Here is a 57671-nt window from a genome sequence, read left to right on the forward strand (position 1 = left end):
GTAGAGCGTTCTTTGTCAAAAGCATGTCGTGACCATGAGCAGTGGGGGCTTATTCATGGTGATCTAATGCCTGAAAACATACTTATCAACAATAATGAGATTTCGGTTATAGACTTCGATGATGCTGGGTATAGCTGGTATGCAAACGAACTAGCGATTGCAATAGCATTTCACCTAGAGCAACCATACTTTAACTCGCTCAAATTCGAGTGGATAAAGGGTTATGAAGAGGTGAAACCTAACATTGACTTGAGTCTATTAGATGACTTGATAATGGCAAGGTTACTTTTGGCTCTAGGATGGCTTGCAAAAAGACCAAAATCCAAAACAGCTCTTGAACTTCATGACTATATTGTCGGGATAGCTTTTCGTTTTGCCAACGAGTATACAAGCAAATAATACAATTTGCTCTGACTAACGCAATTGCATATGCTACCGAAGAAAATATTGGTCTTGATTTAACGTAAACTCACACACTCACTGCTTTACAGTGAACGCTATTTCTGGCGCTAAGCTGAGCACTTTTTAATGCATTTCGAGAATACGTGTTCACCTAAAAGCAAAATGACTTCCACTCACTGATAAACTTACTGCTTATCTGTTTCCTTTTGCTGAGGAATGTGTGATGCAAGCACAGAGACTATCAATAAATGAGTTAAAAGAAATTCTGAGTGTTGAGAATACTATCCATTTCACCAAAAAGTGGCTCTTGAGTGTTCGAGTTACGCCTCGTGCGTTTTTAAAAACGCCTGCCATTGCTGCGGTGTATTGATGTTGGTGTTCATCATCTTTTCAAATTTTTTATCCAAAGGGATTTTTAGAGCGTCATGAGCCTCTAAAAGCGCGTGCATTGACAGATTGCCTCCAGAGGCAATCGTTGATGAAAGCTTGGAGATAAGACGATTGTTTACTCTACATACACACGGAAAAATATACTCTGATATGTGCGAGTGGTCCGTGTAGTGCACCGTACGTTTTTCATACAAACTTGCGGCTAATAAGTCGTGAATAAGCTGACTTGAAACCAGCGGCATATCCACTGGAAGAGCAACAATGGCAGTCTCTTCCGGAAGTTTCAATTGCTTGATACTTGAGACAAGCGCGGCCGCTGGGCCACAATTGGGAAAGAGGTCACGCAAACCGCCATGTAAAGATGAGCTAACGTATACCTCATCTACACCCGCCTTTTTTAAGCAAGTTGTCGATATGTCCAACATGCTTTGTTTTTTAAGCTTCAAGGAGGCCTTGTCGGTGGACATTCGTGATGATTGCCCACCAGCAAGCACAATACCTATCGTGGCGTTCAGCGCCAGTTGAGAGTGGTTTAAAATTTGGTCGTTAGCCATATCCAAAGCTTATCTGTGTCTGGACGGTTGCTATCGCCCGAGTAGTTTGCGTATTTTATACCCAAGCCATAATCTTTGAAAATTTTTGTGGTGTACTGAAGGTTAATTTCAGAGCCCAGATCATCCACTGTCTCACTCGCTTCATCAGCCTCATATGTGTGATATCGCGCAAGCCATTTACCGCCTAATGCTTGAGTCGATACGGTCACATTGGTATCCACTAAGCCCTCAGCTGGTGTGGCTAAAAACAAATCCGCCCAACCATTGAATTTATGCAGAGTAGACAGTGGGAAAGCAAAGCCGTATTGACCATCATCTGAGCCTAAAGACTCATAACTTAACTTAACTGTCACACCTTGGTAAGCAAGGCCAAGCTTTGCATCAATAAAATCTGCATCAAATTCATTGCCAGAAAGCTCAGAACGTTGACTTGCGTATTCAAAATAGTAGAGCCAGCTCAAGCTGTCCATAGCTTTTTTGCCATCTATACTGAAGCCAAATGTATCAAGGGCGTTGTCGGTTTCATTGTCTACTTCTAATAAATATGAGTAGGCAACCAATTTACCGATGCCAGACTGATAGGAGATATTCAGCAAATGATCTTTGCTGTCTAAATCTCTTTCTTCGGCAAAAATGCGGTTGCGCTGCGTAAGATAACTATACGACGCTTTCAGTTTGTCATTTGGATTATAAATAAATGTTGCCGCATCGAAGGTCTGACGATCTTGTCGCCAACCAACATGCCCCACATGCCTATGTCCATCTAGCGCAATGACTTGTCGCCCTACTTTAAAGGTGAATCCATCGTTTTTATATTGAACAAAGCCTTGGTCTAATTCTGTGGTTTCTGGGTCAGCGATGACCGAATATATACCCGTGTTGTATCCGGTAGGGGGAACACTGTAGTCACCCTGTCCACCCACAATTCGGCTATCTTCTAACTCTACTTGAAAGGACCAGCCATTTAGACTGTCAGACACATATCCCAGCCGCGTTCTGAGCGTCAATGCATCAGCGTCCTGCAAGGCATTGTCTTGTGAAACACCCTCGTAGCGTAAATAAAAGTCAGCATACACATCACCGCTGCTAACTGCTTCATAAACCGTTTTAGCGTTCGCACTGGTGCTGGCAAGCAAAGACATGCTGCTAACAAAAAGTAGGCTGGTGTAGCGTTGATAGAGTGTTTTTTTCATGAGTGTTCCCTTTGTTGCATTTTATTTTGTGTTTGAGTGTTAATTCATGTTTGTATTTGCTCATTCACTGCATAGCTTCTGAGCGATTTTGGGCATAGCAAACCCGTGCCCTACGACTCAAGCGTAAAATCGCTGAACCCTGAGGTTTAAAGGCAATGATCTAGTTTATTTGTCGAACTCTTTAAGCGCGTTAAGCTGTGCAGCTACGCCGCATTGGGTTTTGCCTGCTTTTTGCTTGATATTTGAGTACTGTGAACCGGTTCAATTTTGCGCTGCTTTTCGTATAGAAATCTCAGCACATCATGCCTATAACGATTATATAAAGGGTTATCGGCAAGTTTAATTCTGTCTCTAGGTCTATCTAAATCGATGCTGAGTATCTCGCCTATGGTGGCTTTAGGCCCGTTTGTCATCATCACAATCCTATCTGACAACAAAACCGCCTCATCAACGTCGTGGGTAATCATAATGACGGTGTTGCCTAACTTTGCATGAATCTCCATCACAGAGTCTTGTAAGTGTGCACGGGTGAGGGCGTCTAGTGCACCAAAGGGTTCATCCATCAGCAAAACCTTAGGTTCCATAGAGAGCGCCCTCGCAATTCCTACCCGTTGTTTCATTCCGCCAGAAATTTCAGAAGGTAACTTTGAAGCAGCGTGAGTCATTTGCACAAGATTTAAATTGTGCTCTACCCATTCTTTTATCTCATGTTTGTTGCGCCCGTTCTTTGTTTGTTTGACGGCAAGCTCTACGTTTTTATATACCGACAGCCAAGGCAGAAGTGAGTGATTTTGAAAAACCACCGCGCGCTCTGGTCCAGGCTCGTTTACTTCACTATTATCGAGAATAACGCCGCCATATGACGCTTGATAAAGCCCTGCCACTATATTTAAAACCGTCGACTTCCCGCAGCCTGAATGACCTATCAAAGATATAAACTCGCCCTGCGCGATGTTCAAATTAACATTTTCAAGCGCAATAAATGGACCTTTTGGCGTTGGAAATTCCATACCTACTTGGCTAAGTTCTAGGTGTTTTGTCTGTGTCATTTTGTGCACCGTTTGTTATTTATCAGTATTTAGCGAAGCGTTGCTGACTTATCCCAGCTCACGCTCTTTTGTAACAACAGCATTATTCGATCAAGAATAAATCCGATAATGCCAATGGTTAGCACGGCTACCATGATGCGAGCCAGCGACTGAGAGCTGCCGTTTTGAAACTCATCCCACACAAATTTGCCAAGCCCAGGATTCTGCGCAAGCATCTCTGCGGCAATAAGCACCATCCAGCCGATACCTAAGCTTAAGCGCAAGCCGGTGAATATCATTGGAATAGACGAAGGCAGCACAATTTTTGTCACGTGCTTAATAGGGTTGAGCCGGAGCACTCGACTCACGTTAATTAAGTCTTTATCAATATTTGAAACACCCACCGATGTGTTCACCAGGGTCGGCCAAATACAGCAAAGCGACACGGTCACTGCCGAGGTAATGAAGGATTTAGAAAACATCGGATCTGAACTGACATACACTGCGCTCACTACCATCGTCACCAGTGGCAACCAAGCTAACGGCGAAACCGGTTTGAAGAGTTGAATCAGCGGGTTAATGGCAGCATAAGTGGATTTACTCAAACCGCTAATGATACCAATTGGCACGGCAAATATGGAGGCCACTAAAAAACCAAACATTACTGTGAACAAACTCGTTAGGATTTGATCAAAAAACGAAGGTGCACCAGTGAAAGGTCTTATTTTAGGCACATAGTCCGGGTCACTTGCCATGCGCTTAGCAATTCTAGCCTCTTGACGCTCGTAAAACGCCGTCGCTTTTTGTTGCTTCTCCTGATGCTCATCAAAAAGCACACCCGCTTGTTCCCATACCGCAGCCGGGCCAGGAAATTCGCCTAAAGAGGTATCGATGGACTTTGCTGCGCCTGCCCATAAAGCCACAAACAATAGGAGGCCAACAAAGGGCAGTATCAGCGCTTTAAGACTTTCATTTACTTTTGCCAGCACATTCACCGAATGCAGATTGGCAAAACTCGCGTGGGGTATGACTTTTTGCAGCATGGTTTTATCTTCCATCGTTATCTAAGTATTGGTAACGCAGTGTTCAGTTTCCGCCGACAGCTAACTCAGTATCTTCACTGGCACTGGTTGATGATGCTGCAGCAGACACTTCGCTTTGCAAACCGATAGGGAACTGCGCCAAATATGCATTAGGTTGTGTGCCATCAAAGGTAATGCCATCAATAAACTCATCTTGAGCAGGCTTGTAACCACTTTCGCTTACAAAATCAGGGAAGTCTTCTGCCTTTGCTTTGCCTTCAGCAATTAGTAGTTTTGCGGCCTGAGCATAGATATCAGGTTTGTATACTTTCTTCGCGGTATCCATATACCACTGGTCAGGTTTTTGCTCGCTAATTTGACCCCATCGACGCATTTGCGTGAGATACCAAATCGCATCGCTGTAGTAAGGATAAGTTGCGTTGTGTCTAAAGAAGGTATTGAAATCGGGGATGTCCCGCTTGTCTCCTTTTTCAAATTCAAATGTGCCAGTCATGCTGTTGGCGATAACCTCTTCATCTGCGCCAACATAGTTGGGTTTAGCCAAAATTTTGACCGCTTCAGGGCGGTTTGCATTGTTGTTCTCATCCAGCCACATGGCAGCGCGGATCATCGCTTTAACCATTAAAATGTGCGTGTTTGGATTCTCTTTAGCCCACTCATTGCTCACGCCGAAGACTTTCTCAGGGTTGTTTTTCCAAATTTGATAGTCGGTGATCACCGGCACACCAATCCCTTTAAACACAGCCTGCTGATTCCATGGCTCGCCAACGCAGTAACCGTGAATGGTGCCCGCTTCCATCGTCGCTGGCATTTGCGGCGGTGGCGTCACAGAAAGGAGAGCTTGCGCATCGATTTGACCGCTTGTATCGCCTTTTTCTGGCGCATAGTAGCCTGGATGAATGCCACCTGCGGCTAACCAATAGCGCAGTTCATAATTGTGCGTAGAAACGGGAAACACCATGCCCATTTTGAAAGACTTACCTTCACTTGCAAGCTCATCAATGACCGGCTGAAGGGTTGAAGCGCTTATCGGGTGCACTGGAAGTCCATTCTCATGGGGGATATTGGGCTTCATTTTTGCCCAAACATCATTTGATACGGTAATGCCGTTACCATTTAAGTCCATGCTAAAGGCGGTAATGATGTGTGCTTCTGTGCCGTAGCCGATGGTTGCGCCAAGCGGCTGCCCCGCAAGCATGTGCGCGCCATCTAACTGACCGTCTATTACTCTATCTAATAGCACTTTCCAATTTGCTTGCGCTTCTAAAGTGACATACAAGCCTTCATCCTCGAAATAACCTTTTTCATAGGCAATGGCAAGCGGTGCCATGTCGGTCAGTTTGATAAACCCAAACTTAAGCTCTTCCTTTTCTGGATAAATCGCTTCTTGAGCCTGAGAAAATGAACTTAGCCCTAAGCACAAACATGCTGCTAACAGAGCCTTTGCGCCGAATTTGGATTGATTTACGTTTGTGCTTTGATATATCATCTTTTTTTCCTATCTAACTCGGCTCTTGTTAGAACCGTTAAGTGTGAATCCTTGTGCAGAGCACTATCAGAAACGACCATAAAAAAACCCACGCAGATACTGAGCAATTGTTCAGTGTCTAACGCGGGCTTCATTGCCTGATGTGTTCTTTAACTATGTACTTTTGGCTTTGCAAATATGTTTGCAGATTCAATGCCAACTATTAACACATTGAAATATATGGACTTTTCTAAATAGTCAAATTTCTCAATGCCCTTTTGTGTTTCAAGCTTGTGCACTACGCACTAAAAGTGTGCCGTTTACATTCTTCTTGCACGCTGCTTTTTGGTGATTTTCCACGGTGCTCACGCCTGTATGCGTTAGTTTTTGGTTACGCGAATGCTCACATTTTACGCCAAACCATTGCTCTGGATTTCGCGCTTGCCACCAGGTAGATGCGCTTTTGTAAGCCTGCTCCTGACCACAATCAGTTAGGAGCATAATCAGCGCACTGAGTGTGCTTGCAATCGTGTGTTCTGCGTACTGAGAATGTGCTTCACCGCTCCAAACAGCCCGTAGTGACTGTATATTCAGCTGTTTCGGCTTAATTTGCCAAGATTGTCTTGCGCCAAGCTGCACGATATATTTGTCAAGCTGTTTAAAAAAGTGCAGTTCAGTATCCTTAGATGGATTGATCTCAGGCTCCCCCCCTTCACCTCTAAAACAAAGCACATTTGTATCCTTATTTTCGTGCGCAATATTCATTTGAGACGCGACCTGAATATGTTTTTCATCTACGCCACAATGATGTACCCCTTGTACACTGTATTTGGCATTAAGAGGATTAAGTAAACGCGCAAGCGTATTTGCACAAGAACGCAAGCCTAATTCACTGCGAAGCTGAATAATATCGTTGAGCTGCGGGTGAGCATCTGCCAAGTCAATATAGGAGATACCGAGGCGCTGGACTTTGTCACTGGCCGCTTTGAGGCTGAACGACTGAACATGGTTTAACACACCCAGTTCTCTTAAGGCGTCTTTTATATAAAGTCTTTGCGATTGCGGCTCTGAGGCACCATGCATAAGCATAGTAAAACCTTGCTGATGAATCACACCAAGCGCCAGTAAAAACCAAGGCAGCTGGCGCCTTTTACCCGCATAAGCGCCAATATCAATATGGGGACGCGGTAAGGCATTTGGCGCTGTCGAATGCGAATTCACCTTTGTAGTGAAGTTTAATTGTTCTTTACAGGCTCTAACAAAACCGCTTAATTCCTCAACTGTTTCCTCCCGCACACGAAGCAACATCAAAAATGCGCCCTTTTGCAACTCACTTGCCTGTCCAGATAAAAGCATACTCATTGCAATATACGCCTCTTCCTCAGATAAGCTTCTGCCTGCTCGCTTGCCTGCGCCAACCAGCTTGATAAAATCAGAAAAATTGTGGCTCACGAGCGCTCCTACACAGCTATTTGAATATGGGAAAGCGAGTTGCCACAGGCAGTGCTGGAAAGCTCACTCACCGCCTGCTGATAATTGACCACTTGTCCGCAAATGATAATGGCAGGCCCGGTAATCGCGGCATTGACAACGTCTTCGCCGATACTTCCCAAAGTGCCTTTTATAACCGTTTGGTATTGAGTGCAGGCTTTATCGATGAGCGCAATTGGAAACGCTGGGCTAAGCCCATTAGCGATTAAGCGCTGTGCAATTAAGTCAATTTTGCCCAAACCCATGTAAAAGACAAGGGTCTGATGTTTACTGGCTTTCACTAAGGCTTTCCAGTTAGGTTCAGTTTCTGGGTTTTTGAGACTTGCTGTGGTTAAGGTCAGCGATTGCGCGCAGTCTCTCTGGGTAAGCGGGATCCCGGAATAGGCAGATGCACCAGAGGCGGAGGTAATGCCCGGCACAATAGAAAATGCAATATTAGCTTGCTCCAAAGCTTGTGTTTCTTCATAGGTACGAGCAAAAATTGCTGGATCACCACCTTTTAGGCGTACCACTTTTCGTCCCTTTGCGGCGTGAAATACAATGCGTTGAGAAATATCTTGTTGAATCATGCTGTGTTTGCCGCATCGTTTACCGACAAACTCTTTGATCGCATTGTCTGGAATCAGCGCTAATACGCTTTCATCAACCAGCCAGTCGTATAAGACAACTTCAGCTGCTTGAATCGCCTTGTATGCTTTTATTGTGAGAAGCTCGGCGTCGCCAGGCCCTGCGCCAACTAACCAAACAAATCCTTGTTTGGTGTCTGTTGAAGGGAGCTGCTTATTATTCATTTTAATTAAGTTGTTCATGTCAGACTCTCTTCAATTTGTTTGACTGCAATGATGCTTGCTTGTGTGACTTCATCTGCTGAAGCAGGTGAATATTCTTTGGATTGCTCGAATTGATGGACACTTGACGAGTTCACTCCAATTGCGCGCTTATTCTGCTCTATGGCGTCAGGCTGAGTGTTTTGCAGCAAGGTAGTCAGTTCACCTTTGCAGGAGCCACAATTGGTGCCGCATTTGAGGCGCTCGCCTAAACTATCGATGCTGTTTGCTCCCTCTGCAATCGCGGTTTTTATGGTGTTTTCACGCACTTCGAAACAAGAGCAAATGAGCTTACCCTGCAAAAAAGACTCAGGCACTTCAAAGCGCAACATTTCGCTTATATCTTGTTGCGTTGGTTCACTATCGGAAAATAGACTATTCAGCCATGCCTGAGAAAGTGGTTTCTGCTCGCGCCCATCGCTTATGGATGCATGCAAAAGGCATTCAAGTTGTCCGTTGTTGATAGTGACTATTGTCTTACTTTCACTTTCAAGCATACCTGCGCAACGCTGATACCTTACGCTCTTGCTGCTAAAGCATATGTTAGCAAGTTTTTCTAGCAAGACACTTTGTTCATCATTGCTAAACAGATAATAAACAAAGCCTTTTTCCATCTTTGTTTTTATCCAATAAAGTTGTTCATCGCTCGGTAAGTCTTCGCTCACGTCCTTCAACGATGCCATCACTAAACGATGCTTAAACACACGTTTGTGAACACTCACAGCCGCATGCTTAAGCTCTGGTTGTCCGGAAATTGCGTCTTTTGCACTGGAAAATAACCAAGCAATACTGGCGTGAGACGCCCATTCATTTGACCAGTGAATAGGCGCAAATAACTGACCTGATAAAAGGCTATCATCTATCTGAGCGGGTAATATTACTCGCGTCGACTTAGCAGCTGAATCGTTGAGCATCGCGGCTGATTTAAGCTCAATCAGGTCACCGTTTTGCACAGATAAAGCATCTGCGTCTGCAGGATGAATGGAGCAGTATGCTTGATCGCTATGCTGATGAAGACGTGATGCATTACCGGTGCGTGTCATTGTATGCCAATGATCGCGCATACGTCCCGTGTTGAGCACAAAGGGATAATCTGGCGTGCTCAGTTGCTCTGGCAATTGCGGCACAATAGGAATAAAGCGCGCTTTACCATCTTTAGTATAAAACCGTTTATCTTCGAACAAACGCTTGGTGCCAACCACTGAGGGTGTGAGGCCTCCTGATACTGAATCGCTTAAAACTGGCCATTGTATGGCTTGCAAGCTCTCGTATTCTTTTTCGTCTATATCGCACAGACCCGAGAGATTAAATGCGCGGTCACCATTATTTTTGTACGTAGAGAGCTGTGCGTGTTCTTTGAATATGGATGCGGGAGACTTAAAATCGAATGCGTGGGCAAAACCCATTTTTTTTGCAAGCTCACAAATAATCTGCCAGTCATGTTTGGCTTGACCACTTGATTTTACCAGTGCGCGCTGCCGACTTATACACCGCTCTGAATTGGTCACGGTGCCATCTTTTTCTGACCATGGCGTTGCAGGCAATAGTATATCTGCAAATTTTATCGTGTCATTGCTTTGTACTACGTCAGACACCACAACCGTCTCGCATTTTGCTAAGGCCGATTCAATCACGCCGCGATTGGGCATACTAACAACAGGGTTAGTTCCCATAATCCAGACAAACATTATCTTCCCTTGGTTCATCGCCTCGAATAAATCTACGGCTTTCAGACCGGCTTTACTAGCAACATTGTCGCTTTGCCAAAACTCACCCACTAATGCACGATGCGCTTCATTTTCAATATCCATATGAGCAGCCAGCATGTTCGCCAGACCACCCACTTCGCGACCGCCCATCGCGTTTGGCTGACCTGTGATTGAAAAGGGTCCGCAGCCCGGCTTGCCTATTTTGTCGCTGGCTAAATGGCAGTTAATGATGCTGTTGGCTTTATCAACGCCTGTGGTTGATTGATTGATACCCATGGAATAGAAACTCACAGCACTTGGTGACGCACAAAACAGCGCGTAAAAGGCCTCAAGCTCTTCTTGCAGCAGTCCACAAGTTTGCGCTACGTATTCAGGTGTATATTGCTGAGCCGCTTTAACAGCGTCTTCATACCCACTTGTATACTTTGAGATGAAATCAGTGGCATGGATAGGCTCTTTTGAGCACTGCGCTGAGGCGCTATTTTTTGCCTGGGCGTTAAATTTTGCGATTGCATGTAGCAAACCATTAAAAAGCACTGCATCGGTGCCGGGTTTTAGCTGAAGATGGCAATCAACGATGCTCGTGCTAGCGGTTCTGCGAGGGTCAATCTGAACCACTTTCATATCGGGATTTATGAGTTTTGCACGCTCCATACGCTGAAATAAAACTGGATGTGTCCAAGCTGCATTAGAGCCAACTAATATCAGCAAATCAGTTTGTTCTAAATCCTCATAGCAGCACGGGACTAAATCTTCACCAAATGCACGTTTGTATGCCGCGACAGCTGAAGACATACAAAGGCGAGAGTTTGTGTCAATATTGGCGCTGCCGATAAAGCCTTTCATCAGTTTATTAGCAATATAATAATCTTCGGTAAGCAACTGTCCTGACACATAAAAAGCCACTGAATCTGCCCCATGCTTTTTAATAGCTTGCTTTAGCCTGCTTGCTAGAACATCGGTGGCTTCGTCCCACGAGCACGGTACAAGAGGAGATCCTTCTTGCTCGGATGCACGAAGTTGCGATGTGATTTTGGCCTGAAGTTTTGGATGAATTTTCGGGTTTAAGAGTCGCCCATCTTGCTGCGTAGTTTCGAGCAAATGACTGCCTTTTACACACAATCGACCGCTGTTGGCGGGATGTTGACGGTTGCCCGAAAGCGATTGCTCAGACAAATCAGAACGGTCAGACTTTATCTTTACCTCAAGTCCACAGCCCACTCCACAATACGGGCAGGTGCTTTCAATCAACTTGTCTCGGATTTCAATTTGCTCGGTGCTCATGAGGACTAAGCACTCACTAAATATTGATTGCAGATTTGTACCTTGCCGTCGAATAAGCGACATGAATAAGTCTTCAGTGCGACACTTTCATCTTCAAAACACTTACCGCTTAACAAAGAAAAGTGCTGCTTGTATAAAGGACTGCTTACCATTGCCTCATCGGCGATTGAGCCAACAATGCCTCTGTACATGACGTTAGCCTTGCCAATTGGATCCCAATTGCTTAACGCATATACACTCTGCGTCTTTGGTAAATAGAATATTGCAATTTGAGCATGCTGATCACTGATTTGCACTTCACGTGATGATTGCGGCGTACTTATCAAAGACGGCAACAAGGCACATACCCCGGAGTTTTCAACTAAATCAGACATCTGGCAAATATCCCTCCAGATAGGGTTGGACGTCTCATGTGGGTGTATTGCCTGAGTATGTAATGACATATTTTACTCCATTAGAATATTTTCGACGGGTCTATGCTGCTGCCAGCTTTTTCTAGTGCAAACCATGCGCTTAAGCTAATTCAACGATTTCGATACTTTGATCATTAGCGCCATGCCTTTGGGATTTTTCTTCTTGTGTGGCTGGTCGTATTTGTCCTCGCTCTTCTACAAACTGAACATTGCTATCGGTGGCGTCACTATTGACAAACTGCCTGAATCGCTTCAATGCGCTTTCGCTTTCAATTGTTGTTTTCCATTCACACTGATAGGTATCAACCACTTGCTGCATGTGCGCCTCAAGCGCTTGGCAAATGCCTAAAGAGTCATGGATGATGACATCTTGTAAGTACTCAAGACCGCCCTCCAAGTTATCCATCCATGTTGCCGTTCGCTGAAGTCTGTCGGCATCTTTAACATAAAAAGCTAATAATCTGTCGATGTAGAGAACTAATTCGTCTGTAGTGAGATCTGTGGCAAATAAGTCACCATGACGCGGTTTCATTCCACCGTTGCCGCATATGTATAAATTCCAGCCATTTTCGGTGGCAATCACGCCGATGTCTTTACTTTGCGCTTCAGCGCATTCGCGTGTGCACCCAGATACAGCAAACTTGATTTTGTGCGGCGCACGAAGTCCTTTGTATCGATTTTCTAAATCAATAGCCAAACCTACCGAGTCTTGAACCCCATAGCGGCACCAAGTGCTACCTACACAAGACTTGACCGTACGAAGGGCTTTTGCATAGGCATGCCCCGTTTCAAAGCCACCATCAACAAGGGCTTTCCAGATATCGGGAAGTTGTTCAACACGAGCACCAAATAAGTCTATGCGCTGACCGCCGGTGATTTTAGTATACAAGGAGTAATCCTTTGCTATCTGACCCAGCAAGATAAGCTTGTCTGGCGTGATTTCGCCTCCTGCCACGCGAGGCACCACCGAATAGGTGCCGTCTTTTTGCATGTTACCCAGGTAGGTGTCATTAGTATCTTGAAGGCTTAAATGTTGTTTTTCTAACACATAGTCGTTGTAAACAGAGGCTAAAATAGAGGCCACCGCTGGTTTGCATATATCGCAACCTAGGCCAGTTCCATGCTCCTCAATTAAGCTATCGAAATCCTTTATCTGCTTCACTTTTACAATCTGGAAGAGCTCTTGACGCGAGTATGCAAAGTGTTCGCAGATGTCTTTTTTCACCTCAACACCGCGCTTTTCTAACTCACTATCAACAACGTTCTTAAGCAAGGCTGCACAGCCACCGCATCCGCTGCTGGCTTTGGTGCAAGCTTTCACCCCTGCAAGCGACGTTTCTCCGTGTTCAATGGCGCTTACTACATCCGCTTTTGCCACGTTGTGGCAAGAACATATTGTGGCACTTGCTGGCAGTGCATCTGCACCCAGGGCAGGTGCGCTGTCGCCACTTGATGGAAGTATGAGGCTTTCGGGAAACTCAGGAAGCTCGATACCGTTGAGCGCATACTGTAATAAGGTATCGTAATCTGAGGTGTCACCGATGAGCACGGCACCAAGCAGTTTTTCGCTGCTTGCGTCTACCACGATCTTTTTGTATACACCTTCTGGCTGGTTTTCGTAGGTATAGGTTTGCGCGCCTTCAGTGCGAGCGTGTGCATCACCAATTGAGCCAACTTCCACGCCCATTAATTTCAATTTGGTGCTCATATCAGCACCTTTGAATTGAGGCGTTTCGTCGCTAGTACCATGGGTTATATGAGCAGCAGCCGTCCTAGCCATGCTGTATCCGGGCGCGACTAGGCCAAATATTTTTTGTTCCCAAAGCGCACACTCACCAATGGCGTAGATGTCCTGTGCTGAGGTCTGACAATAGTTGTCTACAACAATGCCGCCGCGCTCGCCAACTTCAATATCAAAGGCCTTTGCAAGCGAATCTGAAGGACGGATACCCGCTGAGAAAAGAATAAGGTCTGTCTCCAAGTGAGAACCATCTGCAAATTGCATTTTGTAACGACAGGTATCGCCTTTTTCAATGATTTGGGTGGCCTTTTGTGTGTGTACTTCAACGCCTAAATCACTAATTTTTTGCCTCAATAGCTCGCCGCCGCTAGGGTCCACCTGCACGGCCATGAGCTGCGGCGCAAATTCGACCACGTGGGTCTGTAAACCCGATTCTTTTAATGCATTGGCGGCTTCTAGCCCCAGCAAGCCGCCACCTACTACCACACCCACTTTGCTGCACTTTGCTGAGGCTTCTATTGCATGTAAGTCTTCTATGGTGCGATAAACCAAACAGTGCGCTTGATCATTTCCTGGAATAGGCGGGACGAATGGGTAAGAGCCGGTAGCTAACACTAATTTTATATACGAAAAAGTGCGTCCATCTTTTGTGCATACTATTTTATTGTGCTGATCAATATTCTCCACCCACGCATTCAGGTGATATCCGATATTTAATTCATCGTAGTTTGCAGCGCTTGTCATGGCTAAATCTTCTGCCGTTTTGCCGCTAAAAAACTCAGATAAGTGCACTCTGTCATATGCCAAACGAGATTCCCCACTTAGCACATCAATGCTGCAATTAGGATGAAGCGCTCGAAGCTGCTCTACAAAATGATGGCCAACCATTCCGTTACCGATAACAAGCACATCGCTAGCCGTTTTGTTTGTTAATTTGCCGTCTGTTGTTGAGTGTTTTGCTGCTAATGGAGTCATTATCTGTCTTCCTAATTGCGCCTTTAAAGTGAAACACCGCGCATAAAAAAACCCGCACTAAACTAGTCAGTGCGGGCGTCATTGCCTATACGGTTTAAGTGACTGCTATGCTTACCGTCCATAACATGAAAACGATTTGCAGGCTTAAAGCGATAAATCAAATTGTCGTTAAATGCTAAACCCTACTTTGAATAAAAAGTGTTTATTCGCTGTTGGTTTAAAAGAACAGTAGCAAAAAAAATACCAGTTTAAAAAAGCCATACTTTTTAGTAAGTTAAGAAAATACCGAACGATTTCTCGCGGGTTTTTGCACTAATTCAGAGCAATTAAAAGTGAGTTTGCGTTATTTGGATGCACATAACGAGCGCTAAGTGTTTCGTTTTTAGCTAGCATCGTAGTGCTCGATGCACTCGAATATCCTTTTCGCTCTGACTTTGTTACTTCGTGTGTTGAGATATTGTATTAATCGCATACAGAGGCTCTGCTTCCGTCACTAGATTTCTATTGATATGTAAATCGTAGGTTTTTTGCAGATTCATCCAGAAACCAGCACTAATACCGGTGGCGACCTCAAGCTTCATGGCAAATGCAGCTGAGACAGATACTTTACCCTGAGTAAAGTTATTGAGGTGCGGCCGGTTTACCTGCATCTTTTTAGCGGCGGCACTAATGGTGATATTATGTGCATCCAGAATTTTTGTTTTAAAGACTTTTCCTGGATGCTGTGCTGGTAAACTCTTATTTCTAACTAATGTCATGCATTCTAACTCTAATCATATTCATGCAAATCTACATCCAGTGCATTACCGCTCTTGTACAAACAAGTAACGCTGCCAATTGGCTCAACGCCATTAACGGTGACGGTGACAGACCAATAGTCGCTAGCAAACTGTTCTATCTTGAAGCCACCTAACAGTTCCAAATCACTGATTCGCTCGCTTGCATCTAAAAAATCTAAGATAGATATTACTTCATAGGCATATGTGGAAGGCAATAAACTACTGTCACCCTCTATCCACAATTTGCGTAGTCGCTGACTTTTAAAACTAATTATCAATATATAGCGCTAATCAAATTATTAATTGTATGGTGTATGCATACACCATACAATTATCAGCTAGACAATGCAATGCATAGATGTGCTAAAAAGAAGCGGCTATGCACTCGTAACAATCGGACATTTGAGGATTAGGTGAGAACTGACCGAATTTTACGAATCATTTATTTTAAATAGTATTGATAGCTCCATAAGCCAGACTCATCGCTATGAGCGAGTACACCAACCTATCCCCTGTCTCAAATTTCGGTCAACTTGACCCAAAACTAGCTGAGCCACAGTACCGCTGTCTTTAATCTAAGCCCATCGAAATTGTGGACTTGGATGCCAATATGAATCAGTCAAACACCGCCTCTAGTCAAAGCCTTTACCGACAAGAAGCACTGGATGCACAATCTACTCAGAATCACGGGCGCGCAGTGTTACTGCCCTCAAATCGGGCTTGGATAATTTCCCTTTGCTTGTTTTTGTGGGTAGGAGGAATGCTATTGCTACTCACTCAACACTCCTTTTCTGAAAAAACCACTGTGTATGGATACGTACGCGCAAGTGCGCCCAGCCTCGCGATTCATCCAAAAGAGCGCACGGGCATGGTGAGTGAAATATTGGTTGAGGACGGTGAATTTGTCCAAAAAGGTCAGGCGCTTTTACGCATCACTCGACCCAACAACATGCTTTTAGGGGCGCAAAACGTAGAGCATCAGCTTTCGTTACTGCAGCAACATGTAAGGCTTATCTCACAAGCGTCGGCGCATAAGCACAAAGATCTTATTGAGCAGCAAAGTCATTTGATTGAACAGATAGCAAGCGCTGAACAACGCGCCCAAGTATTGAGCCGTCAACGAGAGATACTAGCTCAGCGTTTAGCATTGGGCGAATCACAGTTAAATCGTTTAACACAGCTATATAAGCGCAATCACCTGGGCATTAACGCTATCGAGAATGCCAAACAAGACCATCTGAATATCCAGCAGCAGGCAAGCAATATTGACCTTCAGCTTGCCGACAACAAAATTCGTATCTCGCAGTTAAATGCGCAATCTGCAAATCTAGAGCAGCAAATGCTTGTGCAAGATACCAATAGCCAAATTAATGAAATCCCTGTCGCTCAGCGCTTAGCTGAATATAGCGCGCAACAAAGCTATGTCATCAAAGCGCCGCGCGCAGGGCGCGTGAGCAATTTAGATGTCCAACTGGGCGATGATGTCTCCCGCTTTCCTTTGCTTATGAAGCTAACTGCCAGTGAGAGCGTTTTTGAAGTATTACTTGCTGTTCCCTCTTCCGCCGCAGGTTTTGTTGCGCTAGAGCAAGCGGTAAGAGTGCGTCTTGACGCCTTTCCTCACCAAAAATATGGCGCACTGAAGGCCACTATCAACAGCGTTTCAGACACCATCACTTTACCCAATGAGAGTGGTATGCACGCAGTGCCTGTTGACCAAGCATCCTACTTAGTTAAAGCCCAGCTTGAACAAAGTCATATTTTGGCTAAAGGCAAGCAGGTTGAACTCAAAGAAGGTATGACATTACAGGCCGATGTCGTGCTCTCTCGCCGTTCATTGCTGGAATGGATATTGGCACCGCTATATAGCATTAGAGGGAGCCTGTAATGTTTAGTCAAGCCCTTACCTCCATCACCCACTCACTGAACCATCGCTCAGCACTCGCCTCCTTAAAATTTTCGTCCTGGCGTTCGGTGAAGCTGGTTATGCAAAACGAGGCTAACGAATGCGGCATGGCGTGTTTGACCATGATTGCAAATTATCATGGCAATGGCGTAAACCTATCGCAGCTTAGACTAGATTTAAACAATGACGGTCAAGGCGTTAACTTAAAAAACATTATTGACCAAGCGGCAAGAATAGGTTTGTCGTCTCGGGCGCTAAAAGTCCCCTTAGATGAGCTGGAAAAACTGCAAAAACCCGCCATTTTGCATTGGGACTTTTCCCACTTTGTTGTGCTCACAAAAGTCACTCGAAAAGGGATTTATATTGCAGACCCTGCCACCGGCAAACGCTTTGTTGCCATGCATGAAGTCAACACCAGTTTTACAGGAGTAGCATTAGAACTTACGCCAAATCAAGACTTCACAAGAATAAAAGCCGAAACGGGACTGCGCATACGCGACTTTGCCAAAAACGCGGTGGGTATAAAAAGGCAATTAGGCTTACTGCTGGGATTGTCGTTACTTCTCCAGCTATTTGCTGTGCTTAGCCCCTTTTACATGCAAACCGTTATCGATGAAGTATTAATAAAAGCAGACGAGGCACTTCTGACTGCACTGGCCATTGGTTTTGCTTTAGTTTTGCTCATTGATACGGCCACCGGCTTGTTGCGTGAGCGAATTATGCTGACTTTTTCCATGCGCTTTAGCATGTTCTTATCATCCAGTGTGTTTGCGCATTTATTGTCACTACCTGTTCCCTACTTCATTAAGCGGCATATGGGCGACATTGTCAGCCGCTTTGACTCAGTGCAGCACATTCGTGAACTAATAAGCTCTGGCATCGTGACAGCTATCATTGATGGTTTAATGGCCATCATCACCCTTGCTGTTATGCTAGCTTACTCACCTAAGCTTACGCTTGTGGTGGTAATCATCGTTGCTATTTATGCGGTGATCAGATGGGTGCTCTTTTATCCTATTCGACGTTTAAATCAAGAAGTGCTGTATGCCGACGCCGAACAACAAAGCTATTTCATGCAAAGCGTTCGCGCCATTCGCACGCTAAAGCTGGGGAATACCACAGCAAGCTCCCACACCAAGTGGCTAAACAAACTCAGCCATGCCATGAACAAACGGATTGCGCTTGCCAATTGGAATATCGGGTTTTCCACCATTAACAAAATCCTATTTGGCATTGAAAACCTGGTGGTGATTTATCTAGCCGCGCTTTTGGTGATGGAGCAAAGCCTGAGTGTCGGAATGCTCTTTGCCTTCGTAAGCTACAAGTCTCGTTTTGTAGACGCAATGGCGAGCCTGATTGAAAAGTGGATTGAGTTTAAGATGCTAAGCGTGCACTTGCAGCGTGTTTCAGACATCGTTATGACTGCACCTGAGTCAACGAATCAATTAGCGGCACGCCAGAGCATTCAAGTTGCCCAAGTCGCCAGTCAAAAGCGCCTGAGTACCTCGCAAACATCAAGTAACAGCGATATTCACCTTGAAGTATCAAAGTTGGCGTATCGCTATGGTGATGACAAAGCCTACGTATTCGAAAACATCAACTTTCAATTACACGCTGGGCAGTCACTTGCCATAACCGGACAAAGCGGGTGCGGTAAATCAACTTTACTCAATTGCTTGCTTGGTTTGCTAGCGCCATCCCAAGGAAAGGTGCTTATTCGTGGTCAAAAAATCACGCCTGATAATCGAAGTGCCCACGGCATTGCTGCGGTGCTTCAAGACGATCAGCTCCTAAGCGGCAGCATATTGGAAAACATCAGCCAGTTTGATGAACAACTAGATATTGAACGTGCAGTAGTGTGTGCGCAAATTGCATGCATACACGAAGATATCATGCAAATGACCATGCAATATCAATCCACCATTGGTGATATGGGCGATGCACTGAGCGGTGGTCAAAAACAGCGCTTATTGATAGCTCGCGCCCTATATCTGCAGCCTCAGATTCTACTACTTGATGAAGCCAGTTCGCATCTGGATATCGAAACAGAACGCAAGCTTAATCAGCATTTACAACAGTTAAACATTACCAAAATTATGATTGCTCACCGCAGTGAAACCATTGCAAGTGCGCAACATATCATCGAGCTGTCGCCAACCGGCGCGCGAGTTATTAGCGCACCTAGCGACAAATTAACTACCCAAGTAAACGACAAATAAGGAAGTTTCCATGTCATTATCAATTGAACAAGCATTGCCATCTAAACCAACACTGTCATTTAGGGAAGCACTGTCAAAACGAGAAAACCAAATTGCTGAAAAAATTCTAGAGGGTTTGCCAAACAAACGCATTGCCTCTGAGCTTTTCATCAGTGAGCGAACGGTGAAGTTCCATTGCCATAACATTTATCGCAAGCTTGAAATACGAAGCCGACATGCCTTGATTGCCCGGTATTATCGGGACGCACTGTTGCAAGCTTCGATGAACGAGGACAGGCATTAGATATTTTACGGTATGCAGCGTAAGCACATGCGAGCAAGCAAAATAGCGCCATGTGCTTACGCCCTTTTATTGCTCTGTAGCCTTTTGACTATTAGTCCAAGGTCTTCAAAAACTCCCCACGCGAAATCTCATAGAATAAGTCTACCGCGCTGTCGGTACCGCTTTTTGCCTCAATGAACAGTTGCGGTAAAATCTGATATTTGAGAATAATCTCGCTAGCTTGATCAAACACGCCTATACCATAGGTGATTTGAATATCTTGTGCGATGCGCCCCGAAATTTGCACTTGGGAATTTTCACCGGTGCCTGCGGTTTGCAAGTTAAGCGAATCGAATCCAATGGCGCGTCCAAATTGGCCAATGCGATTATCACTTCGCCCTACGCCAAACGACACTAAGGCATTTACCAATGCTGCATCAGACTGGGATTGACCACTTTCTCTGTCAACGGTGATATCCCGTCCTTGCATTAAGTAGGACAACTGCTGTGCTTGAGACATTGGCGGCTCTGAAAAAAGCTCAGCTCTTGGTACCACGGGGTTGCCTGTTACGTGTAGGCCTGCGATAACGTCACCTTCTGTATTCAAAGGGTTTCGAATGGCTCGTATATTGAACTGTGGAAGCGAGGGCTCGCCGTTAAAAAATACCGAGCCGCTTTGCACCACTAGCATTTGCCCGTATGCTTCATAACTGCCGTTTAGCACTTTCACCTGGCCGTTCAAGGTGGTTCGCAAAGGTTGAAATTCGTCACTGTCTTTACTGCGTTTTTGCGAAACCTTAAGTTGCAAATCACCGGCTAGGGTAGCCTCAAGACCTAGCGCATCTACGCTCACAAATCCTCGCTCTTGCTGGTCTATTTTGACATTCAAATCGATATCCATTGCAACGGGCACAACCGGTTCAGGTGGGGGCGCGCCAATAATAATGGTATCGCTGGAAGGCGTTCGAGCGCTCTCAGGCAGTTCGTTCACTTTTATTTCTGCTTCAGGAATAGCAACCACCCCTTTAAGTGTTAAGTCGCCAGGCGATAAGTCAAAAAATAAATCTGGTGAGACCTTGGCAACGCTATCATTAAAAGCAAACTGCATGCCCTCACCTTTAAGCTCACCTTTAATGGCAAAGCCTTCGGCAAAATTTAGCTCGGCGTTGTAGTTGGCTGCTCCGTCGCCGAGTTGGAACAGACCTGTCATCTGTGCTGCATCGCCACTGAAGGTCATATCGTGCTGAAAATCGGTTAGGGCATATGTGTAAGCATCTACCGTCAGCTCGCCAGAATCCACGCTTAACTCACCATTGAGCATAGGGCGCATCAGCTCTCCTTCAAATCCAATGTCTGCATTGACCTCACCTTGAATTTTTTCTATCGAAGGAATAAATCGGCGTAGCAAACTCAAATCAAATCCACTGAGGCGCACTTTGCCCTCATGGACGCGCTTGCCTGGCGTTAAATCAAGTGATGACTGCAAGCCTAGAATGCCCGTTTCCTGAGTACCGGCATAAATCACGCTCGATAGCACACTCTCATCAAGACTCATATTGGCGATAATCGCATTGAGCTCCAACATATGATTTGGCGTGTCGACTCGGCCACCAATAATTTGATTGTTTGCCGAGGCGCTTAGCCCATTATCGGCATGCAAGACAATTTGGGCTTGCGTTGCTAAAGGGATCATGGTCTCCGGCAGCACCGCATCAGGCATGAAGTGACGCGCAATGCTGGCAATCTCAAAATCCATGTCAAAATTAGCATTAGCCTGCACCTTTTGACTGGCATCGTATTTCAGCGCGCTGATGCACAAGGTGTCATCTTTTTCACTAAGCCAACAGTGATCGCCCACACTTGCAGACAAAACACTCTGATTGTTTTGCTGGTCGCTCGCTAAACGAATCAATACCCCCCCATCAGCAGAAGGCGCAGAATCGAGCTTACGCTCGACTTGCTTTACCTCTTTTTTAAGATTGAGCGATACAAATGGAAAGTCAAACTTACCCTGTACCCACCGTCCTATCCATTGCCAGTCCTTACTGTTTTCAACTTGCATCTCACCCGTCATGACTTGACGAGTTGCGCCATGCTCACTATTGATAGACACACTCAGCTCATGGTCTGATAAATCGCCATTAAGTCTAAGCTTAGCGGAATCCACAAGCACCTCTGCAAGCTGCAAATTAACTAAATCCATTGACGCTCTGGTGTCAAAATTCTCTTCAGCGCGCGTAGCAAGCTTAACGATTGCACTATTCATGCTAAGGGCTTCACTTGACGTGCCGGAGTATATAATATCGTTCAGCTTGGCATCTAAGACGACATCTGGACGACTCAGCGCACCGTTAATGTCAGCATTTAACATTAACTGACCGTTCAAATCAGGCACAAGGACTTGCGGCTGCTTAATATCTGCACTTATCCTCAAATCACCGCTTGCTTCTAGCACGGCTTCGGTATTAAACGCTTCAATACGTGAATTGGCGAACTCAATACTTCCCTCCGCGTTGATCTGGTTGGTTTGTGATGGGCTATCGGATGTGTTGCTGTCAGGACTTTGCGAGAAGGTCAATTCACTGATGGTCAGCAAACCGCTTTCATCCAAGCCTAATTCGCAGCCAAGGGAAAAGTCCAGGTGTTTGATTTGCCCCCGTATCTCATTGCAGTCAACATCTGCTGTCATCCACTTTTCTGTGAATACATGATTGAGCGTAAAATCACCGCTAATATTACTGCTTGGGGCATGATTCTCTTTACCTGACGCCGCAATATCCACAGGGGTATCGCGTAAAATAGGCAACATCCCTACGTTAAGCTTGTCGAACTGTGCATTAATTTTAGAATGAATCGCCATAAGTGTCGGCACGTTCTGTGTCGGCTCCATGACTACTTTCCCAGTGAGATCAAAGACGCCAAGTTCACCGCTTGTGCTCAAGCTTTTTATTTCAATGCGAGTATCTTGTGGCGATACTTCACCTGCGAAAGTAATTGTCGATAGTCCCGCATTTTGCATCGCCTCAGACAGCACTTTTACATCAATAGACGCTGCATATCCTGACCAATCCCCGTCAATAGAGACATTCATGTTGGCCAAGGTTGTCAAAAATGGGGCTTGTAAAAAGGGCGTAAGCCCCGCTAAAGAATCAGCTTTAGCGTTCACGGTTAGCGGTAGCTGAGGGGTATCCCATTGACTCTGAATATTCACACGAGCAAGCACTGAGTTTGGGGGGGAATTTACAGCTGGGCTGCTCATCGAATCGTTTATTAATGCCGATACTTCCGTGCTATTTACATTGCCATTAGCGGTCAAAACTAATGCCTGTGCCGGCTCGACAACAGCGCCGCTTGAGTCTATATCAGCGTCTTTAATCACCTGCACTTCGAGTGAGTGCTCAAAGTCTTGTTCCACGTCAAGCTCTATATCAAGGCTTAAACGCTGTGCCTGAACCCCATATGCAGGGAGCACTGCATCTAGCTGTGCGCTAAGATGCGATTCGAGCAACTGCTCACGTATGTCTGCTTTGAGCAGAACGTTGCGAGCACAGTTTGCGAATGATTCTGTTTCGGTCTGTGTTTGCAATGAGGCACCTGAGGCGCTTTGTGCCTGAGCCCAACATAAGTTGTTTGCCTTTGCTTGTTGAATATTTGCGTTAACGGGAATAAATATATCGGGCAACTTCACAGAAGGGGCCGTCGACAAGACCTCTTTTATCCTTGCAAGGGAGAAGTCAGTCTGGCCGTCATATTCAGTTGCCGCATTGTCATTAACATCTGTTAAGTCAAATAATGCAATCTCATCAATATTTAAACGCTTTAGTGTAAATTCATCACGCGCTGTGAAGCCCTCAAGCAGTGTACTGAGTATTTCAACTACGAATTCTTCATCCCCTTCATCTGCTTTCAGTTTGCGCACCATACTGAAGCGTCCTATTTCGACAGACTCAATCGAAACAGGCAGCGGTAGCTTCACATATACCTTCTCACTTTGTTCGTCAGCTGCTTTAGGCCTTGCTACATCTGTATACAGGATAAACTTAATATCTGTAGCCGCTATTGAATCTAAGCACACTGCGAAGTCAATCAAGCAAGACAGCTTGGTATCAACTTCAACATCCTGAATTTCAATTTTCGCTCCCTCATTCAGGTCTATTTGAATGTCTTTAAGCGAGACTTTTGAGTAAATACTCCCGCTTACACCCTCCACGCTAATTAACTCATACTGGTTCGCGGTCTGAGCCAGCAATCGTAATCCTAAGGTGCTTCCGGCAAGCAGAATCAGAATCAACACAAATACCACGCTACCTAAAAACGACCAGGCGAGGTATTTACCGACTTTCCCCCCAGTAGAGCGCGCTTGGTTTACAGAAGTGCTTGATTGGGTCTTAGTATCAGTCATCTATAAACCCGGCCCAATGATGAGATGGATGCGGTTATTTTGCTCGTTATCCGGGATATCGCTAATCCCTCTTGCTAAATAAATCCGAACCGTACCAATGGGGCTAAGCCAATGCGCGCCAATCCCAAAGCCAATTGCTGCATCTGAGACAGGGTCATCGCTTGCATTACCCGCATCAACAAATACTGCCGCACGCCACGCATCAGCTACTTGATATGCATACTCAACACTGGCGACTGCGAGGAACCTGCCGCCAATAAGGTCTTTTTGTGCTTCACCGTCGCGCTCCAACACTCGAAAGTCTGACACTTCATCTAAGCCAAAACCGCGTATGCTTTGGTCACCTCCTGCAAAAAACCGTTGCGTTGAAGGTACTTGGCTAAAATCGTTCGTAGCAATCGCGCCTGCATCAGCTCGAGCAATAAAACGATGACGACCCAATTCTCTTACCCATTTTGTCCGCGCATGTATTTTAAAATAATCAATATCTGATATCAGCGACTTGCTCCCGCCCTCAATGGTGATGCTTTGCAGATCACCCCAAGAAACGAAAATGTCCCCTTGTTTGCGCGTTCGAGATAAGGTAAAACCCGGTAATAACAATCGAGTGCTAATTTCTTCCTCACTCAAACCTTGAATAAACGACTCTTGCTCAAAACGCAAAAAAGCAATTTTATCCCAATCGTCCTCCTGGGTGGCACCCCACTGGCGATGAGCTGACAAGCTTAGCGTGTCACTCTCAGTCTGGTTCTCATCAGTTTGGCGATAGCCAGCCTGAAAGTTATAAAAGTCGTTTAAAGGATTGGCCATGGGGATCCGATAGTTTAACTCTACCGCTCTGCGCGGTCTTGACAAATAAAGCGTAGAACCAAGAGAGTGCCCATCCAAATTGACCCATGGGCGCGACCAGTCAACAGTAAATCTAGGCCCTGTATCGGTGGATACACCCACCCCAAATTCAAAGGTATCTTTCGGTTTAGGTTCTAGAATAACTTCAATGGGTACTTTGTAATCCGACGCTAAATCTGCATTGGCACGCGCAATGCTGCTACTAAAATAGTTGGTACTTTGAATATCAATTGAATAAGTGGAAACGAGGCTTTGCTCGAAGTAATCCCCTTGTTCAAAAGTCTGCACGCTTTTCGCCAATTCCTGTCCACGTGTTTCATTTAAAAAACTCAGTTCGCCAAATCGATATCGCTGTCCAAGGTAAAAAATCCAATGCACGGTTGCACTGCTGTGAATGTCTTCATTTGAGCCTGTGCTTTCATTTATTGCGGGAGGCTGAACAATGAGCTTGCTTAATACAAAACTAAAGTCAAAATAACCATACAATAGGGAAAAGGTTTTCAGCTGGTTTTTAAGCGTCTCGTACGTTTTATGATTAAGTGGCTTGCCTTTTAAGGCCTCAACGCTAGCTAAAAGCGCTGTGATTTGTGACGGTATTGCGTCTTGATTAATCTCTGCGACGTCATTCACCATTACCACTTTATCAATAATGGTTTTTGATCCTAAGTCTACATTTACAGTGAAGCTTAACTCTTTGTCGCGACTGACTTTATCTGCAGAGCCTTCGTAAAAGGTGAGTGACTCTATCTCGATATTTGCATCATAATAAGCAAAAGCATGCACGGCTCTTAGCGCTTGGTTGACAAGCGTTTGTTGATACTTTTCCTCGTTGATTCTGCCCAATGGAGTTTCAATCTCGTGGAGTAGTAAACGGATGTTTTCTTCAATTTCGTCATCTTGAACGCCTACAATAGTGACATCAACGTTTGCATATACCTTGCTTACGACACCCAACACAAAAAGCACCAGAAAAAACAAATTTTGCTGCCAACTTGGGTATCGTCCAAAAATGCCTTGGTCTCCTTTGCCTATCGAAATTATAGCGTTCAGTCAAAACAGTGCTTTTGACCAGTTATTCAAAGACACGTTCATGCGTATTATATATTCACTGCAACGGAAGCAGCGTTTACACAAGGACGTGATGCCTTTTTAAGAATCTGAGCATCAGCAAATATGGGTATTTAGTGTGTTCAGTGCTATCGATTAAGTTTAGCATCTGCGCAAGCACAAAACTAATCATGCGAACGACGATTAAAGATTAAAATCACAATTAGTTATTTACTAGACGGAGAAACAACATGGACAAGAATGTCAATTCATTGCAAAAAAGAACCCAAACTCTTTCGCATCATGAAGTCATTGATGTGGTAGGCGGCAAAGCTATCTTTATGCCATCGCCTAATATCGGAGCCTTTATGCCAGAAACAGTACTTAAACCGGCAGAACTGATCGCAGCTCCACGACCGAAGCCTTTTCAGCATCCAGTTGAGCGAGGCGCATTTGCATTGCCGTCGCGCGACTTCGACCCGGTTCAACTGAAAGCTCACTAATCATTTAGTAGTGAGTAAAATATATTAGAAAATGTGGTTTTGAACCTAAACGGCTGTTTTTCTGCAAAGCACTATCCGGGCAGAATGAAATGACGTAAAAAGGTTCCCAAGCCAGATTTTGAGCCTGTCTGAGTATCAACATCTATGATCATGGTACCTTGGACAGGTTTAATATAAGCGTCGCTGCAATACACATTCAGTAAGTCTAATTCGCTCTCAACGAACAGTTTAGTGTTTACGTCCATCGCCAGCATGCGCTGTGGAGGCAAACTGCCGACCTGCACGTCGCCACTGCATACCTGCGCCCGTCCTTTTGCCATAAGAAATAATTTCCCCGGTCCCTTGGCTTGCGAATAAATAATATTACCAATCAAAAATGAAGAAATGCGCGGACTTACAAGAGTAGAGAGAGACACGCTTTTGCTAATACCAACAAAATTCTTGAAATCAAAGACCACACGCTCGTTATCCTTCAAATCCCACTCAAAATACTCAATGCCTTGGGTAGATGAACAACCTACATCGGTATCGGCATTTGTAAGATTAAGTTCGTTCATTCCATATGCACCATTGAACATTCGAGCGAAAGGTGCACTAAAGGGCTGAATGAAACGAAGTTTAGGGGCTTTACCTCGGCACTGAAACTTTCGAGAAAGATAAATGGTCGTTCCAGCCGGTCCCGAAAACTTAATTTCACTGCCGTGCGAGATAATGCTTGGCGCATGCTTGTCAAGCTCATCAGAAGCTGTTCGGCGAAGGTTGTTAAAATCTTCTGTAAGTGATTGCTCTTCGCTAATGCAGTCGCCTAGCGTAACAGAGATACCTGTCTTTTGATTGACACTGACGCGCGCAAATACATACAGCAGACTTTTCACGCACACATAATAAAACAAAAGCATCGCCAGCTGATGGTAGGCATATAAAAAGGCAAAGCTATTGAATATACCGGCTTGCGTAATCGCATTTGCCAGTTGTATTTTTTTCTGCCCTGCAACGCGCATTTTCTCAAGTTCACGCATCGCTTTAGCAAGGTTACTCCGTGCCAGCTCTTTAATCGATGTTTGCTGATCATCCACCAAATCCGTCAAGCCCTTCTTTAGGTCGCTTCTTAGCTTGCTGTACGCTGACTGGATAGAATCTTTCATCTCATTATTGGCGATATCAACTGCCCAACCAATTAGGGGGGCACCTGAGCGACTTTCTTTAAACGCTAGGCTTTTGGGGACGCTCTGGTCAAATCGCCTAGCCACAATCCTAGTAAAGTCTGCTTTTTGAAACTTTTCATTGTTGGAATTTAAATTAGCTTTTTGTTCTTCAATGCTAAGGTGCCAAACAAAATTTATATCATCTACGCGGTGCGCGGTGGAGACTAATGAATTATCCAAAACCGTCTGCTTAGGTGAATATGCAAACTGCATAATGCCCTGTTCGTGTAAATTATTAGTGATGGTCTTTGGAATATAGTGTTGCGTAAGCCAAAAGAAAGGAAGGCAAAGTGCACCCATGGGAATCCACGCATACACTGAGCGAGCAATAGCGATAGTCGTTCTCGACCATCCAAGATCCTTAATTAAACCCCAGTTTTGCCTTGCGCCTTTTACGAAAAGACGGCCTATGACTGCAACTATTATAAACATGAGCATAGGGATAATATGCACCACAAATGCACTGTGATAGGCGCTTTGCCGAACCGGGGTCAAGGCTTGCCCTAAAAGACCCGCTACATAAGAACCATAGTCTGAAAGCGTTATCGCTATAAGCGCTAACACCACAATTGAAAATCCAGCAAAGGAGCGCGATCGAACTTTTCCGCTTAGCAAAAAAACAAGCAGTGAAAGCTGCGCTAGAAGAGGAAGTTCAATTTGATAAAACCCCAATGTTGGGTCATCAAGGAATAGCGCCAGTAAATAAACAAGGTAGTTATAAGCAGGCGGGCACAAGCCGAATATGGCAAGAAACCAGGCCTTTTCCCGCAGGCAAACAAACAAAGCAGGAATCAAAAATAAGCTTGCCAACAACCACGTTAGCAAAACAACAAGTCCTGCTGGTGTGAGCTTATCTTCACTCGACGTATCTAATTCAAACTGAGCAAACAGCGTCTCGAAATAGCCTTGTGAACGGCTTATGACTGTTGCTTGCTGGGCCGGCGGTTTTATTGCTTTCTCTTGTGCTTGACTTAAGAATTCATTCGCTTGCGCGACTAGTTTCTTTTTATCTAATTGCTCAGCATTGATCGCTTGATTGTATTGCTTCAACTGCTCTATGTAAATTTGCAAACTGCGCCGGTATTGTGCGCATGGTTGAACAAGTTCGGGAGGCCGAAAGACAAGAAAGAAAAAATTGGTATTTCTTGCGTCAAGGTTTGAGCAGAACTGCTCAGGGCTGATATTAAAAATGACAAATACGGTGTGCCTGAGGGTGGAATCTATATCCACTTTCGGTGGTATGGGTTTTTCGAGTTCACCTGCATTGAGTTGTGCATAGTTCAATCCCTCAAACCTAAGCGGATCTATTAAGTATTCCGATGCGACGAAATTTTGGTGACCAATCTTAAATAAGCTTAAGTTGAAAATGAACGGCGTAAGTGAAAGCAACAACACAAAATGAGCAAAGCCCAGTGATTGAGACCTTAGGTAAGAATCTGCTTGATTCTGATAGGTCGTCTTCATCAGAACATCATTCGAGTAAAAGTTAACATGGTTAAGCGAGTCAAATATTCGGCTGGTTAAATTTTGGTCTATTTTTAATATTTATTGCATACTCATATGCGAATAGCAATGCTATCTTGGACTGTCGAGGCCGTTTTATTGCGTAACTTTTTGATGCTACATGCAACTAAATGTCCTAATTGGAGTTATATGAATAAAACATCACAAAGTTAGCTAAATTGATTACAGGCATTCCACAATCAAAACTGGAGACTTGGTCTAATTACCATGCACTTGTCAGCGCATTCGCTGTATTTGCAAGTTTGATCGCAGGCAGTCTTGTTCCCTTGATTTGTTTTGCGCTGACGATGTTTGTTGTTCTGATTCTATGGAGTCATCGGTTTTTATGCACGCTTAGGCCTTATGGAGGATTAGCTAACTGGCTCACTTTAATCCGATTTATGATTTGCTCCATAGTGCTGGGATTTTATCCAATGATGAACGAACTTAGCCTCTTCGTACTCTTGTCGCTTTGCGTACTGATGGATGTGATTGATGGTTTTGTTGCCCGTGGACTCGCTCAAACTTCGGAGTTTGGACGCGTATTTGACATGGAAGTAGATGCGTATTTTGTGATGATAATGGGGATGTATTTCTATTTTACCACCTCGCTTGGGCTGTGGTTATTGTTGCCCGGTATCCTGAGGTATGGCTATCGAGTGATGATTTGGCAGCTTGCATTAGATGCATTTAAAGAGAGTAAGAAAGCCTATGCAGCATGGCTGGCGGGAATAAACTTTGTTTTACTCTTAGCGGCAATTATCGCACCAGTGAATGTCCAAAGCGTCATTTTATGGCTGAGCATCCTTATTGTGAGTATATCTTTCTCAATATCGTTTTATGAGGTCTTGCGTTATGCAAAAGCGTATTAATTTCGTTTGCATGCAATCTGACAATAAAGTGTCAGGAGGCTATATCTATAACGACTACGTGCTTGGTGGATTGTCAAAGCTGGGTTATGAGGTTGTTCACCATGATGCAAAATCGTACTTAGCCGATGCTGGACAAAACGCTCACTCTTGCGCTAGCGAGCATGTGATTATCGACAGTATAGAGTTAAATGCGCTATTGTTAGCACTTAGCTCTGATGCAAATGAGGTTCAATTGAGCCGCCCTATCATATTGTGCCATTTACCCCCTGAACTACAGTTGGATGCGCAATCAGCTAAGCTAAGCAATTCTGATAAAAGCTGCGAATGTACACACGAATGCATGAGCATGCAGCAGCTTATTCAGCGCAGCATGCTTGTGACTACAGGCACTGCTTGCACTCAGTACATGCAAGCTGAATATCAGCTCAAAGACGCCCAGTTAGAGATGGTTATGCCCGGATTACCCGCCCAGTGGAAGCGAAAATCTCAATATTCAAACGCCCCAAAACGCTTGCTGGTGGTCGCTAACCTGATACCAAATAAAGGATACGAGCTCCTAATTGAGGCCTTGTCTCAAATTAAACATCTTGACTGGACGCTTGATTTTTACGGTGATTGTGACTTCTCGCCCGAGCATGCCGAAAAAATATTCACATCAATGCAACAAAGTGGTTTACGCAGGCGTATTGAATATGGTGGCACAGTGACGCAAAGCGAACTAAACGAGGCTATGATTAAGGCGGACTTGTTGATTCAATTGTCACCTTTTGAGCCATTTTCAATGGTGAGCCTAGAAGCTGTAAGTTCTGGCTTACCCATGCTTTCAGCAAAAACCGGGGAAATGGACTATTTCCGCCAAAGCGGTCACGTTCGCTATCTGGATACATTAGACAGTCGTGAGGTTGCAAAGGTGCTTAGCGAATTAATTAACGATACAGAAAAATACAGTGAGCTTTGCCAATCACATGATACCGCGCTTCGCTCGTGGAATGAGGTGACGCTTGAATTTCATCGTTTGCTGTTGAACCTTGAAACGACACATACACTGCAGTGTGCTGGAAATAGTTAGGTGCCACTTATGAACCATGATGTAATCCTACTTGTTATTGTTTCAGCTGCTTACATTAGCATTGCTCTGGAGCTTGCGCTTGTGCACGTCCCAAGCGTTGCTTCCAATGTATCGATTTGGCGGGCAAAAAAAGAACTTACCAACAGCTATTCTGCATCTTACCAACGCATATTTTTACTCGCCAAGCCTTTAAAAATCCTGCTTTTTTTGCCATTGCTTGGCGTGTACTTTGTTTTTCTTCTGCCATTTTTACTAATGCTCGATTTGATCCAACTCCCGCTAAACCCTGCCATTCAGATGAATGCCATGACATTTAGCTTGGGCGTGTTTTTCATCGTTTTAGGTAGATGCATTACGCTATCGAGCGTTTATTCAATTCGCCAAAATAATTCGCAGCATGGTGAGGACTTTACTCTGCATACAACCAAGGTATTTAGAAACTCTCGTAATCCAACGCAACTTGGTATGTACACATTTTACTTTGGTATCGTTGTGAGTTTGGGCTCTGTTTGGTTGCTACTTGGGCTGTTTTATTACATCGCGTACATGCATGTAAAAATTAAAATGGAAGAGGATTTTTTGCTACACAAATACGGCGACGCCTATCAACATTACATGCATAAAACAGGGAGGTATTGGTCGTGAGTAAATCATCGTCCACTAGCGGCCAAGAAACGGCCAGTCCAACACCAAGTAGTCAGCAAGAACAAATCATCAAATGGTTCGACAAAACTTATCAAAACAAGGGTGAGCGCTACTTGCGTAAAGTGGATGCCTATCGAGTGTTTTTATCATTCCTAGCGATAAATCCGGCTGACAAACTTCTGGATGTGGCCTGCGGTCTGGGTCGTCTATTACAAGCCGCAGATGATTATAAATGCCAACTAACTGGCGTCGATATTTCCAGTGTGGCGGTAGAAAAAACCAAGGCTCGACTGCCGCATGCGAGAGTACAGCAAGCTAATGCAGAATCACTTCCTTTTGACGATAATAGCTTCAGTGTTATCACCTGCCTAGGCTCATTGGAACGCATGCTCAATCAAGATAGTGTTTTGCAAGAGCTTCGTCGCGTAGGTAAGGCTGATGCACGCTATTGCATATTGGTAAGAAACTCGCAAACGCTCATTTGGAAATGGTTTAAACAAGCGCTTGGCATGCGAAATGCTGAAGGTAATCAGGGTGCGAAATCCCTCATTGAATGGACCGAGCTATTTAAAAAAAATGGCTTCGAAGTGATTGATGTCATTCCAGACCAATACCCATTACAACGCAAGAAATACCTCTTATCTTTTGGCTTAAAACGACCGGACCCAATGGCCATCATTAAAAACAATAAGCCCATCGAAGGTACCGGTAAATTCATATTTAAACTTGCGAAGGCCAAAGCATGACCGAGCATCTGGTTTCTAAGCTTTACGACGAATTGCTTTCCAGCGAAGTCAAAAGCAACGCACAAACTGCACATCCGATTCATAAAGCTTTGCAGTTTGAAGATGAACATATTTGTGACATATACCAGTGGATGGCTAAAGCAGTGAATATCCCTCAAGACGGATACATTCTGGATGCGGGATGCGGTGTCGGATGGGGCGCCACGCTATTAGCTCAGAAAAGTCAGGCTAAGGTAATCGGTATTAGTCTAAGCCAAGACGAAGTCAGTTTAGCCAACAAGCTTAAACCCGCTCAGCTGACAAATTTACACTTTGAAACTCGCTCTTATGATGATGACTTTGATCATCCTTTCAAGCTCATTGTTGCGGTGGAATCTATTAAACACAGCCCAGATATTGCAAATACCATTACTCGCCTGATTTCAATGCTTGAACCTGAGGGCAAGTTAATTATTGTTGAAGATGTTCTCACGCCTAATGCACAAGATACACTTGTTAAACAATACATGCGCGATTGGCAGCTCTACGAAGTATTTCAGCGCCAACATTATCTAAAATTCCATCACCAGACTCATGACGATTTATCGCATAAAGTGACGCTTACTGAATATGACTTGAGCAAGTATATGCCTCAGTATTCTGTGTTTTTCGCTGGGTTGAAAAGGCGATTACTTTCTGCACTATTACTCTTATCCCCCAATCATCTTGGCTGGCAAGCGTTTAGAGGTGGCTTTAGTTTAGAGAGTTTGTACGCAAGAAATTGCATGAAATATCAAGCCATTGTCATTTCAAAAGCAGGGGTTGAGCACAAAAATAGTGGAGGGAGAGATTAAGATGTTTTGGCTTGCATTGCTAACAATCAATGTGTTGAGCTTTTTACCCTTTTACTTACTCAATACGCGTCAGCAAGCCAACCCATTCAGCTTTCTTTTCGAAAAGCGCGCGCGCCATCGCACACTGCGCGACCTGCTCTTTACTAAGCTCGATTTTTCAGACCCCTTTCGCTTACAGTTCGAATACTGCTTTATTCTGCTGCTGCTATTGTTAGTGGGCGCTGGAACCGAGATTACCGTTTACATCTCCTCTTTCGTACTGCTGATAAGTGTTGTGTACAGCATATATTTGTCGGTGATGCTCTTTATTTTCAGTCGAACACCCGCATTCTTAAGCGACTTTTCACTGATTAAAACCGGTATTGTCGTCTTTAAAGCAAGAGCGCTAGCCCTAATCTTTATTGTTGTTTTAATCGTCCTCACTATTGCCTATGGCATCCTCAAAGCAAATAGCTTCTTGGTTTCAGAGTATGCAGCTCATCCTTTAGTGACCCTTAGTGCACTAGCCTTGTTGATTGGTTTTGGCGTGTTTGAATGGAGTAAGGGTAAAAAGAAAAAGCACAGCAAACGCGCATTTCCGGTTAAGTTAATGCACTGGAGAAACTTTCGCTATGCTGATTTGCATTGGCGAAACGTGTTTTCCTTCAGCTTGCACATTTTTCGCAATCTGATGTTTTGCCAAAAATATAAACCTATTTTGACCCAGAGCGTGGAAGCCTTTCAGTCAAAAAATCTGTTCAGCAACTTACAGCTTAATTCAAAACCTAATTTTGTCTTTTTATGCATAGAATCTTATGGCGCTCGAATTTATCAAGATCCTAAGTTAGCAATTGGCTTGAAGGATGTTATCGGTAAATATAGTGATAAATTTGACGCAGCAGAGCTTCACGTAAGTTCGCATTTTTCCACTGCACCGATTTATAGCGGTGGCTCATGGTTAAGTTACTGTACCTTTATGTACGGCACAAAAATTGAAAACATCCAGCTCTACGAGACGCTGTTCAATACCCATAGCCATTTTGATGAATACCAGTCCATATTCCACTTACTGCACGCAAACGATTATGAAAATGTGCTTAGCTGCCCTATGGGAGGCGTTGATAACAAAGATGTCAATTGGGATTCTATAAAACGCTGCTTTCAAAGCGACCATATTATCGATTGGGACAGTATGGATTTTAAAGGTCATATTCTCCCCTTCTTTGGGCTTAAACAGCGATACTGTGCACCCGACCAGTATGTGATCAATCATACTTATGATTTTGCTAAGAAAAAATGCGATAAGCCATTTTCCATGTTTTATTGCACCATGAACTCTCACATTCCTTGGATTTCACCGCTTTCAATTGCCGAAGATTGGCGCGTTATTAATTCAAAAGCGTACCGTGGTGACACCACCAAGGAAAAATACTCCTCAAATCACGACAAGTACATTGCATCTATTGCTTACCAGCTTGAGTGCGTAATGGAATTTGCTCTTGAGCATCAAGAGGATGATATGGTGCTGGTGGTATTTGGCGATCATCAACCTCCGTTAATTGCTATTCCACGGATGGGATTGGAAACGCCTGTGCATGTCATCAGCAAGAACGAACGCTTTATAAGCAGTTTTAGGGAGCACGGATTTATAAAAGGCATTAATTTACGAGGCCATAAAGGCAATATCCGGCACGAGGGCTTTATGAGTATTTTTGCAAATGCTTGTGCTAGCGCTTACGGCAAAAGCGACAAGCCCTCAAGCCAGCGCGATTCGGCTTTAGTATTTCCAGTGCTGCCTGACGGTGTACAGCTTATCGATAACCCTCAGAGCAAAATAGGATAGTAGAGAATTACTGTGAATGATTTAAACCACTATTGGACGCACATACTTGCCCTTAAGACGGCATGCAAAAGTCATGAGGAATCGTTTTTTATCATTGGATTCTCGGCCGAAGGTTTCCACTTTATTGATCAATCCACATGGCAAAGACAGTACCAAAATGATGAACCAGCGCTATACGGTTTCGAACTGTTAATCGCTAGCAAGAGCATTACAATATCCGCTTACGAGCAACAAGAAGTGTTTAGCGACAGACTATTTTTGTATTTCAAAAAAGGATTGGACGGTCAATTAAAATCATTCCTACAGCTATATGTGCCCCTTGCTACGTCGTCTTTGCATCATAGCAACACGCCGTTTGTCATAGCGCATATGGCACAAAGCTTAGATGGAAAGGTGTGTACCTTATCTGGTACAAGTAAGTGGATTGGCAATCAGCAAAACTTAGAGCACGCGCATCGCATTAGAGCACTTGTGGATGGTGTGCTAGTTGGTGGGAATACCGCAAGATCAGAAAAACCAAGTTTGAATGTGCGCCACGTCTTTGGGCCAAACCCTGCGCGTATTATTTTATGTAGTTCATCACATGAGCTAAATGGACTCCCAGACATCCCTGAAATGAGAAACTATTTGTTGTGCCGGCATGAATGCGTAGCAAAGATAAATCTAGCAGAGCTCAAGTTAAACCAAGTACGGACGCTTGGCTATAGCGGTAAACAGGCAGATAGGGGCGTAGCGGATGCGCTGGCTAAACTCGCTTGTGAGAACATCCATTCGATTTTGGTTGAGGGCGGACCAACCACCATTCAAGCATTTTTAAGATCAAATGCATTATGTTGGTTACAACTGCACGTGGCGCCACTTGTGTTTGGCTCCGGACACTCACTGGTGAGTCTGCCTGAAATAACGGAGGTAAACCAAGCGCAAGCGCTCACTAACGTTATTTATACGCAAATGGGCGATGCAATAATGGTGACCGGTCAACTATGAACCAGACGCTGCCCGAACATGATACGCACATTGATAACTTAAGCGTATGGCACACTGATAATGAAACGACCTTGCTAATGCCTCAGCAAGGTTCAAGCGAATATTCATCTAAACTTCGAGTCAGCAGTCGATTTTCGATGATATCCAGCGGCACTGAAAAAATGGTCGCCCTTGGGAAGGTTCCCCTTGCGCTAGAAAAGCACATGCAGGTTCCCTACATGCAGGGCAGTTTTAAACTCCCCATTAAGTACGGTTACTCTCTGGTAGGTGCAACACCGTCAGGAGATCTAGTCCATGTACTTCACCCGCATCAGCAATACGCATATGTAGATAAATCCTCTACCTTTTCCCTTCCGAAACATTTACCTGCTCGCAGAATGACCTTGATCAGCAATATGGAAACCATCATCAATGCGCTTTGGGATTCTGAAAGCGCACTTGATGATGCTGATACTATCGCTGTATGTGGCTTCGGCAATATCGGCGCATTACTGGCACTGACACTACAAAACAAAGGCTACGACAAAGTCTGCGTGATTGAGAACGACCCTTGGCGAAGAGTCAAAGCCAATGAGCTTGGCTTTGATGCATTTTCATCATCTTCGCATTCTAGTAAATATGATTTGCTATACCATACCAGTAGCACGCAAGCAGGGTTACAGTGGTGTATCGACAACACACGCCTAGAAAGTAAGATTGTCGAATTGAGCTGGCATTTAGGCGGTAAACTTACACTCGATCTATCCAAGCATTTTCACTACAACCGTTTAAACATCATTAGCTCGCAAGTATCGAGCATCCCTAAGAGCAAAGCGGATGAAAGCTACGAAAGTCGAAAGAAACTTGCGCTGACGCTACTTGAGGATGCTAAATATGATCAATTATTTGCTCCTAATGTAGCGCTTACAGATGCTCCTGCATTCTTCAAGGCGCTTCGTAACGCACAATTAAGCGAAGGCTTAATTTGGTGCATTGAATATCCCTAAACAATACAAGATGAGGCTGCAAACAGCATGTTCACCGTAAAAATCAGAGAATCTATCATGATTGCTCATTCGCTCCCCGACCCGTTTTTCGGCCCTGCACAAAACATGCACGGTGCTACCTATGTTGCAGATGTAGAGTTTCAATCTGTTCAACTCACTGAACAAAATGTGGTATTGGATATTGGTGAAGCCAAATCCATTACAAAAAACGTGCTATCGCAGCTGAATTATCAAAACTTGGACGAGCTTTCAATTTTTGAAGGGCAACTCACGACGACTGAGTTTCTCGCCAAATACATTCATGACCAAATTCGTATTGCCTCGCGAGATATCTTTACCGGCACAATAAAAGTGTGTTTGGGGGAAACTCACGACGCTTGGGCAAGCTATCAGGGCGATTGAATCAATCGCCCTTCGGGTTCATCTACAGAATGAAGCGACTCAAGTCTTCGTTTTCTACCAGCGACTCTAAATGATCATTCACATAGTCGGCATCAATAATGAACGACTCGCCGCTTTTATCTGATGCATCAAAAGAAATATCTTCCATCAGACGTTCCATAACGGTGTGAAGACGTCGAGCCCCAATATTCTCGGTCTTTTCATTCACTTGCCAGGCTGCTTCAGCGATTTTTCGAATACCTGTAGTTTCAAACTCTACATCCACACCTTCCGTTTTCATGAGTGCTCGATATTGCTCGGTAAGTGAAGCATTTGGCTCAGTCAAGATTCGCACGAAATCTTCCACATTTAAGGCTTGAAGCTCAACTCTGATTGGCAAACGCCCCTGTAACTCAGGAATTAAATCTGAGGGTTTAGACATCTGAAATGCCCCCGATGCAATAAACAGGATATGGTCTGTTTTTACCATGCCGTGCTTAGTTGTCACGGTTGAACCTTCAACCAAAGGAAGCAAGTCACGCTGAACACCCTCTCGGCTAACATCGCCGCCACCTGTAACACCTTCGCGCTTACAAATTTTGTCCACTTCATCAATAAACACGATGCCGTTTTGCTCTAAGGTGTGAATTGCCTGCTCTTTCAAATCTTCTTGATTCACCAGCTTTGCTGACTCTTCTTCAACTAAGAGCTTAAAAGCCTCTTTTATTTTGAGCTTTTTCTTTTTCTTTTTATCGCCCGATAAGTTTTGAAACATACCTTGAAGCTGATTCGTCATTTCTTCCATGCCTGGAGGCGCCATGATTTCAACACCTACCTGAGGTAAAGATATATCTATTTCAATTTCTTTATCGTCCAATTGCCCTTCGCGCAGCTTTTTACGGAAGGCTTGCCTGGTGCCGCGATCTTCTACTGGCTCTTTATCACCAAAGGTGTTTTCGGGCGGTGGGATCAAAATATCTAAGATTCTGTCTTCTGCCGCTTCTTCCGCTCTAAATTTCACTTTATGAGCGGCAGACTCTTTTGTCATTTTCACTGCAATATCAGCTAAGTCGCGGATAATGGTTTCGACCTCTTTGCCCACATAGCCCACTTCCGTGAATTTAGTGGCCTCGACCTTGATGAATGGCGCGTTTGCCATTTTCGCCAAACGTCGCGCAATTTCTGTTTTACCAACACCTGTTGGTCCAATCATGAGAATATTCTTAGGGGTGACTTCCTGACGTAATTCTTCATCCAACTGCATTCTGCGCCAGCGGTTTCGAAGGGCAATAGACACAGCGCGTTTTGCGTCTGCTTGTCCAATGATATGATTATCAAGGGCGTGAACTATTTCTCTGGGCGTCATTTCCGACATATAAAATCCTGCTGTAAATTAGGGCATGCTGAGCCACTACAATGGCTCAGTAGTTCAAACTCTCTACGGTTTGATGATCGTTTGTGAAAACGCAGATATCACCTGCAATTTTCAAGCTTTTGCGCGCAATTTCCTCTGCGCTTAGCTCTGTATTTTCCAGTAATGCGGTGGCAGAGGCATTTGCAAAAGCGCCGCCAGATCCAGTCGTCACTAGGTCGTTGTCAGTTTGCACCACGTCGCCATTACCAATAATCATTAGTGAAGCGTCTTTATCCGCTACCACAAGCACCGCTTCAAGTCGCCTCAAAGAACGTTCGGTTCGCCAGTCTTTCGCAAGTTCGACAGCCGATTTAGTTAAGTGGCCTTGATGCATTTCGAGCTTGCTCTCAAAACGCTCAAAAAGTGCAAAGGCATCCGCGGTACTGCCCGCAAAACCAGCTAACACTTTATTGTGATACAAACGGCGAACTTTACGCGCATTGCCTTTCATTACGGTATTGCCTTGCGACACTTGGCCATCGCCCGCGACGACAACTTGATTGTTGCGGCGTACGGATACAATCGTGGTCATGTATGTATTACTCCTTTAACTTGCGCTAATAGTCTCTCGCCATTCACATTTGGATGTGGGGCGGGTGTCAAAGTTTTTCAAGAGCCATGTACAATAGAAAGAGCGTCGTAGGCTATCATGTGACTTTGTTATCGAGTGCCAAGTAAATACCGTTCCTCGGGATCGACAATTAACCTGCCTGACATTGCTTCTCTGCCTAAGAGCATAAGGTAAGTCATTTCAGAGCGGTCAGTAAGCGTTAGGTTAATGTTCCAGACTTGACCAGCTAATGCGATATCGGTCTCAATCAAATAGCGGCGCTCTTTAGTCGCGGTAGAGCTTTTCACTTTACGTACTGCTTTTACTCTTGCTTCTCGTCTGACAATTTCATCGACATCGTGTATGTCAGGGTGAATATCAAAACTAACCCAAGTCTCTTCATCTCTTACAAACTCATCAATGTTATCTACATGCAAAGAAGAGGTTGCCGCGCCTGTGTCCACACGTACGTTTAAGTTTTCTATTGAAAGCAGGGGCAAATCGCACAGCTCTAGGGCGCCTACTATTATTTTTGAATCTAGCTTGTTCACTCAGAGCTTCCTCACAACGCAGCTTATTAATAGACTATGGGTAAGTTGTTTAACACTAAATTGTCTTGCAATAGTTCGACGTTTTCGGCAACGGTGTCCGGCGCAGAAAAATAAGCAATGTGATACATGGCCTCTCCCTCTTGCGCAAGCGGTATGTTCTGCTTGCCAACTACAATTCCCTCCGCAGGGCAAAGTAGCTTGCCTAATTCATGGCCAAATGGGTCTGAAATTTTCGCGAGAATATCACCTTTCTCCACGTGATCGCCAAGTTGAGCAATATGATGAACTAACCCGCTCTCATGCGCACGTACCCAGCCACTTTGACGCGCGATAAAAGGCTCAATCTCATGGCCTTTTTTACTTCTACTTTTATTTAACATGCCAATATTTCGCATGACATTGATGATCCCTTTGAGACCTGCGCGAATAGAAAATTCATCATATCTAAGCGCTTGGCCTGCTTCGTACAACAAAACCTTAACGCCCAAGTCTGCTGCAGCTTGCCTCAAAGAACCATCGCGAATATCAGAATTTAACATGACCGGAAGCCCGAATGCCTTACACATGGCCAATGTCTTTTCATCATCGAGATTTGCTCTCACTTGTGGAAGGTTGCTGCGATGAATAGCCCCAGTGTGTAAGTCAATGCCGTAGTCGCACTTGCTGACCACTTCATTCAGAAACAAATGTGCTATTCGCCCCGCGAGAGAGCCCTTTTTACTGCCAGGAAAACTCCGATTTAAGTCACGTCTATCCGGCAAGTAGCGACTTTGATTTAATACGCCGTATACATTGACCATTGGGACAGCAATGAGCGTGCCTTTCAGCGTTTTTATCGCCTTGTTGCGTATTAAGCGCGCGATAATTTCTATTCCATTTAGTTCATCACCATGAATCGCAGCGCTGACGAACAAGGTGGGGCCGTCTTTTTTTCCGCGCTGAACATATACAGGTATCGACATATGCGTATCGGTGTACAAAGGGGGCATTGGAAGTTCAACCTGTTTCGACTCACCCGGAAGAACCTCTATTCCAGCAATCGACAATGCGCGCATTAACCTTTCCCTCGTGTTCGTGTTTTATTCGGCTTAGCATTTTTTTCAATAAATTCGATAACCATGCCAGCAACATCTTTTCCCGTAGCACTTTCGATGCCCTCAAGTCCCGGAGATGAATTAACCTCCATCACTACAGGGCCATTGTTAGAACGCAACAAATCAACGCCGCACATATTCAATCCCATAGTTTTAGCGGCATCCACAGCCGTCTTGCGCTCTAAAGGAGATAAACGGACAACGGTAGCTTTACCGCCTCGATGCAGGTTGGAACGAAATTCTCCTTCAGCGGCTTGCCGCTTCATTGCGGCGATAACTTTCCCCCCCACGACCAGGCACCTGATATCAGATCCGCCAGCTTCTTTTATAAACTCTTGAACGAGAATATCCGCCTTCAAACCCATAAACGCTTCGATAATCGACTCAGCGGCTTTTTGCGTGTCAGCGAGCACAACGCCAATCCCTTGGGTTCCCTCTAGAAGCTTTATAACAACGGGGGCACCACCCACATTTTTTATTAAATCGTCGATTTTGTCAGGGCGGTTGGCAAATCCTGTTCGCGGCATGCCAATGCCTTTTCGGGAAAGCAATTGCAATGAACGCAGCTTGTCCCGAGAGCGACTGATAGCTACCGACTCGTTGATGGAGAATGTACCCATCATTTCAAATTGCCGAACAACTGACGTGCCGTAAAATGTAACTGATGCACCTATTCTGGGGATAACTGCGTCGTATTTCGGTAAGGCCTTTCCCATATATCGTACTGAGGGTCGACTGCTGGTAACGTCCATGTAACAATGCATCGTATCAACGACGTCGACTGAATGACCTCGGTGTACTGCAGCTTCTTTTAAGCGCTTTGTAGAATACAAATTGGCGTTTCTGGATAATATGGCAATTCGCATAGTGTTTTAGCCTCTGTTATCGAATGCATGGGAAAGTGACAGAAATCGCAAGCATCGCGGAATGAGTGAATTGCTGGCGCCGGTTATCATGATACGCGTCATTTTCGTTAGCACAAAGCAATTTAAACATTTACCCTACGTTCACTTAATGTTTTTTTACATCGAATATGCTTAAGGATCCCAACCGTGATTAATATACAAAGTATTAATCTAATAGAGCTCGTCATGGCGCATCGGCTAATTTCGAGTTTGCTGTTAATAGTGTGCCTCATAAGCCTCAGGCATTTTTGGGTCATTGTGGTAAGAACACGTGCAAAAAAGAAGCGAGTTGATAAGCGCTACTTGATTAGTAACATTAAAAACTTGATAAATGTCACCTTGTTCGTATTGCTGCTGAGCATTTGGATTACCGAAATTCAAAACTTTGCACTTTCCATTGCGGCCTTCGCTGTTGCGATCGTGCTAGCCACGCGAGAGTTTATTCAGTGCATAATTGGCTTTTTCTACATTATGTCTACACGTCCCTTTCGAATCGCTGATTGGATTCAAGTTGATGGCAATGCTGGCGAAGTAGCGGCGGTAGACTGGATTAAAACGACAGTATTAGAAGTTGACCTTAAACGATATCAGTACACGGGTAAAACACTGTACATTCCCAATAACAAACTCATTACTAGTTCAATAAAAAACTTGAATTTTCTTCGGCGCTACGTCACCCATCATTTTACCATTACACGCGATGAAGACGTAAATCCTTATCTAATTATTGATTCGCTCGTAGAAACCGCTAAACAGCAATGCGCTGACTTTTACGATGTAGCAACTCGGTACAATCAAATTATTGAACGTCGATTGGATGTGAAGATTTCTGGTCCCGAGCCTCAAATTGAAGTGTCGACAAGTGAAATTGGGCATACCGAAATACGCTGCACAATTTTCTGCCCAACTGATAGAGCTATCGAAATAGAGCAAAAAATCACTGCGGCGTTTATGTCACTTTGGTTTGCAGAATTTACTAAACACGAGCAAATTAAAGTCTAGACCTGGTTTATTTTAACCCGAACTCTGGATAAGAGGCAGTGCAGGAATTTAAAAAGTGCTGAGATTTCAGATTGTTAGACTCAGTAGTCCTAATGGCGTGGAGGACAAGGCGTAAAAGTGACGTAATAGTGATTCTATTGCTCACTTTTATAACGCAGTAATCCGCGCCATTAGGGCTGCTGAGCGCTGTCTCTTATCCAGAGTTCGGGTTATTTTAGTATATCTTGCAGGTATTGACATCAGCGCGTCGAGCCTGATGCCGGTCACGCTCCGCTCGACGCTTGCTTTCATAGGGGCCGAGGACGACTCGATACCACCGACCGTTTTCTCCATCGCTTTGCACCGTTTCACCAATTAATCCCGCTAGGGCTAATTGTGCTCTGAGCGTTTCCGCTCTTTCCATGGCTCTAAAAGAGCCGCAGGGCATGATATAAATCCGATTGGAATCGACCTCTTCTGGTACATCCACTTCCACGGAATAAGCGGGTAAAGAATCAATAAACGCCCACTCTTCCTCGCCAAGTTCAGGTAGGGGGTCTTTGTCCAAATAACCGGTTTCAGGCTTTACGACTTCAATGTCTTGGGCATCTCTGTTGGCTGTCGCTGTGCTGCTTACTTCGCTTGCATCAGTAGATTCTGTGAGCGCATTTGGTTGCTCTTCACTGCTAGGCGAATTGTGGGTTCTAGCGTTTTGCAAAAAATACAAACCAAATACAAATGAACACACTAACACAAGTGATATCAGGATCCGTAACCAGGGTTTGGGGGCAGGCTCTGGTGCTTTCTTTTTTTTCTTTTGTCCGCGTGAAACGTAATCGGTTTGCGCCATTTGTCAATAATTCTCTTTTCTTATTCGGGCAAAAATACTGTTCTTCGTTGAGCGAAGCGCTAAAAACTGAACACTATATAACCTTCTCTATCGACAAATAGTATCAGGAATTTTCACTCAAAGTGATCACAATGCTTAAGAAAAATCCGAAGGTGCAACGTCAACGCTCCATCGTACTCTGGATGCCAAGCGATGTGTGTGTAAAACATCAAGCGCACTTTGCATAGCCCGTTGTAAATAAACGCGAGAAGCGCTTTGTGCAATAAGCATCATTCGAAAGCGAGCCTGTTTCTTTTCTATGGCACAGGGCAATGGGCCGATAAGCTTAAGCTTGGTAAATTGCACTATGGTTGCGTGAGCGAAGCCCAAAAACTCTTCAATGTGGCTTAAATCGGCCGCTTCGCAGCGAAGCAGTATTTGGTGCTCGTACGGAGGGAGCCCCACATGTTTGCGCTCAAGCAAAAGCGAACGTGCATAATCTGCAAAACCGTTTTGCACTAAGTCTTGCAACAAAGGATGAGAAGGGTGATGCGTTTGCAACCACACTTCCCCATTTTTATTCGCTCGCCCTGCCCGACCGCTAAGCTGAGTAATAAGTTGACCCAATTTTTCAGGCGCTCTGAAGTCAGCGCTAAACAAAGAGCCATCGACATTTAAGATAATCGCCAAGGTTACATTTGGAAAATGATGACCTTTAGACAAAATTTGGGTGCCAATGAGAATTTGATGGTCATTGTTGTTGATTTGAGCAAGCAAATCGCTTAAACGCCCTTTCCCACGCGTGGAGTCACTGTCAATGCGCACGCTGGAATACTCAGGAAACAAGCGCTTAAGGCCTTCTTCTATTTGCTCTGTGCCATACCCAAAGGTTTCAAACTGTGTACTTGAGCATGCTTTGCACGTCCTTGGAATTGGCTGAATATCGCCACAGCGATGGCATTGAATATTACGCGTGACTTGATGCAATGTATACGGGTTGTCGCATGCTTGGCAGCTTTCAACGTATCCACATTTATGACAGAGAATAGCAGGCGCATATCCTCTTCGATGCACAAATATAAGTACTTGGTTACCTAATCGTAGCTGCATTGCTACTTTTTCAAGCAAGCCTTTTGCAATGCCGTATTCAAGCGCTTGGTCTTTTATGTCTAATAAAATCTGAACAGGCATGCTCGCATTTGCAGCGCGCTGAGTAAGCTGCAAATGATGATATTTTTTACTGAACGCATTGTGTAAGCTCTCAAGCGATGGCGTAGCGCTGCCCATCACTAGCGGAATGTCGAGCTGACGTGCGCGGTAAACTGCAATATCACGCGCGTGATACTTCAATTTATCTTGCTGTTTAAAGGAATCATCATGTTCTTCGTCAACGATAATCATGCCAAGGGAGGGTAGTGGCAAAAATACGGATGAGCGCGTCCCAATAATTATCCCTAGCTCCCCATCACTGGCTTGCTGCCATATGCGTAAGCGCTCAGAATCATTCAAGCCTGAGTGCACTGCGGCAACAATCGGTCCAAATCGCTGTTCAAATCGTTTCACCGTTTGCGGCGTTAAACCAATTTCTGGTACCAGTATCAAGACTTGCTTGGTACGCGAGATTATTTTCTCAATGACTTGAAGATAGACTTCTGTTTTACCGCTGCCGGTTACGCCTTCAATCAAAAAGCTTTGGAAAGATGAAGCGTGATCAATGGCAGAAATTGCAATGTTTTGCTCAACGTTCGCTTGAAGTGCAGGAGCAATGTCAATTCGCCGTTGCCAGAGCAGTAGCGCCTCATACGGTTTTTCTACTTCAACCGCCAATTGCTTTTCAAGCACACCGCGAATAACGCTTTGTGAGAATTGCTTTTTTGCCTCTAGCAGCGGTAAGTCATGTGACGCTAGAAGAGCGCAAAGTTGGAGCTGTTTTTTTGATTGTTTGAGAGAGGTCTCAAGCGCTGATAAATCATCAAAGTCTCTTTGCAAATACTTAAGGGCTGAGCGCTCAGATTTTACGCCTTTTCGCAAAGCGGTTGGCATCATAGCGCCGAACACTTCCCCAATCGGGTGCAAATAGTAGTCAGCAATCCATTTACCTAAGTTCATCATTTGAAAGTTAAATATCGGTTTGCTGTCGAGAATTGCCGAAACTGACTTCAGCTGATGCTCTGGGGGAAGATCATCAGACACAGCCAACACAATTCCAATTAGCTGACGGTTGCCAAAAGGAACGCTTACCCGACAACCTACAAGCTTATAATTATCTCGGTCATCGTTAGGCTGAACAAGGTAATCAAAGCTTTTACGCAGCGGAACTGGCACAGCTACTTTTAGATAGCACATAGCTGAAGTATTGGTATCTGTATGAGCCTCAGTGGAAATCGAAGTCATTTTGCTAAGTCTTGTCGATGCTGAGTCTTGTAGATTACATAGGCCAGTGCCAGACTTGCTCCGTTAACGCTCATTGGGTTGAATGCGCCGCTCAATAAATGGGGCATCAATATCATTACATCAAGGAGCAAGAGCACAAGCGCGAGGCGCGTTGTTGTGTTTAGCTCGCTTAAAACCTGAGTTTGCATCTATTTAACCTAAATCCTGTTTAAGAAACGGCGCTCAGTACCGCTAGAATTGCGAATTACTGCGTTGTAAAAGTAAGCAATAGAATGACTATTACGTGACTTTTACGCCTTGTTCTTCACAATTCTAGCAGCACTGAGTGTTAAAATTAAGGTTAAGCAAGTGAAACAAGCAGTTGCACCATTCCTTAAACAGGATTCAGGTTATTTATTTTGTACCTAAGTATCGTTTGTCATGATCAGGGTTCGGAAGCGAGCAATAATCATACTTTCCAAAAAGTGTGTAGCGGTTCAAAGCGACTCTATCGTACATCCAATCGCGCAAGCTTCGCGGAAGTATTTGAAATACGGTTACAAGTTTGTAGGGATAACCAAGGGTTTTCATTACCATGAAAAAAGCATCGCTCTTTTCATAGCTTCGTTTATCATTTACCACCAACATTGTGTCAAATGTTTCGGTTGGGTAATTGAAGTGGCGTAATATGTCCTTACCTTCCTGCGACTGAACGCTCGATAACTGAAACAGCCGATGCTTATCATGCTGGATAATAAAGTTGCTCCACGCGTTGCAAAGTTTGCATACGCCATCAAACAAGATAGCACGCTCACCCTTTTTAAGATGAGGTGTCATGTTATTTTGTGCTGTCGCGCTAATGTTCACCAATACATCCAACCGAGCATGTGTTTTAACCTGTTATTTATACTAACGAGGACAAGCAAAGATTACTTTATTTTGCGCATCAGCGCGACTAACTTTACCCAGGACGCAGCTTAAATCTCTTGATCGCGAGCATACTTTCATATAATATCCGCGCTCCAAATTACGACTGAGTGCTCATACAGCAGTTGGTCATTGAAATTAATATCGCTTGGTGTGCAACTTCGGGTTGTATAGCGAGGCGGCCTAAATTAAAACAGGTAACCCAATGAAAGATGGAATCCATCCTGAGTACAACCAGATTAAAGCGACTTGCTCATGTGGCAACGTTTTACAAATCCGTTCAACACTGAAAAAAGACATCAACTTAGACGTATGTTCTTCTTGCCACCCGTTCTATACAGGTAAGCAACGTAACGTTGACACTGGCGGTCGTGTAGATAAGTTTAAGAAACGTTTTGGTGCACTTAATAAAAAATAAGTGCTAAGCAGTATCCAAAAAGATAAAGGCGCTTTTTTGTAATTAGCGCCTTTTTTGTGTCTAGAGGTTTTGCTTAATAGCACGATAATTTGATTAGTTTCCATGTTGGTTAACGTGTTAAACCTTTTATGCTCATATTTTCAGACCGATAAATAGAGCGTACGCTTTTCATATCTCGTTAACTTTTCACTTTATGCAACTTGCATATTCGATTTATATACCAAGGTATTTTTTCCAATATGCGTGTTTCGGTGAAAGCGGCCGCTTTCACCGAAACACGCACAATACCTAGAACCTTGCCTAGATTGTTAATGACCGCCGATACCACCATGTAGGCAAACGATGGATTACGGATATGTGAAGAATGCTAGTCTTTATTATTATTAATTTAGTACCTGCGTATATGATTTTAGTCAATAGAGCAGGATGAACGCTTCAGAAAGTCGTATTGCAAGTTAATCAAACTCTCTGTATCTTAAATGATGAAAGTAGGAATACAGTCGCTTCCTACTAGGAGCTGTATTAAAAGGAAGTTTTTATTTGTCAGGTAGTCCTTTAGTTAAATCCCCACGACCCGTTTTTGTCGATTTTCTGCTAGCTTGCTTTACGCTCAGTCTGTATTTGGCCGTATGGTTGTATCAAAGCGTGCGCGATTTAAAGCGCGTCAATCAAAAAGACCTTACGCCATGGATGTGGCTGTTTGTTCCTATTTTTTTCATACCCTTATTTTTCGCATTGCCAGTATTTCTCCGATCGATACGCGAATGTGAAGAAAAACTTGAGATTATCTCTTGGTCGAAAGCTCGCGAGCGATGCTGGCTTTTTTCAGTATTAGCCCTTTCGGTTGCTACAATAGCTGTCGAGTATTTAGGGGCAAGCTCCTTACAGCAACTAAGTCTTATTGCAGTTTGGATTGCGGGATTTTTTAGCATTGGTCCCCGTATTAATCAGATACGGGCGACTAGCGAGCTAGGCAAAACTAAACTCTACGGCGCGCTGTCAATTTTTGAATGGATCGTGAGTATTATAATGGCACCTTTCTTAGCGTTTGTCCTTTGGTACTCTGGTCTTAATGCCATAATAAGCTCTGTGCAAGAGTTCGAACCCGGACAGGTGTATTCAAATAATGAACATAACTTTAGCCTTCGCTTTGACAATGACCAATGGCATCAGGTGAGAATAGGAACATATTCAAACGGGGAGGCATTAATGGAGTTTTCAGGGCATAACTCAGATGCATATATTGTTATTTTTGTACAAGACGAACGAAGCGATATTGGTGATTTAACGCAATGGCGAATAGACGAATCTTTTGAGAGCTTAACAAACGCCTCATGCAAAGAGTCTCGCTCCTTTTTAACTAATAGTTTTCGCTTAAGAGTGGTTGTAATTTGTGAGGGAGCTATTGTTGGCGATCCTGCTATTGAACGGTATGAGTTAATACAAATTGATGACGAGAAATATATTGAAGCCTATGCTTACTTCAACCCAACTCAGACCAACTTTGCACGGAATAGGGACTCATTCAATGCAACGGTTTCTAGCCTCATGCCTTTATCGGAGAGCAACTAAATGCGCATCTACTTACTCCTAGCGACCTTATTTCTTTCGTCTTATGCGCTCAAAACGATGGCCAATAATATCGAAGGTGAGTTAATTGGCTTAGCACAGGAGTACTCAGGTAAAACATCTGGCCTTTCCGAGGCAAATGTTACTCGTCTATTCAATAGCTTTGAGTACCTAGTGCGCGCGGACAAGGTCATTCTGACAAGAACAAGTATTTGGTACTACCCATCTCAAACTAGTGTTCAGGAAGATGGTTACGATAGTATTTATTTTAATGGGTACAATCAGGTAATTACATCATTGCAAGCGTTTTCAATGGATAAGACGGGCGAGATAAGTGAATTTAATCCAGATGATGCGCGCATCATTGATTCTGATTCTTATAATGCATTTTCTGAAGGTAAAGAGAAAATTATCAATTACACGGGCCTGCAGAGAGGGAGCATGTCGGTCTTACGTTATTCTATAGAAACTGACCTCAGCAAACTCGAAGTGCCTTGGTCTGCGTTAGTTTATGCACAATCCTATTCTGAGCAAAAAGACTTTATACTTCGCGTAGAAATACTAGATGACACACCAATCTATATTGATAGTTCAGCAGACCTAATTACGTGTATTAAACAAGACAACCTCATCTTATGTGACGGGAGCGATATTCCAAAACTTGATAGTTCGGATAGTCACTATTATCGGGATGTTGCCGCACACGTTGCGATAAGCAGTATTGAAAACTGGGACGCACTTATTACAACTATGTTGGATGCATACTCAGTGGCGCAAAGCACTAACGCCAGCGTGGTAGAGCAGATGCCGAAGCTGGTCAACGAAGAAATGACTGAAGAAGAAAAAATTTCAGCTATACATGAATTTGTGACGCGCGATATTCGTTACCTTTCGGAATCAGAGGCTGGTCACGCATATATTCCGCACTCCGTATCTCGCACAGTGGACAAGCGATACGGAGATTGTAAAGACAAAACCGTTCTTTTAATCGAAATGTTCGAGCAAATTGGCGTGGATGCTTACCCCGTTTTAGTGAACACAAGAGCAACATCAGCCGACGCTCTGTTGCTGCCATCTGCCCAATATTTTAATCATGTATATATGTGCTTTATGTTTAACAACAAACGTCACTGCATCGACTCTACTGACACAACGAGCGACTGGCGATATACATCACAATGGATACAGGGAAAAGCTTCATTGCCATTAATGATGGGTGCTAAGGGTGAACGTGGCATATTAGAGAAACATGCTTATGGTATTGAAAATGAGATATACATACTTATTGGCGAAGATGGCGGTCAGAAAGAACAACAGCGCATTGCATTTCATGGTGCATATGCCAGCAGTTATAGAAGTAAACTTGAAGGTTTGGAGCCAAAAGAGAAGGAAACATATCTAATAGATTTGTATCAGGACTATGTTTCTGAAACGGGAAGCCCGAAAGTGGACGTGGAGGGAGTAGATGAACTATCTTCTCCTATCATTATTCAAAGTGAAAATATTTTCCCTCCTTATTTAGATATGAAAAACGATATCTCAGTAATTGACTATCAGCCATGGGTTAATTCAGAGGTCAATTCCTACGAAGCAAAAAATAAAACCTATGCTACTCAATTTGCTGGGACAAAAGTTAGATCGCAAGTGACCGTTGAGTTACCGGCTAACTGGCAAATTAAAAGTTATCCGGCAGAGCTTAATTTAATGCATTCCTTTGCTTCTTTGACACGAAAAATTACTAGGAAAGAAAATAATACCTTTTCTATGCTAACTGAATTTTCTTTACCTGCAGCTACCATTGAATTAGAGAAATCAGATGAATTTAACAAATTACTTAAGGTGCTACTCGAGCAAACAGATATTGAACTTACCGCAACAAAATAGGATTTGTTTTCGCAGCTCAGTCTTTCTGGGCTCGGCCTTCATGAACAGCGTCCTTTTCCGCCAATTCTTGTTCGCGATTCACTAATACAAAAGTCAGAAACATCTTAGTGGGCAAAGACATGATCATGCCTAGCGCGACGAAAATTGCGCTTATCAAAATGCCGGTAACGCCCATTTCTTCGATAGTTTCGTTAAACATATGAAAGTATACGCCTAGCAAGATGAACACAATGCCAATGCTCATGACGATTTTTAAGGTTCGAATAATGGTCGTGTCTGATAAATCTTTTGCACCCAGCATCTCGCCCCTCCATACTCCGGATGTGTATAACAGTATGGATAGTCTAATAGAATTTATGACTTCGGATATTGATTCAGCTCATAAAAAGTAGACTAAAACGCTGGCGGCCGCCCACGTTAACACTAAGTATTTCTTTGAATACATCAAGCTTAAGATGCACAACAATACTGTAAGTATATATCCAAAGGCTAAGGTGCTTGCGCCGAACACCAGTGCATGCGCGCCAATACATATCAGACTCACCATCGATACGACACAATACTGCGACAGGATATCGAGCCGCGATTGCATAATAAGCGCATAGAATTTTTGATGTTCTAACAGCTGCCTCACAACCAGCAGTTGCATATTTGCACTAAGCAAAGCCATAAGCTGAAAGCACAGTAACGCTATCGGATGTTTAAAATCTTCAAGGTTGATTGCACAATAATAGCCACCAATTAGTATCAGCATCATCGCAAGTAAAAATAGCTGCAAATGCTGAGAATGAGACAGCACAAAACGCCACCATACTTTCGCGAGGTTCATGGTTGAGGGTTTTGAAAAATGCATCCCATTTTTCGGATACACTGCCATACATACTGCGCAGAAGAGGGTAATTAGATGACACATCAACAGCCAAAGGCTCACAGATACATCTAACAATGTTAGTGATATCCAAGCCCACGCGCTCAAGGCAATTAATGCGCTTAAGGTTTGTTTAACTGACAGCATAGAAATAAAAGCAAATAACACCATCAGTGACGCCAGCAAAAAACCTGGCATCGCTCTAGACAATTGAGATAAGTCACTAGAGGCAAGTACAAACATCAGCAACAGCAAAAATGGACAGCAAAGCAGCCCTAACAGCGCGTCTGATACAAACAGTTTCAGTTTATACCGAGTTAGGGCTTGTACATATTTACGAAAGCGCAATGCCAGTATTGCAGGGCGAAATAAGGTCAGGATGACTGACTGCAGCACCAATAGCACCAAGGCCATACTGTATGATTCTGCTGAGCTATTTTGAGCGTTTAAAAACGAGCCGATTCCTAACAGCAAAAAGAAAACGAGCGCCGGGAGCGCCACTCCCAAAAACATAATGACCAGTAGGCTTGTATGCTGAATTTGCTTTAAGGCAAACCTGACTTCGTAGTTAAAAATCTGCCACCTTAGTTTAAAAATATTCACTTTGATTTTGCTAAGCCATGTAGATGCTGAGTAACAAAGCCATGTTTAGCAAAAAGCTCGGGCTCATTGGACGTGACAATGACTTGCCCTACTGCGTTTTCCAGCGCCTCAAACAAAAATTTAATGCTCTGCGTATCTAAATATGCGCTAGGTTCATCCAACAGATATAGCTTTGCCTTTCGCATTAATGCGCAGCATAACTGCACTTTTTTTATGTTCCCACTAGACAGCGCGCTAATAGGCTTATGAAGATGTTCGTTCAGCGAAAAGCCTTTGATGAGCGCGTCAGCAGCTTTGCATGTGAACTGGCGTTGATTTAGCAAAATGACTTCTTGGGCACTGAGAAAGGGCGGGTATGTGATGGCATCTGAGGCGATGGCTATGCATTCTAAGGGCTTATCTAAAGGCATTGAACTAAGCGTGAATTCACCTGATTGATAGCTTTCTAAGCCTGCAATAATGCAAAGTAATGTCGTTTTACCAAGGCCGTTTTCACCAAAAATACAACAACGTTGATGTTCAATTAACGCGTTATAATCTTTAAATATTTCGAGCCGATGAATAGTTTTATTAAGCGCTATTACCTCAAGCAAGTCATGTTCCTTGTATGCGATAGTCTAGAACGGTTAATCTTAGTCCACTAGTGTGAGAGTCTCTATCAATAGATTGAAAAAGCTATACACAACACGCACAATTGCGTTTGTGCTTGCTCATTTTACCAACGCCCGGGTTAAACGTATTTGTGGGGTCTAAGGAGCGATAAAATGCCTGCAGGGGAGCGTCCGCTTTATACAGGTGCCCCACGTTGTGTTCAGCTGGATATTTTGCACCACGCTCGTCTAATAAGGCTAACATAGCTGCCTTCACTTCGCTCGGATTCGCGCCTTTCTTCAATATATAGTCCTGATGAAAAACATGGCAGAAGAAGTGTCCATAGTAGAGACTTTTTTCAATTTGCGATTGAATATTCTCGGGTAAACGCTCTACCCAGTCTTGTTCATTTCGTTTTAGTGCAATGTCCAGCGCCATAATTTCCCCGACCCTCTTGCTATGCAGGGTTTGATAACGTATCGCTGCGCCAGCGGCGGCAAAGCGATGTAAAAATGCCGCAGAGCTTTCATCGTCATCACATTCAAAAAAACCGCCTGTATTTTCTTGTTTAGCAAAAAACTCGGGTAAAAACGTTCGCGCCTCTGCAATGCCGTTATCACTCATTTTTAGTATTAAGTGATGCTCAAAACGCTGGTGAAAGTCCTCCATGCGATGGGGCAAGTGATTCACAAAACACTTTGCAATAAGCTGCATGAAACGATCACTTAAATACTTAGGTAAAAAAGACACTTTATTGAGCATCGCATCTATGCGCCCTTTAATCGCAAACAGGCGCGGCATGGCATCAGTACCTAAATGCTTTACACTTAAGAAAGTATCTTTGCCGTACTCCTTTGATACGCTATACATGTCGCGATGCATGTACTCAGCTACTTCAGGCACATGCACAAAATGTGTCAAAATCTCTCTTCGTAAGTCGCTTAGCTCTCTTTCATTATTGGTCCCGATATAAAATGTTTGCGTTTGTTCAGGCACTTCGAATGTATCAAGCCGCAGTGAAAAAACCGCAAGCTTTCCTGCACAACCACTTGCCTCGTACAAACGCGATGGGTCAGCATTAAAACGGCTTGGCGTATCTGCATCGATATCTTTTAGTCTATCGATGTAATCTGATGCACTTGCTTTATGGCTACTCAGGTCACCATGAATCGCTAAAGAAGTATCAAAGTTGCCTTGTTCAAGGTTGTGCAGTATTTCCTCTGGACTTTCGCCTAAATCAATCCCTAAGTGATTAACCAAGAACAATTCACCATCCTCATTTACCTGCGCAAACAAGGCAAGCTCGGTGTAGGCAGGCCCACGTTTTACTAAGGCACCACCTGAGTTATTGGCGACCCCCCCAACAATAGTTGCCCCCAAACTTGACGAACCAATAACCGAGTGCGGCGCACGTTTAAGCGGTTGAAGCGTTTTCTCCAGCGTGTGCAAGGTAGTACCCGGAAAACTCAGTACTTGTTTGCCTTGCCCCAGTAAAATGAGCGTATTCATGGCAAGTGTATTGATAATGACAACGGGGCGGTCATACTGATTGCCGCTTGGAGTGGAGCCTTCGGTGAGCCCTGTGTTGGCCGCTTGCATAATGATTATACATTTATGCCCAACACATATCTTTAAGGCTGACCAATACTGCATTAAGGTTTGGGGAAATAGAACACACAAAGCCTCGCCTTCACCTGAACGCCAACCCTTTCGATAGTACTGTGTCTTGCGACGGCTGGTCGCGACGTTCTGCGTCCCTAGCGCCGCAGAAAGCTCATTGATAATCGTGTTGGTGTTTGGTGCCATAATATTCAATACTTCGAGGTTACACTTGGGCTTTTGCAACGCAGTAATTCGCAATTCTAGCGGTACTGAGCGCCGTTTCTTAAACAGGATTCAGGTTATTAACTATAGCAAGGCTTTAATGCTAAGTAGACCCATTTGTCACACAATCAATAGCTATTAGCAAAGCTTTGCTGTAGCGTTTTGGTTCAGTTATTACGAAACAATGTACGGATAAACGCAATAAGATGAAACAGCTCCATGATATTCAGCGAAAATCGCTGATACGATTTTCAGCCTTTCTAACCATGCTTCTATGCATTCAATCATGCGCCAGCGCTTACAAATCAATGAACACAAATCAAACACCAAAACTGAGTCTTGAAAAAATCTATAGCGAAAAGAAGTTTGAGCTTGAGCGAGGCGCTTATTTTCGGTGGTTGGATGATGGAAGCGGCTATACCGTACTCGAACCCAGGCAAGACAATGCAGAAAAAGTTGACGCTGACGCACCCGGCGTTCGCGGCAACGATATTGTATTTTATGAAGTAGACGGAAGCTCAAGAAAGGTGCTTGTCAGCTTTGAACAGTTGATTCCTAATGGCAAAACTCAGCCACTTCGCATTGATGATTATGCATGGTCAGACGACGGTAAATGGGTGCTGATTTATACCAATTCTAAAAAGGTATGGCGCTCTCGCAGCCGCGGTGATTACTTTTTATTAAATCTAAAAAGCAAGGCACTTACTCAAGTTGGACCTCAAAGCGTGATCGATGCCTTCGATACCTTAGCGGAAAAAACCGAAGATGAGCTTGCCAACGAAACGAAAGAGGACATTCAACAAGAAACTGAAAACCCAGCATCAAGTCGATTGATGTTCGCAAAGTTTTCGCCGGATTCGTCAAAAGTCGCTTACGTGTATATGAACAATATTTATTATCAAAACCTTGGCTCAAGTAATGCCGTGCAGTTAACGACGGACGGCAACAACACCATCATTAACGGTAACTTCGACTGGGTATACGAGGAAGAGTTGTCTATCGCTGATGGCTTTAGATGGTCGCCCGACAGCGAACGCATTGCTTATTGGCAGCTCGATACATCGGGCGTTAAAACCTTCACTATGATTAACAATACCGACGCCTTATATCCCACCTTGACGACCTTCCCTTACCCGAAAGCGGGTGAAACTAATTCTGCCGTAAAAGTGGGTGTAGTTGAGCTAACCAATCAACAAACTCAATGGCTAATGCTAGAGGGAGACAGCAGAGAACGCTATATTCCCAGGATTAACTGGGCAAGTGGCAATGAGCTTCTTGTTCAGGATGTGGATAGGCCACAACAGCGCAACCAACTTTGGTTGTATGATGTAAATGACAATAGCAAAACTCTCGTGTTTACCGACACCGACGATGCATTCATAGAATACTACTACGACGCGGATTTTATTAATGATGGTCAGCACTTTATTTGGCACAGTGAGCGGGATGGCTGGCGCCACCTTTATAGAATATCGAAAGACGGCAGCGAAATTGTTGATTTAACACCTGGCGATTTTGACATGATTAATATGCTTGCTTACAACGAAGCTCGCAATGAGGTGTATTTTACAGCATCGCCTGACAATCCGACTCAACAATACTTATACAAAAGCGCATTAGACGGCAGTACCTCACCCGTGCGTATTACGCCTCAAAGCTATTCTGGTACCAACCAGTATCGAATGTCTAAAGATGCAAGCAATGCGCTGCATACATACGGCACCGCAAGCACACCCACGATTAGTCAGACAATCAAAGTGGCAAACCATGAAACCGTAAACCGTTTAACGTCCAATGCAGATTTAACAGCTCAACTAGCAGAGTATCAATTGCCAAAACGTGAATTTTTTGAAGTACAAGCAAGAGATGGAACCAAGCTAGATGCTTACATCATGATGCCAAAAAACTTGGACAAACATAAAAAATATCCCATTATTTTTTATGTTTACGGAGAGCCTGCTGCGGCTACGGTTCAAGACAAATGGGATAGACGCAACTATGTATATCATGCGCTGCTCGCGCAAGAAGGTTTTATTGTTGCTTCAGTGGATAACCGCGGAACGCGATCGCCCAAAGGAAGAGAATGGCGCAAATCCATTTACAAGCAAATCGGCACTATTACCGCTATGGATCAAGTAGACGCGTTTGAAGCCATAAGCGCCAAATACCCCTTTATTGACCAGCAACGTGTGGGAGTATACGGGCATTCAGGCGGCGGTAGCTCTACGCTGACCTTATTATTCAAACATGGCGACATCTATAAGGCTGGCGCAGCAATTGCCCCCGTTCCAGACATCAGCTTATACGATACCATTTACCAAGAACGTTACTCTGGACACCCACAAACAGACCCTGAGAGCTATTTCAACACCAGCTCCATCAATTTTGTGGAGGGTTTACAAGGCAACTTGTTGCTGATGCATGGCACAGGCGATGATAATGTGCATTATCAGGGCAGTGAGCGCCTTATCAACGAGCTTATTAGACATAACAAACAGTTTGAATTTATGTCGTATCCTAATCGCGCACACGGCATTCGAGAAGGGGAAAACACGGTCCTGCATCGTCAAACCATGATACTCAACTTTTTTAAACGGCATTTATAGCAGGCGCTTATAGCGCCTTTGCTTTTAAGATGGCATAAAACGGCATCACTTCATCAACAATGTCTTGCTGTGCTTTAGTTAAGCTAAATGCTTGGCTAACGCTAGGGCTAAATCCTGTAGATGCGCGCACGCTCTTGTACCAGTGCTCAGCCC

At 44.1% G+C, this 57671-nt stretch carries 48 protein-coding genes (2 of these 48 cut by a window edge); 19 read left to right on the forward strand and 29 right to left on the reverse strand.

Annotated elements, in window-relative coordinates; all coding sequences use genetic code 11:
- Positions 1-399: the 3' end of a phosphotransferase enzyme family protein gene (locus PN836_RS09325; RefSeq protein ID WP_395345021.1), read on the forward strand. The gene continues 567 nt to the left of window position 1, outside the view; only the last 399 of its 966 coding nucleotides appear in the window; its start codon lies off the left edge, out of view; the stop codon is at positions 397-399.
- Positions 400-722: 323 nt separating this feature from the next.
- On the opposite strand, the gene mobA is transcribed toward PN836_RS09325, so the two are convergent.
- The 12 genes from mobA to PN836_RS09385 all read right to left on the reverse strand — a co-directional run bounded on the left by mobA (position 723) and on the right by PN836_RS09385 (position 15512).
- Positions 723-1346: a molybdenum cofactor guanylyltransferase gene (gene mobA, locus PN836_RS09330; protein WP_395345023.1), complete on the reverse strand. Its 624-nt coding sequence runs from the start codon at positions 1344-1346 to the stop codon at positions 723-725.
- Positions 1325-2539 carry an alginate export family protein gene (locus PN836_RS09335; protein WP_395345025.1) on the reverse strand — a complete coding sequence of 405 codons (1215 nt, stop codon included), beginning with the start codon at positions 2537-2539 and terminating at the stop codon, positions 1325-1327. Before PN836_RS09335 ends, mobA begins: the two co-directional genes overlap by 22 nt.
- Before the next feature lie 203 nt (positions 2540-2742).
- Positions 2743-3588, reverse strand: a complete 846-nt coding sequence (locus PN836_RS09340) for an ABC transporter ATP-binding protein (RefSeq protein WP_395345026.1) — start codon at positions 3586-3588, stop codon at positions 2743-2745.
- Positions 3589-3617: 29 nt separating this feature from the next.
- The gene (locus tag PN836_RS09345) at positions 3618-4610 is read right to left on the reverse strand and encodes an ABC transporter permease (RefSeq protein WP_395345028.1); all 993 of its coding nucleotides are present in this window, start codon (positions 4608-4610) and stop codon (positions 3618-3620) included.
- A gap of 43 nt (positions 4611-4653) precedes the next feature.
- Complete coding sequence (locus PN836_RS09350; protein ID WP_395345030.1) at positions 4654-6099, reverse strand: CmpA/NrtA family ABC transporter substrate-binding protein; 1446 nt, start codon at positions 6097-6099, stop codon at positions 4654-4656.
- A 264-nt stretch (positions 6100-6363) separates the two neighbouring features.
- Positions 6364-7530 (reverse strand): glycosyl transferase family protein, encoded by a 1167-nt coding sequence (locus PN836_RS09355; RefSeq protein WP_395345032.1) that lies wholly within the window; start codon positions 7528-7530, stop codon positions 6364-6366.
- Positions 7531-7538: 8 nt separating this feature from the next.
- A complete protein-coding gene (gene cobA / locus PN836_RS09360) occupies positions 7539-8378 on the reverse strand; it encodes a uroporphyrinogen-III C-methyltransferase (RefSeq protein ID WP_395345034.1) in 840 nt (279 codons plus the stop codon).
- Positions 8375-11389, reverse strand: coding sequence for a molybdopterin-dependent oxidoreductase (locus tag PN836_RS09365; protein ID WP_415926397.1), 3015 nt, complete (start codon positions 11387-11389; stop codon positions 8375-8377). Before PN836_RS09365 ends, cobA begins: the two co-directional genes overlap by 4 nt.
- Before the next feature lie 5 nt (positions 11390-11394).
- Positions 11395-11832 (reverse strand): nitrite reductase small subunit NirD, encoded by a 438-nt coding sequence (gene nirD, locus PN836_RS09370; RefSeq protein WP_395345036.1) that lies wholly within the window; start codon positions 11830-11832, stop codon positions 11395-11397.
- A 70-nt stretch (positions 11833-11902) separates the two neighbouring features.
- Positions 11903-14431, reverse strand: coding sequence for a nitrite reductase large subunit NirB (nirB, locus tag PN836_RS09375; RefSeq protein ID WP_395345580.1), 2529 nt, complete (start codon positions 14429-14431; stop codon positions 11903-11905).
- Between the two features lie 524 nt (positions 14432-14955).
- The gene (locus PN836_RS09380) at positions 14956-15276 is read right to left on the reverse strand and encodes a HigA family addiction module antitoxin (RefSeq protein ID WP_395345038.1); all 321 of its coding nucleotides are present in this window, start codon (positions 15274-15276) and stop codon (positions 14956-14958) included.
- Between the two features lie 11 nt (positions 15277-15287).
- Positions 15288-15512 (reverse strand): hypothetical protein, encoded by a 225-nt coding sequence (locus PN836_RS09385; protein ID WP_395345040.1) that lies wholly within the window; start codon positions 15510-15512, stop codon positions 15288-15290.
- A 395-nt stretch (positions 15513-15907) separates the two neighbouring features.
- Here PN836_RS09385 and PN836_RS09390 point away from each other — a divergent pair, with 395 nt between their 5' ends.
- From PN836_RS09390 to PN836_RS09400, 3 genes are read left to right on the forward strand one after another with little or no spacing between them, the layout of a single operon-like run.
- Positions 15908-17182: an HlyD family efflux transporter periplasmic adaptor subunit gene (locus PN836_RS09390; protein ID WP_395345042.1), complete on the forward strand. Its 1275-nt coding sequence runs from the start codon at positions 15908-15910 to the stop codon at positions 17180-17182.
- The gene (locus PN836_RS09395) at positions 17182-19419 is read left to right on the forward strand and encodes a peptidase domain-containing ABC transporter (RefSeq protein ID WP_395345044.1); all 2238 of its coding nucleotides are present in this window, start codon (positions 17182-17184) and stop codon (positions 19417-19419) included. The genes PN836_RS09390 and PN836_RS09395 overlap by 1 nt, the downstream gene beginning before the upstream one ends.
- 10 nt (positions 19420-19429) lie before the next feature.
- Complete coding sequence (locus PN836_RS09400) at positions 19430-19702, forward strand: response regulator transcription factor (protein ID WP_395345046.1); 273 nt, start codon at positions 19430-19432, stop codon at positions 19700-19702.
- 91 nt (positions 19703-19793) lie between these two features.
- Here PN836_RS09400 and PN836_RS09405 read toward each other — a convergent pair whose 3' ends face one another.
- Together PN836_RS09405 and PN836_RS09410 are read right to left on the reverse strand one after the other, a co-directional pair.
- Positions 19794-24083, reverse strand: coding sequence for a translocation/assembly module TamB domain-containing protein (locus PN836_RS09405; RefSeq protein WP_395345048.1), 4290 nt, complete (start codon positions 24081-24083; stop codon positions 19794-19796).
- The gene (locus PN836_RS09410; RefSeq protein WP_395345050.1) at positions 24084-25889 is read right to left on the reverse strand and encodes an autotransporter assembly complex protein TamA; all 1806 of its coding nucleotides are present in this window, start codon (positions 25887-25889) and stop codon (positions 24084-24086) included.
- Between the two features lie 341 nt (positions 25890-26230).
- Here PN836_RS09410 and PN836_RS09415 point away from each other — a divergent pair, with 341 nt between their 5' ends.
- Entirely contained in the window at positions 26231-26482 is a 252-nt protein-coding gene (locus PN836_RS09415; RefSeq protein ID WP_395345052.1) for a hypothetical protein, read from the forward strand.
- Positions 26483-26553: 71 nt separating this feature from the next.
- Here PN836_RS09415 and PN836_RS09420 read toward each other — a convergent pair whose 3' ends face one another.
- Entirely contained in the window at positions 26554-29151 is a 2598-nt protein-coding gene (locus tag PN836_RS09420; protein ID WP_395345054.1) for a hypothetical protein, read from the reverse strand.
- A gap of 440 nt (positions 29152-29591) precedes the next feature.
- On the opposite strand from PN836_RS09420, the gene PN836_RS09425 reads away from it, so the two are divergent.
- Genes PN836_RS09425 through PN836_RS09465 form a run of 9 tightly spaced genes read left to right on the forward strand, consistent with a single transcriptional unit; the run spans position 29592 to position 37552 of the window.
- Entirely contained in the window at positions 29592-30062 is a 471-nt protein-coding gene (locus PN836_RS09425) for a CDP-alcohol phosphatidyltransferase family protein (protein WP_395345056.1), read from the forward strand.
- Positions 30046-31131: a glycosyltransferase family 4 protein gene (locus tag PN836_RS09430; RefSeq protein WP_395345058.1), complete on the forward strand. Its 1086-nt coding sequence runs from the start codon at positions 30046-30048 to the stop codon at positions 31129-31131. The genes PN836_RS09425 and PN836_RS09430 overlap by 17 nt, the downstream gene beginning before the upstream one ends.
- Positions 31132-31140: 9 nt before the next feature.
- Entirely contained in the window at positions 31141-31776 is a 636-nt protein-coding gene (locus PN836_RS09435) for a methyltransferase (protein WP_395345060.1), read from the forward strand.
- Positions 31773-32522, forward strand: a complete 750-nt coding sequence (locus tag PN836_RS09440; RefSeq protein WP_395345062.1) for a class I SAM-dependent methyltransferase — start codon at positions 31773-31775, stop codon at positions 32520-32522. The genes PN836_RS09435 and PN836_RS09440 overlap by 4 nt, the downstream gene beginning before the upstream one ends.
- Positions 32519-33355 (forward strand): class I SAM-dependent methyltransferase, encoded by an 837-nt coding sequence (locus PN836_RS09445; protein WP_395345064.1) that lies wholly within the window; start codon positions 32519-32521, stop codon positions 33353-33355. The genes PN836_RS09440 and PN836_RS09445 overlap by 4 nt, the downstream gene beginning before the upstream one ends.
- Before the next feature lies 1 nt (position 33356).
- Positions 33357-35177 (forward strand): sulfatase-like hydrolase/transferase, encoded by a 1821-nt coding sequence (locus tag PN836_RS09450; RefSeq protein ID WP_395345066.1) that lies wholly within the window; start codon positions 33357-33359, stop codon positions 35175-35177.
- 12 nt (positions 35178-35189) lie between these two features.
- A complete protein-coding gene (locus PN836_RS09455; RefSeq protein ID WP_395345068.1) occupies positions 35190-36164 on the forward strand; it encodes a RibD family protein in 975 nt (324 codons plus the stop codon).
- Positions 36161-37150 carry a zinc-dependent alcohol dehydrogenase gene (locus PN836_RS09460; RefSeq protein WP_395345070.1) on the forward strand — a complete coding sequence of 330 codons (990 nt, stop codon included), beginning with the start codon at positions 36161-36163 and terminating at the stop codon, positions 37148-37150. Before PN836_RS09455 ends, PN836_RS09460 begins: the two co-directional genes overlap by 4 nt.
- Before the next feature lie 27 nt (positions 37151-37177).
- Positions 37178-37552, forward strand: a complete 375-nt coding sequence (locus tag PN836_RS09465; RefSeq protein ID WP_395345072.1) for a 6-pyruvoyl trahydropterin synthase family protein — start codon at positions 37178-37180, stop codon at positions 37550-37552.
- Positions 37553-37574: 22 nt separating this feature from the next.
- Here PN836_RS09465 and hslU read toward each other — a convergent pair whose 3' ends face one another.
- The 5 genes from hslU to rimK form a co-directional block, all read right to left on the reverse strand.
- Positions 37575-38906, reverse strand: a complete 1332-nt coding sequence (gene hslU / locus PN836_RS09470) for an HslU--HslV peptidase ATPase subunit (protein WP_395345074.1) — start codon at positions 38904-38906, stop codon at positions 37575-37577.
- Between the two features lie 46 nt (positions 38907-38952).
- A complete protein-coding gene (gene hslV, locus PN836_RS09475) occupies positions 38953-39477 on the reverse strand; it encodes an ATP-dependent protease subunit HslV (protein WP_395345076.1) in 525 nt (174 codons plus the stop codon).
- 128 nt (positions 39478-39605) lie between these two features.
- Positions 39606-40046, reverse strand: coding sequence for an ATP-dependent zinc protease (locus PN836_RS09480; protein WP_395345078.1), 441 nt, complete (start codon positions 40044-40046; stop codon positions 39606-39608).
- A gap of 26 nt (positions 40047-40072) precedes the next feature.
- A complete protein-coding gene (locus tag PN836_RS09485; protein WP_395345080.1) occupies positions 40073-41101 on the reverse strand; it encodes a succinylglutamate desuccinylase/aspartoacylase family protein in 1029 nt (342 codons plus the stop codon).
- Entirely contained in the window at positions 41101-42006 is a 906-nt protein-coding gene (rimK, locus tag PN836_RS09490; RefSeq protein WP_395345081.1) for a 30S ribosomal protein S6--L-glutamate ligase, read from the reverse strand. Before rimK ends, PN836_RS09485 begins: the two co-directional genes overlap by 1 nt.
- Before the next feature lie 186 nt (positions 42007-42192).
- Between rimK and PN836_RS09495 the strand changes: the two genes are divergently transcribed.
- Positions 42193-43047 (forward strand): mechanosensitive ion channel family protein, encoded by an 855-nt coding sequence (locus PN836_RS09495; protein WP_395345083.1) that lies wholly within the window; start codon positions 42193-42195, stop codon positions 43045-43047.
- A 214-nt stretch (positions 43048-43261) separates the two neighbouring features.
- Here the strand turns inward: PN836_RS09495 and PN836_RS09500 are convergent, their stop codons facing one another.
- From PN836_RS09500 to PN836_RS09515, 4 genes are all read right to left on the reverse strand, one after another.
- Positions 43262-43876, reverse strand: coding sequence for an SPOR domain-containing protein (locus tag PN836_RS09500; protein ID WP_395345085.1), 615 nt, complete (start codon positions 43874-43876; stop codon positions 43262-43264).
- 135 nt (positions 43877-44011) lie between these two features.
- Positions 44012-46201, reverse strand: a complete 2190-nt coding sequence (priA, locus tag PN836_RS09505) for a primosomal protein N' (protein ID WP_395345583.1) — start codon at positions 46199-46201, stop codon at positions 44012-44014.
- Between the two features lie 44 nt (positions 46202-46245).
- On the reverse strand, positions 46246-46437 hold the full coding sequence (locus PN836_RS09510) for a hypothetical protein (protein ID WP_395345087.1): 192 nt from the start codon (positions 46435-46437) through the stop codon (positions 46246-46248).
- A gap of 205 nt (positions 46438-46642) precedes the next feature.
- On the reverse strand, positions 46643-47095 hold the full coding sequence (locus tag PN836_RS09515) for a thiol-disulfide oxidoreductase DCC family protein (protein ID WP_415926398.1): 453 nt from the start codon (positions 47093-47095) through the stop codon (positions 46643-46645).
- Positions 47096-47360: 265 nt separating this feature from the next.
- Between PN836_RS09515 and rpmE the strand changes: the two genes are divergently transcribed.
- From rpmE to PN836_RS09530, 3 genes are all read left to right on the forward strand, one after another.
- Positions 47361-47573 (forward strand): 50S ribosomal protein L31, encoded by a 213-nt coding sequence (rpmE, locus tag PN836_RS09520; RefSeq protein ID WP_395345091.1) that lies wholly within the window; start codon positions 47361-47363, stop codon positions 47571-47573.
- A gap of 540 nt (positions 47574-48113) precedes the next feature.
- On the forward strand, positions 48114-49145 hold the full coding sequence (locus tag PN836_RS09525; RefSeq protein WP_395345093.1) for a hypothetical protein: 1032 nt from the start codon (positions 48114-48116) through the stop codon (positions 49143-49145).
- Positions 49146-51026, forward strand: a complete 1881-nt coding sequence (locus tag PN836_RS09530; RefSeq protein ID WP_395345095.1) for a transglutaminase-like domain-containing protein — start codon at positions 49146-49148, stop codon at positions 51024-51026.
- A 16-nt stretch (positions 51027-51042) separates the two neighbouring features.
- On the opposite strand, the gene PN836_RS09535 is transcribed toward PN836_RS09530, so the two are convergent.
- From PN836_RS09535 to dld, 4 genes are all read right to left on the reverse strand, one after another.
- Entirely contained in the window at positions 51043-51327 is a 285-nt protein-coding gene (locus PN836_RS09535) for a hypothetical protein (RefSeq protein WP_395345097.1), read from the reverse strand.
- A 78-nt stretch (positions 51328-51405) separates the two neighbouring features.
- Positions 51406-52497, reverse strand: a complete 1092-nt coding sequence (locus PN836_RS09540; protein WP_395345099.1) for a DUF6136 family protein — start codon at positions 52495-52497, stop codon at positions 51406-51408.
- The gene (locus PN836_RS09545; RefSeq protein ID WP_395345101.1) at positions 52494-53090 is read right to left on the reverse strand and encodes an ATP-binding cassette domain-containing protein; all 597 of its coding nucleotides are present in this window, start codon (positions 53088-53090) and stop codon (positions 52494-52496) included. Before PN836_RS09545 ends, PN836_RS09540 begins: the two co-directional genes overlap by 4 nt.
- An 82-nt stretch (positions 53091-53172) precedes the next feature.
- Complete coding sequence (dld, locus tag PN836_RS09550; protein ID WP_395345103.1) at positions 53173-54894, reverse strand: D-lactate dehydrogenase; 1722 nt, start codon at positions 54892-54894, stop codon at positions 53173-53175.
- A gap of 224 nt (positions 54895-55118) precedes the next feature.
- On the opposite strand from dld, the gene PN836_RS09555 reads away from it, so the two are divergent.
- Positions 55119-57518, forward strand: a complete 2400-nt coding sequence (locus PN836_RS09555) for a S9 family peptidase (protein ID WP_395345105.1) — start codon at positions 55119-55121, stop codon at positions 57516-57518.
- 7 nt (positions 57519-57525) lie between these two features.
- Here PN836_RS09555 and PN836_RS09560 read toward each other — a convergent pair whose 3' ends face one another.
- Positions 57526-57671 carry the 3' end of an HAD family hydrolase gene (locus PN836_RS09560; RefSeq protein WP_395345107.1) on the reverse strand. It continues 577 nt past the right edge of the window, so 146 of the gene's 723 nt are visible here — the last part of the coding sequence; its start codon lies beyond the right edge, outside the window; it ends in the stop codon at positions 57526-57528.

Origin of the sequence: Ningiella algicola, assembly GCF_028401415.2 — a bacterium.
Lineage (GTDB): Bacteria > Pseudomonadota > Gammaproteobacteria > Enterobacterales > Alteromonadaceae > Glaciecola.

Excerpts from the sequence above, each read along its gene's own strand:
- PN836_RS09395 (WP_395345044.1), top strand. The coding sequence starts at position 17,182 with ATGTTTAGTCAAGCCCTTACCTCCATCACCCACTCACTGAACCATCGC.
- nirD (WP_395345036.1), bottom strand. The coding sequence starts at position 11,832 with ATGTCATTACATACTCAGGCAATACACCCACATGAGACGTCCAACCCT.
- PN836_RS09400 (WP_395345046.1), top strand. The coding sequence starts at position 19,430 with ATGTCATTATCAATTGAACAAGCATTGCCATCTAAACCAACACTGTCA.
- priA (WP_395345583.1), bottom strand. The coding sequence starts at position 46,201 with ATGTGCTATCTAAAAGTAGCTGTGCCAGTTCCGCTGCGTAAAAGCTTT.
- PN836_RS09430 (WP_395345058.1), top strand. The coding sequence starts at position 30,046 with ATGCAAAAGCGTATTAATTTCGTTTGCATGCAATCTGACAATAAAGTG.
- PN836_RS09340 (WP_395345026.1), bottom strand. The coding sequence starts at position 3,588 with ATGACACAGACAAAACACCTAGAACTTAGCCAAGTAGGTATGGAATTT.
- mobA (WP_395345023.1), bottom strand. The coding sequence starts at position 1,346 with ATGGCTAACGACCAAATTTTAAACCACTCTCAACTGGCGCTGAACGCC.
- hslU (WP_395345074.1), bottom strand. The coding sequence starts at position 38,906 with ATGTCGGAAATGACGCCCAGAGAAATAGTTCACGCCCTTGATAATCAT.
- cobA (WP_395345034.1), bottom strand. The coding sequence starts at position 8,378 with ATGAACAACTTAATTAAAATGAATAATAAGCAGCTCCCTTCAACAGAC.
- dld (WP_395345103.1), bottom strand. The coding sequence starts at position 54,894 with ATGGCACCAAACACCAACACGATTATCAATGAGCTTTCTGCGGCGCTA.
- PN836_RS09555 (WP_395345105.1), top strand. The coding sequence starts at position 55,119 with ATGAAACAGCTCCATGATATTCAGCGAAAATCGCTGATACGATTTTCA.
- rimK (WP_395345081.1), bottom strand. The coding sequence starts at position 42,006 with ATGCGAATTGCCATATTATCCAGAAACGCCAATTTGTATTCTACAAAG.
- rpmE (WP_395345091.1), top strand. The coding sequence starts at position 47,361 with ATGAAAGATGGAATCCATCCTGAGTACAACCAGATTAAAGCGACTTGC.
- PN836_RS09435 (WP_395345060.1), top strand. The coding sequence starts at position 31,141 with ATGAACCATGATGTAATCCTACTTGTTATTGTTTCAGCTGCTTACATT.
- PN836_RS09350 (WP_395345030.1), bottom strand. The coding sequence starts at position 6,099 with ATGATATATCAAAGCACAAACGTAAATCAATCCAAATTCGGCGCAAAG.
- PN836_RS09390 (WP_395345042.1), top strand. The coding sequence starts at position 15,908 with ATGAATCAGTCAAACACCGCCTCTAGTCAAAGCCTTTACCGACAAGAA.
- PN836_RS09535 (WP_395345097.1), bottom strand. The coding sequence starts at position 51,327 with ATGCTGGGTGCAAAAGATTTATCAGACACGACCATTATTCGAACCTTA.
- PN836_RS09485 (WP_395345080.1), bottom strand. The coding sequence starts at position 41,101 with ATGCGCGCATTGTCGATTGCTGGAATAGAGGTTCTTCCGGGTGAGTCG.
- hslV (WP_395345076.1), bottom strand. The coding sequence starts at position 39,477 with ATGACCACGATTGTATCCGTACGCCGCAACAATCAAGTTGTCGTCGCG.
- PN836_RS09425 (WP_395345056.1), top strand. The coding sequence starts at position 29,592 with ATGATTTGCTCCATAGTGCTGGGATTTTATCCAATGATGAACGAACTT.
- PN836_RS09380 (WP_395345038.1), bottom strand. The coding sequence starts at position 15,276 with ATGACATTAGTTAGAAATAAGAGTTTACCAGCACAGCATCCAGGAAAA.
- nirB (WP_395345580.1), bottom strand. The coding sequence starts at position 14,431 with ATGGTTGGCCATCATTTTGTAGAGCAGCTTCGAGCGCTTCATCCTAAT.
- PN836_RS09415 (WP_395345052.1), top strand. The coding sequence starts at position 26,231 with ATGGACAAGAATGTCAATTCATTGCAAAAAAGAACCCAAACTCTTTCG.
- PN836_RS09365 (WP_415926397.1), bottom strand. The coding sequence starts at position 11,389 with ATGAGCACCGAGCAAATTGAAATCCGAGACAAGTTGATTGAAAGCACC.
- PN836_RS09445 (WP_395345064.1), top strand. The coding sequence starts at position 32,519 with ATGACCGAGCATCTGGTTTCTAAGCTTTACGACGAATTGCTTTCCAGC.
- PN836_RS09465 (WP_395345072.1), top strand. The coding sequence starts at position 37,178 with ATGTTCACCGTAAAAATCAGAGAATCTATCATGATTGCTCATTCGCTC.
- PN836_RS09460 (WP_395345070.1), top strand. The coding sequence starts at position 36,161 with ATGAACCAGACGCTGCCCGAACATGATACGCACATTGATAACTTAAGC.
- PN836_RS09530 (WP_395345095.1), top strand. The coding sequence starts at position 49,146 with ATGCGCATCTACTTACTCCTAGCGACCTTATTTCTTTCGTCTTATGCG.
- PN836_RS09450 (WP_395345066.1), top strand. The coding sequence starts at position 33,357 with ATGTTTTGGCTTGCATTGCTAACAATCAATGTGTTGAGCTTTTTACCC.
- PN836_RS09345 (WP_395345028.1), bottom strand. The coding sequence starts at position 4,610 with ATGCTGCAAAAAGTCATACCCCACGCGAGTTTTGCCAATCTGCATTCG.
- PN836_RS09420 (WP_395345054.1), bottom strand. The coding sequence starts at position 29,151 with ATGAAGACGACCTATCAGAATCAAGCAGATTCTTACCTAAGGTCTCAA.
- PN836_RS09335 (WP_395345025.1), bottom strand. The coding sequence starts at position 2,539 with ATGAAAAAAACACTCTATCAACGCTACACCAGCCTACTTTTTGTTAGC.
- PN836_RS09510 (WP_395345087.1), bottom strand. The coding sequence starts at position 46,437 with ATGCAAACTCAGGTTTTAAGCGAGCTAAACACAACAACGCGCCTCGCG.
- PN836_RS09405 (WP_395345048.1), bottom strand. The coding sequence starts at position 24,083 with ATGACTGATACTAAGACCCAATCAAGCACTTCTGTAAACCAAGCGCGC.
- PN836_RS09500 (WP_395345085.1), bottom strand. The coding sequence starts at position 43,876 with ATGGCGCAAACCGATTACGTTTCACGCGGACAAAAGAAAAAAAAGAAA.